Source organism: Cupriavidus pauculus, assembly GCF_008801835.1.
Classification (GTDB): Bacteria; Pseudomonadota; Gammaproteobacteria; order Burkholderiales; family Burkholderiaceae; genus Cupriavidus; species Cupriavidus pauculus.
On record NZ_VZOW01000002.1, the window covers coordinates 170,623 to 226,442 of the forward strand.

A 55,820-nucleotide genomic window follows, 5' to 3' on the forward strand; every position below is an offset into this window, starting at 1 on the left:
ATCCTGCGCCAGATGCGCCACAAGCACCCGGCCACCTACATGCAACAGGCGATGGCAGGCAACGCCGTGCAGGAAGCGCACGATGTGGCCGCGAGCGACCTGCCGTTCGAGTTCATGCTCAACGCGCTACGCCTGACCGACGGCGTCCCGGCATCGAGTTTTCACGACTACACCGGCCTGCCGCTGCATACGATCGGCAAGCAATTGGCGGCTGCCGAAAAGAAAGGTTTGCTCGAAGCGGATCCGACCATGATCAAGCCCACTGAACTTGGCAGACGCTTTCTGAACGACTTGCAGGAGATGTTCCTCAAGGATTGAGGCCAAGCCCCTCGGGATATGCCGCACGCGGGATGCAGAATGCAGGCGCAAAAAAAGCCACACGCGCAAACGTGTGGCTTTTCTTTTTCTTATCGACGCGCAATCAATACGGCGTTGCCATATCGTTGGCGACACGCGCGCGATCGCCCACGCGCAGGTTGCCGATATTGCTTTGCGTCACGGTGGCCACGCGCCCGTCGTCAAGGCGAACATTGACGCGATAGACGGTCGAGGTGCTGCTGCCGGCGCGCTTCTCGACCTGATTGCCGGCCACTGCGCCGCCCACCGCGCCGATGATGGTCGCTGCGGTCTGGCCGCGTCCGCCGCCGATCTGGTGACCGAGCAGACCACCGGCCGCGCCGCCAATCACTGTGCCCAGAATGCCCGAGCTGCCCTGCGTCGTCTGGATCGGCTCGATCGATTCGACACGGCCAGTGAATACCGATCCGGCCGGCGCCTGGTAGGTGTTGGTGCCCGGCTGCTCGTAGCCGGCCGGCGGCGGCGCGGTGCTGTAGTTGCCGTAACCGCCATAGCCCGGCTGTGCACAACCGGCCAGGCCGGCGGCCAGCGCCAGCGCGCCCAGGCCGCCGAGGGCCAGCCACGACCGGGGTTGGTCCTTGCGTTGATCCAGCATGAATATCTCTCCTCTAATGGCTGTTTGAAAAGCCAACACGCAGCATCGGAAAACGGCGTGTCGCACTGTCTAGGAGATGTGCGACACCCACATGGTTCCGCTGTGTCCGACAAACACCGACAAACCGCCCGACAGACCGTCGCAATGACGGACCCATCAACAATAGGAGGCGTGCATCCGCATCACAAGCATCACACTGCACCGCCCCGCATCCTTGTATAATGCGCGGCCGGGCATTTCGGCTGACACGCTACAATGCCCGCAGTCCTTCCGATCCGGAAGCGTGGCCGAGTGGTTTAAGGCAGCAGTCTTGAAAACTGCCGATGGGGTGACCCATCCGTGAGTTCGAATCTCACCGCTTCCGCCACATAAAAAAATGCCGCGGCGCCGCCTCCCCTAGGGAGACAGTGCCGCGGCATTTTGCTTTGCCGCTGCGGGCCGCTGACCGATCAGTCCGACTGGTACTTCGGCGATCGCGGACCGTACAGGATGCCGCCCGGCGTACCGGCGGAGAGCAGCCGCACGCTGGCCACGCCGGCCATCGGATAGCTGGCGTCCGTGACATGGTTGACCGCCTGCTTGATGGCCGCGGTGACCAGCATCGCGATCAGGTTGCCTCCGCTGTTGCCGCCGTCGTCCACCGCCACGGCCGTGCCGCTCCACAGCGTGTCGCCGTTCTTCAGGTCGACCAGCTTGGCGTTGGCCGCCACGCGCGTCACGCTGCTGAACACCTGATAGCGCGAGCCGTAATCGGTCACGGTCACGTACAGCGCGGCGTCGGCGCCGAAGATCTCGCGCAGCTTGTTGGCCGGCACCTGGTGGATATCGCCGGGCACGGTCAGGCCGTTCTGGCGGAACGTCTCGTCGACCAGCGCCACGGGCAGCACGTAGTAGCCCGATTCAGCCAGCGGGGCGGTGGCCTGCGACAGCATCGAGTAGCTCGCCTTGATGTCCGCCGATTCGTTCAACGGCGGCAGCACGACAATCGAACGCGGGCGCGCGGCCTTGAATGCGGCGTAGTCGACCTGCTTCTTCGGCATGGCACAGCCGGCGAACAGCATCACGAGGCCCAGCGTCGCGACATAGGTCAGCATGCGGCGGATCATTTGACGCTCCCGGTGACGGTGTTGGACTTGACCTCGGCCGTGGTGTCAGGCGAGCCCTTGGCGCTGACTGGCGACGCGGCGTCGGCGCTGACATCCTTGCGCGCATCGGTCTTCATATTGCGCATCAGGAAATCCATGTATGGCGTGGCCTCCGGGAACAGCGTCTTCTCGGTCTGGAATTCCTTGACCATCTGATCGTCCTTGCCCAGATTCAGGTACAGCATGCCGAGCTGGGCGTGATAGCCCGGCGGCACCAACCCGCCCTTCGCCTTGATCTTTTCCAGACCGCTTTCCAGCGCGATGACCTGGTCTTCCTTCGACTCGCCCTTGAAGTATTGATAGACCTGCGCCTGATAGCCTTCCCACTGATACATGGGCTGTGGACCCGCGCAGCCGGCAAGCAGCATGCTCGCCGCCGACAAGAACGCCGCGTTACGCAGCGTGACCGTTTGCTTCATTGTTGTTCTCGTGGATTGGGATGAAGATTTACTGCTGCGTCGGCTTCCAGGCGCCGCTTTCCACCGCGTTGACCAGATTGTTCACGGCTTCTCGCATGGCCAGGTCCATCACCTTGCCATTCAGCGTCGAGTCGTAGCTGGCCGTACCGCCAAAACCGATCACCTCGCGATTCGACAGCTTGTATTCGCCAGCGCCCTGCGTGGAATACACAACCTCCGACGTGCTGATGTTGACGATATTGAGGTTGACCTTGGCGTAGGCCACCTGTTCGCGGCCTCGGCCCAGGATGCCGAACAGCTGCACATCGCCCACTTCCTTGCGACCGAATTCGGTGATGTCGCCGGTCACGACGAAATCGGCGCCCTTGAGTTTCTGCGCCTGATTCTTGATGGCCGCCTCGCGCTTCATTTCGTCGAGGTTTTCACGCTCAAGCACATTGAAGCGATTGGTTTGCTGCAGATGGGTCACCAGGCTGGTCTTGGCCTGGCCGCTCAGGCGGTCGATGCCGTCCGAGAACACACCACGCATGTAGTTCGAGCGATTGTCGAACTTGCCCACGGCAATCGGTGTGCGCACGCCGTTGTACGGGCGGCTGGCGCTTTCCACCTTCTGCACCGGCAAGGCAGTCGACGATTCCGTCGCGCAACCGGCCATGCCGATGGCGGCGACAACGCCCAGCAGGCAGCAGGTCTTCAGATTCTTCAATTCAATTCTCCAGATAAGCGAAATGGGCGACGCAAGCCATGCCGCGCCGGCAGGATCGAACCAATAAGAGATTCGATAAATTTTTTCGAAAAGCGAAAAATTCTACCGGACGGATTTCTTCGCAACCCTCGATCTGTATCGGACAAAAGACAGATTTGTTGAGCCTTGGCAGAGGCATCCCCACTTCAGTCGGGGCTGCGCCGATACACGCCCGAACCGGGACACTTCCGACGCAATCGCGCGCCATGAAAAAGCCCCGCCTTTGCGGGCGGGGCCGATTGTCGCGTGCCAGTGTCTGGCTTGCGAGCGCTTTTCCTGGAACGGGCGAAGACCGGCCGTTGCGGCCGGCCGCGCGCCGTTTACTCGGCGGTGATCTTGCCTTGCTCGATCACATGCTTCCAGCGCTTGAGTTCCTGGTTTTCGAATTCGACGAACTGTTCCGGCGAATTGGCCACGACTTCAAAGCCCTGTTCGCTCAGCTTCTTCTGCATGCTCGGGTCCTTGAGCGCGCCGACGATGGCGTCATGCAGGCGCGTCTTGACGTCGGCCGGCAGCCCCTTCGGTGCGGCCACGCCCTGCCATGAATACACCTCCACATCCTTGACACCGCCTTCGGCCATGGTCGGCACGTTCGGCAAGACCACCGAGCGCTTGTCCGATGTCACCGCCAGAGCCTTGAGCTTGCCGGTGCGGATGTGCTGCAGCACCGCGTTGACGTTCTGGAATGAAACGTCGACCTGTCCGGCCAGCAGATCGGAGATTGCCGGCGCGCCGCCCTTGTAGGGGACATGCAGGCCTTCGGTGCCGCTCTTCTGCCAGAACAGCGCGGCCGTCAGATGATCCGACGATCCGGCGCCCGAGCTGGCAAACGACACCTTGCCCGGATTCTTCTTCATGTACGCGACCAGCTCCTGCAGCGATTTGGCCGGAAAGTTCGGATTGGCAACCAGCACATTGGGCGCACGCACGGCGACCGTCAGCAGATCGAAATCCTTGGCCGGATCGTATTGCAGGTTTTTTTGCAGGAACGGGTTGACCGCAAATACGCCGATCGACGCCACCAGCATCGTGTAGCCGTCAGCCGGCGCGCGCTTCACGAACGTCGCACCGATCGCGCCGGTGGCGCCGGGGCGGTTGTCGATCACGAATGGCTGGCCGAGTTTCTCGTTCAGCGGCGGCGCCAGCATGCGCGCGATGGTGTCGGTCGATCCGCCGGCCGGGAACGGCACGACTACCGAAACAGGCTTCTGCGGCCATGCGGCATTCGCGGCCTGGGCCGCGCCGCTGACCGTAATGCCGGCCGCCAGGGCGATCGCCACGCCGGCCAAGCGGCGCAGCATGCTGGAAATACGCGACGCGCGCGGCGCGTGCGAATAAGTGTTGTTCATGGCTTGTCTCCTGCCTGTGTAGGCTTTCTGCTTCTCTGGGAATTGCTTGTGACTGCTGATGATTGCTGGTCAATGCTGGCGTGCCGCCCGAAGCCGACGGCGCGTCATTACACGCCGTCGTCCGGGCGCACTGACGCATGCCGCCGAGGAATCGAGAATCGAGGTCGAATCGAGGTCGAATCGAAGTCGGCTTGATGCTCAGCGCACCATGCAGGGCATCTTGTTGTTGAATTTCCAGTTCGGGATCAGGAACTGCATGGCGATGGCGTCGTCGCGCGCGCCCAAACCTTTTTCCTGATACAGACGATTGGCGCGCGCCAGTGCGTCCATATCCAGTTCCACGCCCAGGCCCGGCGTCTTGGGCACCTGCACCAGCCCGCCTTCGATCCTGAGCGGATTGCGCGTCAGGTGCTCGCCGTCCTGCCAGATCCAGTGGGTGTCGATCGCCGTGACGCGTCCCGGGGCGGCGGCCGCCACGTGCGTGAACATCGCCAGCGAGATATCGAAGTGATTGTTCGAATGCGAGCCCCACGTCAGGCCCCATTCCGAACACATCTGCGCCACGCGCACGGACCCCTGCATGGTCCAGAAATGCGGATCGGCCAATGGGATATCCACCGAATGCAGGCGGACCGCGTGGCCCATCTGACGCCAATCGGTAGCGATCATGTTGGTTGCGGTCGGCAGGCCGGTGGCAGTGCGGAATTCGGCCATGATCTCGCGGCCCGAATAACCGTCCTCGGCGCCGCACGGGTCTTCCGCATAGGCCAGGATGCCGTGCTTGTCGCGACACAGGCGGATCGCGTCGGCCAGCAGCCAGCCGCCGTTAGGGTCGAGCGTGACGCGCGCATTGGGAAACCGCTCGTGCAACGCGACGATGGCTTCCATTTCCTCGTCGCCGCGGAGCACGCCGCCCTTGAGCTTGAAGTCGTTGAAACCGTAACGCTCAAACGCGGCTTCGGCCAGGCGCACCACGCCCTTCGCGTCCATTGCCACTTCATTGCGGATGCGGAACCACTCGTTGTCGGCGTTCGGTTCGGTGCGATAGTCAAGCGTGGTCTTGTTGCGGTCGCCGACGTAGAACAGATAGCCGAGCATTTCCACGGCATCGCGTTGCTGACCCTCGCCAAGCAGCGCCGCCACCGGCACCTGCAAATGCTTGCCAAGCAGATCGAGCAATGCCGCCTCGAGCGCCGTCACGGCGTGGATCGCGATGCGCAGATCGAAGGTCTGCAGGCCGCGACCGCCGGCGTCGCGGCTGGCAAACGCCGCGCGCACCTGGTTGAGGATCGCCTGATATTGGCCGATCGATTGGCCCACCACCATCGGCCGCGCATCCTCGAGCGTCTGGCGAATGCCTTCGCCGCCGGGCACTTCGCCCACGCCGGTGTTACCCGCGCTGTCCTTCAGGATCACGATATTGCGGGTGAAATACGGACCGTGCGCGCCCGATAGGTTCATCAGCATGCTGTCGTGGCCGGCTACGGGCACAACGGTCAGTTCGGTGACCACCGGCGTGGCGCCGATCGGCGTCGCGGTCGCGGTGGCAGGGGCAATGGCGTTCATGAAGGTCGTCTCCGAATCCTGGTAAAGGGGCGCCAGGATCGCTTCCCGAGTATCCAGGCAGCGTCCCGCTGTTGTCATACGCTAATATATTAGCTAGTCGCTGCACTTCCCGTCGCGTGTTGCCGCTGCCCGGAGGCCATAGCGGACCTCTCACAGCAACAACAACGTGTGCGTTATCGGTCGTCGTATAACTTATGGCGCAGTATAATGAGGCCGTCCCCGCGCGGTCAACAATTCGACCGTCAGGGTCATCCCCATACCGGTTTATCACCTGCCACGCCATGTCCAATGCTCCGATGACTTCGCCCGCTCCCCTGCGCCGCCGCGGCCGCACGCTCGCCGAGGAAGTGGTTGGCAACCTGACCGACAACATCCAGCAGGGACGGCTGAAACCGGGCGACAAGCTGCCGACCGAATCCGAAATCATGGCCACGCTCGGCGTCAGCCGCACCGTCGTGCGCGAAGCGCTGTCGCGCCTGCAGGCCAGCGGCTTTGTGGAAACCCGCCACGGCATCGGCACTTTTGTGCTCAATCGCCCGGTGGAAAGCCATTCGCCGTTTCGCATCGATCCGTCGGCCATGGTGACCGCGATGGACGTGCTGGCCATGCTGGAATTCCGCGTGAGCCTGGAAGCCGAAGCCGCCAGCCTGGCTGCCACGCGCCGTACCGACGAGCATCTGCGCGCCATGCGCCGCGCGCTCGACGACATGAAGCGCAATGCCGCGGAAGGCAGCGACGCGGTCGGGTCGGATTTCGAATTCCACCTGTCGATCGCGCGCGCCACAGGCAATCGCTATTTCACGGACATCATGGGTCATCTGGGCACCATGGTGATTCCGCGCAGCCGGCTGCAGGTCAGCCAGCCCGAGCGCGAGCAATACCTCGAGCGCGTGAACTTCGAGCACGAAAGCATTTACGACGCCATCGAGCGCCGCGACCCGGAAGCGGCCAAGGCGTCGATGCGCATGCACCTCACCAACAGTCGCGAGCGCCTGCGCAAGGCGTCCGCCCTGGCCGGATCCCCGGTCTAAAATCATGCACCCGGCGGCATCACCGGCCGGGCGTCAGCGGTTGCGAGGCACCGCGTGATGTCATATGATGTCTTACGACAAAAACACTACAGCCCAATCCGGGTGGCGACGAGCATCTTGCTGCCCTTTCATTGCGTGACAGTATTCACGCCGTCCCTTTCGGTTTTTCTTCTCCCGCAGGACCCAAGATCATGACGATGACAGGCGAAATGCTGATCGGCGCCAGCGCCGTGCGCGGCACCGAAGACACCTTCCACGGCATCAACCCGGCTACCGGTGAAAAGCTGGAACCGGCCTATCAGGGCAGCACGGCAGCCGATGTCGAGCGCGCCTGCGCGCTGGCCGAAGCCGCCTTCGACACGTATCGCGCCACGTCGCCGGAGCAGCGCGCCACGTTTCTGGAATCGATCGCCGCCGGACTCGAAGCACTCGGCGACGAACTGATCCAGCGCGCGCACGCCGAAACCGCGCTGCCGCTGGCGCGCCTGCAGGGCGAGCGCGGCCGTACCGCCGGCCAGTTGCGCTTGTTTGCGCGCGTGCTGCGCGACGGCCGCTGGCAAGGCGCCACGCTCGACAGCGCCCTGCCCGAGCGCACGCCCCCGCGTCCGGACCTGCGCATGCAACGCATCGCCGTGGGCCCGGTCGCCGTGTTCGGCGCCAGCAATTTTCCGCTCGCATTCTCGGTGGCCGGCGGCGACACCGCCTCGGCGCTGGCTGCCGGCTGCCCCGTGGTGGCCAAGGCGCACCCGGCACATCCGGGCACATCCGAACTGGTGGGTCGTGTCATCCAGAAGGCGGTAGCGGACGCCGGCCTGCCCGAAGGCGTGTTCTCGATGGTGCAAGGCGTGGGCAACGCGATCGGCACGGCGCTCGTGGCGCATCCGGTGATTCAGGCGGTGGGCTTCACCGGTTCGCGCGCGGGCGGTCTGGCGCTGCTGAACGTGGCCAACAACCGTCCGGTGCCGATCCCCGTCTACGCTGAAATGAGCAGTATCAATCCGGTCTACCTGCTGCCAGAAGCGCTGGCCGCGCGCGGCGAACAAATCGCGCGCGACCTGGTGGATTCGCTGGTGATGGGCGTCGGCCAGTTCTGCACCAACCCCGGCCTGCTGCTGGCGATCGAAGGCCCGGCGCTGGAGACATTCCGCGGTGCCGCGCATGCCGCGCTGACCGGCAAGCCGGCCGCGACCATGCTGACACCCGGCATTCACCAGGCGTTCGAGCGTGGCGTGGCGCAGCTGTCCGAACTGTCGGGCCTGACGCGCGCGGCGTGCGGCATCGAAGCCACGGGTCCGAACCAGGCGCGTCCGGTGTTCTTCGAGACGTCGGCCGATCAGTTCATCGCCGATCACCGCATGCACGCCGAAGTGTTCGGTCCATCGACGGTGCTGGTGGTGTGCAAGGATGCCGACGCGCTCGTCGCCGTCACGCGCATCCTCGAAGGTCAACTGACCGCCACGGTGCAGGCCGACCAGGGCGACCATGCGCTGGCCGCCCGGCTGCTGCCGGCGCTGGAGCGCAAGGTGGGTCGCGTGCTGTTCAACGGCTATCCGACCGGCGTGGAAGTCTCGTTTGCGATGGTGCACGGCGGTCCGTTCCCGGCCACTTCCGATACGCGCACGACGTCTGTCGGCGCCACGGCGCTCGATCGCTTCCTGCGTCCGGTCTGCTACCAGAATGTTCCGGCCAACCTGCTGCCGGAAGCGCTCAAGGACGGCAATCCGCTGAAACTGTGGCGCCTGAAGGACGGCGAGCTCGGCCACGCATAAAGCAGCGCGCACCTCGGCCACGATGCACGAAAAAAAGCGGAGCTTGCGGGCTCCGCTTTTTCTTTTCCATGGCATGCATCTGCCATGACGGATGACGCCGGGGCGCCATCGGTTCGACCATCATATCGATCCGGAAAGCCCGTTATGGCGGGCAAACTCCAGCGCCCGCCATGCCAGCGCCCTCAGGCGGCGGCGCGCTCGCTTGCAGCCGCGACCGTGGCGGCCGGTGCGATGCTCGCCACAGGCGGCTGGATCACCGGCGCATTGCCGCGCGAGCGTCCCGAACTCAGATAATCGGCGATCGATTCCTGCGTGACTTCGCCCAGATAGACACCGTCGCCGTCGATCACCGGCAGCCAGCTGGTGTTGTGCTGGTACATGCGCGACAGCACGATGCGCAGATGCTCGTCGAACGCGGCAGTGGTGGTGAACGGGCGCATCACGTCGGCGCACTGGCCGCCCTTGGTCAGCGCCGCGCGCACGTCCCGGCGCGTCACATAGCCGAGCGCGCGCTGGGCGTCGTCGACCACCGGCAGGTGCCGCACGTCGGCGTCGTCCATCACGCCGAACGCCTCGGCCAACGGCATATCGGGACGGCAGCTTGGCGGCAGCGTCGCCGCGTCGCCGGCGCGGACCAGCAGCAGGCGCTTGAGCGTGTTGTCGTGCCCGACGAAGGCCTGCACGAAGTCGTCGGCCGGATGGGCCAGCAGCGCATCGGGATGATCGAATTGCACCAGCTTGCCGCCGCGGAACACCGCCACCTTGTCGCCCAGCTTGATGGCCTCGTCGATATCGTGCGAGACCATGATCACGGTCTTACCGAGTTGCCGCTGCATCTGGAAAAACTCGTTCTGGATGCTCTCGCGATTGATCGGGTCCACCGCGCCGAACGGTTCGTCCATCAGCAGCACCGGCGCGTCCGCGGCCAGCGCGCGGATCACGCCGATACGCTGCTGCTGTCCGCCGGAAAGTTCGCGCGGATAGCGCTTGAGCATCTTGTCCGGATCGAGCTGCACCATGCGGATCAGCTCGCGCGCGCGTTCGCGGCACTGCTTGCGATCCCAGCCAAGCAGACGCGGCACGACCATGATGTTTTCCTCGATCGTCATGTTCGGAAACAGGCCGATCTGCTGGATCACGTAGCCGATCTTGCGGCGCAGCGTCACGCCATCGATACCGGCGGTGTCCTCGCCTTCGATGCGAACCGTGCCGGAGGTCGGCTCGATCAGCCGGTTGATCATCTTGAGCGTGGTGGTCTTGCCGCAGCCGGAGGGCCCGAGGAAGACGCAGATTTCGCCGCTGGGCACCGTCAGGCTGACGGAATTCACCGCGCGCACTTCGGTACCGTCCTTTTGCGGGAAAGACTTCGTGAGTTTGTCGAGTTCGATCATTGACGGATTCCTTTGGGCGTCAGTGCGCGCTGCAAGGCTTGCAGGCAGACGTCGGCCGCGATGGCGAGCACGCTGACGAGGACGGCGCCCACGGCAAGCTTGCTCATGTTGCTCTGGCTGATCGCCTGGAGGATCAGCACACCCAGACCACCGGCGCCGATGATGGCGGCGATGGTCGCCACGCCGATATTCATGACCACCGCCGTGCGCACGCCGCCGAGGATCACGGGCACCGCCAGCGGCAGGTCGACCAGGCGCATGCGCTGCCAGGTGGTCATGCCGATGCCGCGTCCCGCTTCCTGGATGCCGGCGTCGACATTGGCCAGCGCCGTGTACGTATTGCGCATGATCGGCAGCAGCGAATACAGGAACACGGCGGTCACGGCCGGCACGTAGCCGAGCGCATGACCAAAGCGAGCGAAGATCGGAATCATCAGGCCGAACAGGGCGATCGACGGCAGCGTCAGCACGACCGTGGCCAACGCCAGCAACGGCGTCGCCAGAAAGCGGTGGCGCGTGATCAGAATGCCCAGCGGCACGCCGATGACGATCGCCATGCCCACGGCGGAGCCGACCAGCGCGAGATGCTCGCCCGTCAGCCGCAGCAGCGTCGGCCAGCTATGGTGAAGATAAGTCAGCAGGTCCATGCGCGGCTCCTCAGATCAGTCCGTGGCCGCGCAAGAAATCGCCGGCCACCTTGTCCACGGGCTGCTGGTTGATGTCGACCTGATAGTTCATGTCGGTCATCGCCGCGTTGTCCAGCTTCGACGACAACGCATTGAGCAGATCCGCCAGTTCCGGATGCGCGTCCAGCGCGGCTTTGCGCACCACGGGCACGGCGTTGTACGGTGGGAAGAAATGCAGGTCGTCCTCCAGCAGCACGAGGTCGAAGCCCTTGACGCGACCGTCGGTCGTGTAGACCAGGCCCAGGTCCACCTGGTTGTTCTTGAGCGCCGTATAGACCAGGCCGGGATCGAGCTGAATCACGTCCTTGCGCCCGAACGGCAACTGGTAAGCGGCCTTGAGCGGCTCGAGCCCGTCGGGGCGCGCCGCGAATTCCATATCCACCGCGAGCGGATGCTTCGTGTCGTCGCCGTCCTTGCGCATTTTCTCGGCATAGGCCGACAGCGTCCTGATATCGCCCGCGCGTTCCTTCGGCATGGCAAATGCGTAGGTGTTATTGACCTGCGACGGATCGAGCCAGACCAGACCCTTGGCGGCATCGAGTGCCTTGACGCGCTTGTAGCTTTCCGGGCCGTCGAGCTTTTCTTCGACCTTGTTGAACACGATCAGCGCGGTGCCCGTGTAATCCCACACCACATCGAGTTGGCCGGATTCCATCGCCTGCCGCATCAGCGTACTGCCAAGCCCCGACGTCAGCGTCGCGTCGATGCCCTTGGCCTTCAGGTATTGCGTCGTCATCGACGACAGGATCAGCTGCTCGGTGAAGTTCTTGCCGCCGATGCGCAGTGGGCCCGCGCCTTCCTGCGCGCGCGCCGGCGCGGTGGTCAGCAGCAGTGCGGCGAATGCCAGGCCCGCCGCCGCGGCGAGCCAGAACGAACGCCCTTCGGCAAGCAGATTCGCCAGGCGTCTGGTGTTTTCATGTTTCATACGTCGTGCCTCTTGTGTCGTGCCACGTTCAGCGCGCGGCCTATTGCGCCTTGCCGCGACGGCGCAGGTACACGTGGCCGGCGGTGGCGAACAGCGCGTCAAGCGCCAGGGCCAGCAGCGCGGTCGCGGCGGCGCCCAGCAACAGCAGCGGCTGGTTGTTCAGATAGATGCCGGGGAAGATCAATTCGCCGAGACTGTTCGCGCCGATCAGGAACGACAGCGGCACCGTGCCGACATTGATCACGAGACTGATGCGCACGCCGGCCAGGATCACCGGCAACGCATTGGGCAGCTCGACGCGCAACAGCCGCTGGCACGGCGTCATGCCGATACCGCGCGCCGCCTCCTGCAATGCCGGCGAGACAGTGCGCAGGCCTTCGTACGTGTTGCGCACGATCGGCAGCAGCGACGCGAGCCACAGCGCCAGGATCGCCGGGCGCTCGCCAATGCCGAGCACCGCCAGCGCGAGCGCCAGTACGGCCAGCGACGGCACGGTGTTGCCGATATTGAAGACCTGCATCAGGCGATCGGCCCAGCGGCGCATGCACGGCCGGCTCAGCACGATGCCGGCAGGCACGCCGGTCAGCAAGGCCAGCGCCATCGATATCGCCACCAGCCGAAGGTGGTCGATCACGTCGTAGAACAGCCGGTCCTGGTACTGGCGGATGACATCGACGCCGATCCACGCGACCAATGCGGCCAGCGCGACGGCAACGACACCACCTCCGGCCACGGTCCGGATGGTTTGCTTTGACATATTTCCCCTTCTCCAACGCCGGCCGGAAAAATCGCGCGAAATGCACGACTCTCCACATCCCGGATGCGGAAAACAAAAGGGCCGGCGGAGTCTGTCGATGGGGGTGCCCGCCGGGGCCCAGGTTCAGATTGCATTGCCGCCATGACCGGCACGATTGCCGGCGGACGGACTTTGGATGCATCGCCGACGAGGAACGTCAGCGAGGCACCCGATTGATGGGGCCAGGGCGTGATGCCCAAACCCGCGGGTGCGGCGCAACCGGAGAATTTTCCACGGTTGGCCAATGGTGGCGACTGAGGTCCGATAACAGGGGCCGACAAAGATCGACAATCGCCCGGCTTGCGTCAGGCTGGTGTCGTGTCGGACCCGCTTTTGGGTACGGCGCCGCCGGTCAATCGGCCGTTGTCAGATAACGGATCGCGGGGCTTGGGGTGCAGGCCACGCCCTCGCAACTCACGACAACGGATGACAAAGAGATCGCTATTATACACATCTTCTGCGATCCTGTCATCTTCGGCTTTTCTGCGCCCGATCCGACGGCTATTTCGCCGAAAGCGGCGGCTTCGGACAACGCACCGCGACGGGGCAGATTCACGGAATTTTCCGAGTTTCGGGCCCACGTCGCGGGCCTCTCGAAACGCGCTGCCGCCGTTGCGAATTTCAGCTCAAATCCGCCGAACTCGTTCTGCCGATGGAACGATCTGTTGCCCGACCGCCGTCTACCGCTTTGCTGTCAAACCCTTACATTGCATGGGTAGATCCGATGACTTGCATTCGCGCCGAGTCATCCCGACAGGAGATCCAATCATGACCCACACCCCCACCATCGCCGCCACCGCCACGGAAACCGTCGAGCGCTCCCGCTCGGTGGACCGCGTGGTGCGCGGCATCGCCACCTCGGACGGCGCCGGCGTCAAGCTGACGCGGGTGCTGACGCAGAACCTGCAGCGCCGGCTCGACCCGTTCCTCATGCTCGACGCCTTCGGCACCGACAACAAGGACGACTACATCGGCGGCTTTCCCGATCACCCTCACCGCGGCTTTGAAACCATCACCTATATGCTGGCCGGCCGCATGCGCCACCGCGACAGCGCGGGACATGAAGGGCTGCTTGAAAACGGCGGCGCGCAATGGATGGTGGCCGGCGCCGGCGTGGTGCACTCGGAATTGCCCGAGCAGGAAGACGGCCGCATGGAGGGATTCCAGCTATGGCTGAACCTGCCCGCGGCCGACAAGATGACCACGCCGTGGTATCGCGACATGCCCGCGGCGGCGATCCCGACCGTGGCGCTGCCTTCGGGCGGCACGGTGCGCGTGCTGGCCGGCGCGTCGCACGGCGTGGCCGGTGCGATCACCCGGCCGGTTACCGAGCCGCTGTATCTGGACGTGCATCTGCCTGCAGGGCAACGCTTCGCCCAGACGCTGCCGGCCGGCCATAACGCCTTCGTGTATGTGTATCGCGGCGCAGTCAGGATCGGCGACAGCGCCGATGCCGCGGTGGTAGAGGCGCAGCGCATGGGCGTGCTTGACAACGCGGGCCAGTCCGACGGCGTGGTTGTCACGGCAAGCGAAGACGCACGCTTTTTGTTGATCGCCGGTCAGCCGCTGAACGAACCGATCGCTCAGTACGGGCCGTTCGTGATGAACACGCAGGAACAGATCTACCAGACGCTGGCCGATTTCCGCGAAGGCCGCTTTGCGACGATTCCTGCCAGCACAGCCTGATCCACACGCTGGCACTGGGGTCAACCCTGACCGCCGCCCTGCCCTCACCGGCAGCGCGGCGGTTTTTCTTTGTCTGTGTGGTCGGCACGCGACTTGCAATCTGTCTGTAACCGTTGTGGGGCATGGCGCGCCGGTGAAAGTGAGCCGCCAGACCCCCGCGCACTTATATAATTCACCGCATATTTTAGACATCACAGAATCGTGATGATGACGACATGCCGCGCGGCGATGCTGCGCCACGCACAGTCGCTGTCACGTGCCTGATTCAGAAGTCGCTGCCACAACAATACGAGCCGCCTCAGTGACATTACAAACCCCTCCCAGGCTGGCGCTTGCGCATATCACCAAGCGCTATCCCGGCGTCACCGCCAACGACGACGTCAGCTTGAGCGTCGCACCCGGCGAGATCCACGCCGTTCTTGGCGAAAACGGCGCCGGTAAATCCACCCTGATGAAGATCATCTTCGGCGCGGTTCGTCCGGACGCCGGCGAGGTGCACTTCAATGGGGCTCCCGTTTCGATCAACAGTCCGCACGATGCCCGCAATCTGGGCATCGCCATGGTGTTCCAGCATTTCTCGCTGTTCGACACGCTGACCGTCGCCGAAAACATCGCGCTCGGGTTGCCGCCCAAGGACGCGGGCAACATGAAGGATTTGTCCGAGCGGATTCGCGCCACCGCGCAGCGCTACGGCCTGCCGCTGGAGCCGAATCGCCACGTGCATACGCTGTCCGTGGGCGAGCGCCAGCGCGTGGAGATCGTGCGTGCGCTGCTGGCACAGCCGCAACTGCTGATCCTTGACGAACCGACTTCCGTGCTCACGCCGCAGGCCGTGGAAACGCTGTTCGTCACGCTACGCCAGTTGGCCGCCGAGGGCACCAGCATTCTCTATATCAGCCACAAGCTCGACGAGATCCGCGCGCTGTGCCACCACGCCACGGTGATGCGCATGGGCCGCGTCACCGGCACCTGCGATCCGCGCGAGGAAAGCGCTGCGTCGCTGTCGCGCCTGATGATCGGCGGCGAGCCGCCGCGCGAAGTGCGCGTGAGCGCGCAGCCGGGGCCGCTGAAACTGTCGGTGCGCGATCTGTCGATGTCGCGCGCGCACCAGTTCGCCACGGAACTGCAGCGCATTTCGCTCGACGTCCATGCGGGCGAGATCGTCGGCATCGCCGGGGTGTCCGGCAACGGTCAGCAGGAGTTGCTGGCGGCGCTGTCCGGCGAGGACGCGCGCACCAGCGGCGCGGCCGTGCATCTGGACGGCCGGCCCGTGGGCAGGCTCGATGCGCGCGCGCGCAGGCGCGCGGGACTGGCCTTCGTGCCGGAAGAGCGGCTGGGGCGAGGTGCCGTGCCGGCGATGAGTCTGGCGTCGAATGTCCTGCTGTCGCACCAGACGCCGCCCTATGTGCGTGGGGGGATGGTTTCGCCGCGCGCCGCCGAAGGGCTGGCCGCCGGCATCATCCAGCGCTTCCGCGTCAAGGCCAGCGGCCCCGGCGCGCTGGCGCGCAGCCTGTCGGGCGGAAATCTGCAGAAATTCATCGTCGGCCGCGAAATCGAAGCCGGCCCGAAGGTACTGATCGTGGCACAACCCACCTGGGGCGTCGATGTCGGCGCCGCGGCACAGATCCACAACGAAATCCTTGCGCTCAAGGCCACCGGTTGCGCGGTGCTCGTGGTGTCCGAAGAACTCGACGAACTGTTCGCGATCTGCGATCGCCTGCACGTCATCGCCAAGGGTCACCTGTCGCCGTCGATCCCGGTGGAAACCGCCACGCGCGAGCAGGTTGGCCTGTGGATGAGCGGACTCTGGGAAGGCGGTCCCGTCAGCCAGCGCGAGGCGTCCAGCGCGGAGGTGCCGGCTCATGGCTAAGGTGCTCTCCCCTATCGTGCTGGCGCCGCGCGGAGAACCGTCGCGCGCGATGGCGTACGCATCGCCGCTGTTCGCCATCGTGCTGACACTGCTGTTCGGAGCGCTGCTGTTCCTGATCCTCGGCAAGGATCCGGTGGCGGCACTGAAAGTCTTCCTGGTCGATCCACTCAAGGACCGGCGGGCCATCGGCGAAGTCCTGCTCAAGACCGTGCCGCTGGTGCTCTGCGCGCTCGGTCTGTCCGTCTGCTATCGCGCCAACGTGTGGAACATCGGCGCCGATGGGCAACTGATCGCCGGCGGCATCCTTGCCGGCGCCACCGTGTTGTGGTTCGACAGCCCGGGTAACACCACGAGCGGCCCCGCGGTTCTGGTGCTGGCCGCGCTGGCCGGCTGCATCGGCGGCATGGCATGGGCGTCGATCACGGCGCTGCTCAAGGACCGCTTCAACGCCAACGAGATCCTGGTGTCGCTGATGCTGACCTATATCGCGCAGCAACTGCTGTTGTGGGTGGTCAACGGGCCGCTGAAGGACCCCAACGGCATGAACTTTCCGCAATCGAAAGTGTTCGCGTCGATGTTCCTGCTGCCGAACCTGCTGCCTGGATCGCGGTTGCATGTCGGCTTCGCGGTGATGCTGGTGCTGGTGGCGATCATGACGGTGTTCGTGTTCCGCAGCTTCGCCGGCTATAGGCTGCAGGTGGGCGGCACCGCGCCGCTGGCCGCGCGCTATGCGGGGTTTTCGTCGCGCAGCGCGCTGTGGAGCGCCCTGATGATCTCGGGCGCAACCGCCGGCCTGGCCGGCGCGTTCGAGGTGACGGGTCCGATCGGCCAGCTGCTCCCGTCGATCTCGCCCGGCTACGGCTTCACTGCGATCATCGTCGCCTTCGTGGGCCGCCTGCATCCGGTGGGCGCGGTGTTCGGCGGCATCGTCATGTCGCTGTTCTATATCGGCGGCGAAATGGCGCAGTCGCGCCTGGGGCTGCCGTCGGCGCTAGGTTGGGTGTTCCAGGGCATGCTGCTGTTCTTCCTGCTGGCCTGCGACACCCTGATCGACAACCATCTGCGCTGGCGCGCACGCGCGGCCTGATGCGGAGCTGACAACAACATGGAACAACTTGCTCCCCTGATCGCCACTGCGATCAACGCCGGCACGCCGCTGCTGCTGGCCGCGCTGGGCCTGCTGGTCAACGAGCGCTCCGGCGTGCTGAACCTGGGCGCCGAAGGCATGATGCTGGTGGCCGCCGCACTGGGCTTCATGGTCGGCTACCAGACCCAGTCGCCGATGCTTGGCTTTATCGCCGGCGCCGGCGCCGGCATGCTGATGGCCACGCTGTTCTCGTGGCTGGCGCTGGTGTTGGCCACCAACCAGGTGGCCACCGGGCTGGCGCTGTCGATCTTCGGCACCGGCCTGTCGGCCTTCATGGCGCAGCGCTTCGTCGGCTATGCGATGCCTGCCCAGGCCAAGTCGGTGCCCTATCTGGCCGATATCCCGTTCATCGGCCCGGCGTTTTTCCAGCATCACTGGATGGTCTATGTCAGCCTGCTGCTGTGCCTGGCGATCATGTGGTTTCTGTTCCGCACGCGCGCCGGTCTGACGTTGCGCGCGATCGGCGAATCGCCCGAGTCGGCGCACGCGCTGGGCTACCCGGTGCGCTGGATCCGCTTTGGCGCGCTGCTGTTCGGCGGCGCCTGCTGCGGACTGGCCGGCGCGTATCTGTCGCTGGTCTATACGCCGATGTGGGTGGAAAACCTCGTCGCGGGCCGCGGCTGGATCGCGCTGGCGCTCACCACGTTCGCGACCTGGCGTCCGGGCCGCGTGCTGATTGGTGCGTGGCTGTTCGGCGGCGTGACGATCCTGCAGTTCTATCTGCAGGGCATCGGCGTGTCGGTGCCATCGCAGTTCCTGTCGATGCTGCCTTATGCCGCCACGATCGTCGTGCTGGCACTGATTTCGCGTAACCCGGCGTGGATTCGCCTGAACATGCCTGCCTCGCTCGGCAAGCCGTTCCGCCCGGGCAACGCCTGAACCGTATCACCGAAGTCCAATAACAAGAGCCATACCTCAAACCACATCACAAAGACGTCTGACAAGGAGAGATCGATGATCGTTTCACGCAGGACCACGCTGGCAGCCCTGGCCGCCACCGCTGTGCTGGCCCTGGCCGGCTGCGGCAAGAAAGAAGCCGAAAAGCCGGCCGAAACCGCCGCGCCGGCATCGGCGCCGGCCGCGGCCGCCAACGAGCCGCTGAAGGTGGCCTTCGTCTATATCGGACCAGTGGGCGACGCCGGCTGGACCTACGCCCACGATGCCGGCCGCAAGGCGGTGGAAGCCAAGTTCGGCGACAAGGTGAAGACCACCTACGTCGAGAACGTGCCCGAATCCGCAGCCGATGCCGAGCGCGTGTTCCGCGACCTGGCCAGCCAGGGCAACAAGCTGATCTTCGGCACCACCTTTGGCTACATGGAGTCGATGCTGAAGGTGGCGCGCGAATTCCCGGATGTGAAGTTTGAACACGCCACGGGCTTCAAGACCGCCGACAACCTGGCCCAGTACGACGTGCGCACCTACGAGGGCGCGTACCTGGCCGGCGTGGTGGCGGGCAAGATGAGCAAGACCGGCAAGATGGGCGTGGTGGCGTCGGTGCCGATTCCCGAAGTGATCCGCAACATCGACTCGTTCACGCTGGGCGCGCGCTCGGTCAACCCGAAGGCGACGGTCAAGGTGGTGTGGGTGAACAAGTGGTTCGATCCGGGCAAGGAACGCGAAGCGGCCACGACCCTCATCGGCCAGGGCGTCGACATGCTGATGCAGAACACCGATTCGGCCGCCGTGGTGCAGACCGCACAGGAAAAGGGCGTGTACGCATTCGGCTGGGATAGCGACATGAGCCGCTTCGGCGAAAAATCCCATCTGGCCGCTTCGGTGATCACGTGGGGCGTCTACTACAACAAGGTCGTCGGCGACGTGCTCGACAACAAGTGGAAGAACACCACCACGTGGTGGGGCCTGAAGGAAGGCATGATCGACCTGAAGGGCTTCAACGCCGTGGTGCCGGACGACGTCAAGGCGCTGATCGAGGAACGCAAGAAGGGCGTGATCGACGGCACCGCGCCGATCTGGAAGGGTCCGCTCAAGGACAACGCCGGCAAGGAGCAACTGGCCAAGGATCAGGTGGCCGACGACAAATTCCTGCACGACATCAAGTTCTATGTCGAGGGCGTGGAAGGCAACGTACCGGGCTAAACCATTGCGCCATCCCGGCCGCCATCCGGTTCCTTATCCGGATCGCTCCCGGGTCTGACAGAAACGCCGGCCCCGTGACACACGGGCCGGCGTTTTTTCTGGGCGCGCGCCGGGGAACTTGAATCGACATGCATCGGCCCAAGCTATTCGCCTATCCCCTGCCGATTGTGTGACCAAGGAGGCCCATCATGTGGAAACGACTGTCAGCGTTGTGGACGCTGGTGCGGCGAGACGGCCGTCTGTTCTGGTTTGCGTTGCGTCATCCCGATGCCCCACCATGGCTGAAACCCGCTGCATTCGGGCTGCTGTTCTACGCGATTTCGCCGATCGACCTGATTCCCGATTTCATCGCCGGGCTTGGTATCGTCGACGACTTGGTGATCATTCCGCTGGCCGTGCACCTGATCCTCAAGCGCCTGCCGCCTCACATCCTGCGCCAGGCGCAAATGCGCGCCGCCGCGACGACCGTGCGGCCGCGCTGACGTCTGGCCAGATCCAAAAGAAAATCGCTGCCCAACAGGCAGCGATTTTTTCATTGGCGGTGAATTGCCGTTTCATGCCGCAACGGCCGGCAAACATCGCTCAACTGGCGGCGCCGCTGTCCTTGCCGTCGCCGCAGTCGTCGAAGCAGTGACGTGCCAGCTCCACCAGCAGCAGCTCCGCTGTTGCGAGATTGGTGGCGCACGGCACGTTGTGGACGTCGCAGGCGCGCACCAGCGCATTGATGTCCGGCTCGTGCGGCTGCGGCGTCATCGGATCGCGCAGGAAGATCACGGCCGTGATCTTGCCCTCGGCCAGTTGCGCGCCGATCTGCAGATCGCCACCCCACGGACCGGACAACATGCGCGTCACTTCGAGGCCGGTTTCGGTGGCGATGCGGCCGCCGGTGGTGCCGGTGGCCAGCAGGTCGCAGCGACTGAGAAAATCGCGATGACGACCGGCGAACGCAACGATGTCGTCCTTCTTGTGGTCGTGCGCGATCAGCGCGATGCGCGGTGTGCCTTCGACGCTCGGCATCAGAACGTGCCCGGGTAAGCGCCGCCGTCGAGCAGCACGTTCTGGCCGGTCATGTAAGCGGCCTGCTTGCTGCACAGGAACGCGCACGTGGCGCCGAACTCGGCCGGCTCGCCGAAGCGGCGCGACGGATTGGCCGCCGCACGGCGCGCGGCCATTTCCTCGATGCTGATGCCGGCCTTCTTGGCGCCACCTTCCATGGTCTTCTTCAGGCGATCGGTGTCGAACGGACCGGGCAGCAGGTTGTTGACGGTCACGCCATATTGCGCCACCTCGCGCGCCAGGCCGGCCACGAAACCGGTCAGGCCCGCGCGCGCGCCGTTGGACAGGCCGAGCACGTCGATCGGCGCCTTGACCGCACCGCTGGTGATATTGATGATGCGACCCCAACGGCGCGCGATCATGCCGTCCACCGTGGCCTTGATCAGTTCGATCGGCGTCAGCATGTTGGCGTCGAGCGCAGCGATCCATTCGTCACGGCCCCAGTCGCGGAAGTTGCCCGGCGGCGGGCCGCCCGCGTTGTTGACCAGGATGTCGAGGTCGCCGAGCTTGGCCGCTGCATCGAGCGCCAGCTTGCGGCCTTCGGGCGTGGTGATATCGGTGGCCACGGCCACCACGCGACGCCCATGGCGTGCGCGCAGGTCGGCGGCGGCCTTCTCCAGCGCTTCGGCGCCGCGCGCGACCACCACCACGTCCACGCCTTCGGCCGCGAGCGCATCCGCACACGCAAAACCGAGTCCCTTGCTGGCGCCGCACACCAGCGCATGCTTACCGCGCAGTCCGAAATCCATTTCTTGCTCTCCTTGCTTGGTTATCGCTATTTATCGCTTTGAATTGCACGTCGAAGCCCGCTCGATCAGGCTCGTTTGGTCGACAGCAGGTACATGCCGCCCAGCACCAGCGCACTGCCCGCCAGCTGCACGCCGGTCACCGGCTCGCCCAGAAGCCAGAAGGCCAGCGCGAGCGTGGAGACTGGTCCGATCATGCCAGCCTGCGATGCCATGGGCGCGCCGATGCGCGCCACCGCGATCATCGTCAGCGAGACCGGCAGCACGGTGCAGAACACCGCGTTGACGACCGACAGCCATAGCACCGGCGCCGGCTGCGCCAGTTCGGCCAGCGGCCGGCCCAGCGCCAGATACTGAATCACGCAGCACAGCGTCGATACGCACATCGCATAGGCCACCAGCCGCAGCGATCCCACGCGCTTGACCAGTTCGCCGCTCAGAATCAGGTACACACCATACGACAGGGCGCTGCCCAGCACCAGCGCGCCGCCCAGCCAGACCTGGTCGCCGCTGACGTCCAGGTCATGCGCGAAGACCAGCACGATGCCGGCGTAGGCCAGCAGCAGCGACAGCCACTGCCGTAAATGGATGGGTCGACGAAACACCAGCGCGGTGGTCAGCAGCACGAAGGACGGCGTGAGAAACAGGATCAGTCGTTCCAGGCCGGCGGTGATGTACTGCAGCCCCAGAAAATCCATGAAACTGGACAGGTAGTAACCAATAAAGCCCAGAAACACCACGCGGGAGCGATCGGCCCACGACAGCGCGGGCAGCTTGCGCGCCTGCCACCAGCCGATCGCCATGAAAAGCGGCACCGCGAACAGCATGCGCAGGGAGATGACCATCACCGCGTCGACGCTGTAGCGGTACATCAGTTTGGCGACGATCGCCTTGGCGGAAAACAGCACGGCGCCGATGGCCGCGGCGGCCAGCCCGAAGCGCTGCACGGCAGGCACTTCGGCGGATGGGGACAGGGACTTCTGGGATGCAGGCACGGGGACGCAGGATGGCGCGGCAACACGACTTGCCGGCGGCAAAGTCAGGCACGACGGATGCCGCCGATTGTATGTCAAAAGACGCGCCACCTGCCGGCCACGACTACGGCGGCTTTCCCATACAATGGCCCGCGCCGGATGCTGCACCAGGCGCATGCGCAACCGGCGGCACGCAAGGGGGGACCGTCAGCCGACAGCCCGCCGCGCGCAGAAAATCGAGCCACTTCGCGCCATACATGCATCACAACAATATCCCGGAGATTCCCGCATCATGTCGTCCCATCGCCCTCACTTTCCCCGCCGCGCCTTTGTTTCGCTGGTTGCCACGTTGCTGGCCGGCGGCGCATCCGCCGCGTTTGCCGCTGAGAGTTTTCCGAGCAAGCCGATCCGGTTCGTCGTGCCCTACGCGGCCGGAGGCACCACCGACCTGGTGGCGCGCACGGTGGGCCAGCGCGTAGCAGAAAAGCTCGGGCAGCCGGTGGTGGTCGAGAATCGCCCCGGCGCGGGCGGCAACATCGGCATGGATGCCGTGGCCAAGGCACCCGCCGACGGCTATACGATTGGCTTCGGCGCGATTTCAACCAACGCGCTGAATCCGCATATCTACAAGCACGTCCCATTCGATCCGCGCAAGGATTTCACCGCGATCAGCCTGCTGGGCACGTCGACGATCGTGCTCGAGGTCAGCGAAAGCCTGCCCGTGAAGACCGTCCCCGAACTGATTGCCTATGCCAAGGCCCATCCCGGCCTGACCTACGCAACGGCCGGGACCGGCACTTCGATGCACCTGGCCGGCGCGATGTTCTCGCAAATGACGCAGACGGGCCTGACCCATGTGCCCTACAAGGGCAGCAGCCCGGCCATCAACGACCTGCTGGGCGGCCACATCCAGGTGATGTTCGACAACCTGCCGGCGTCGCTGCCGCACATCCAGGCTGGCAAGCTGCGCGCGCTGGCCGTGGCCGGCAAAACTCGCGCGCCGTCGCTGCCCAACGTGCCGACGCTGGCTGAAGCGGGACTGGCGGGTTACGCAGTCGAGCCGTGGTTCGGCGTGTACGGGCCGGCCAACCTGCCCGCGCCGGTGGTCCAGGCGCTCAATGCGGCATTCGTCGAGGCGCTGGCGCGGCCCGACGTGCGCGACAAGCTCGCGCAGGCGGGCTTCAATCCGAAGGCATCGAGCGCAGCGGAATTGCAGACGCTGACCCAGACCGAATACGAGCGTTTTGGAAAGGTCGCAAAAGCCGCCGCGATTACCGTCGATTGACGGCACGGCCGGCAGCGCGGCGCTCCCGCCCGGCGGCGATTGCCGGCGCGCCGCCTGTGGCCCGCCGCGGCAACGTCCGGCGGGCGCCGCTGCATCCATTACAATCGCGCTGCATCGGCCCTATCGCGTCAGTCAGGGCCATTTTCGTATTCCGCCGAGCCCGCCATGAAACAAGATCCGCGCTTTCCCAACCTCTTCATCCTCAATCACCCGCTGATCCAGCACAAGCTTTCGCACATGCGCGACAAGGAAACGTCGACGCGCACATTCCGCGAGCTGCTGCGCGAGATCACGCTGCTGATGGGCTACGAAATCACGCGCAATCTGCCGCTGACCACGCGCCGCATCGACACGCCGCTGGTGGCGCTCGATGCGCCGGTGATCGCCGGCAAGAAGCTGACGATCGTGCCGGTATTGCGGGCGGGCGTCGGCATGAGCGATGGTCTGGTGGAGCTGATTCCCTCGGCGCGTATCGGCCACATCGGCGTGTATCGCGACGAGCAGCATCGGCCGGTGGAATATCTGGTGCGGCTGCCGGATCTGGAGGACCGATCGTTCATCCTGTGCGATCCGATGGTGGCCACCGGCTATTCGGCCGCACACGCGGTGGACGTGCTCAAGCGTCGCGGCGTGCCGGACGAAGCCATCACGTTCGTGGCGCTGGTGGCCGCACCCGAAGGCGTTGAAGTGTTCCAGAAGGCCCACCCGGGCGTGAAGCTCTACGTGGCGTCGCTGGACAGCCATCTCGACGAGCACGCCTATATCGTTCCGGGTCTGGGCGATGCCGGCGACCGTCTGTTCGGCACAAAAAACTGATCGAAATCCGCGGCGGTTGATGCGCCGCAAAGGATGTGCGGGATCGCTCTTTCTACACTGAATGCCTTTCGGGCACCGACAAAGAAGGAGATCCCGCATGCAAGCACTGAAGATTCTCACCTCCACCGCCACGGGCCTGGCCAGTCTGGCGGTCATCGCATTCATCATCGCCATGGCCGCATTCTTCGCCTGCCTGTTCGCCCGCAAGGCCCGACAGGATGCCGAGGCCGCCAGGCGCGCCGCTGCGGCTGAATCGCCCTGACGCGCAGTGCGCTGGAAGTCCGCACGGCAACGTTCGACGCCGCAACATGGAATACGCCCGCAATTTCGCGGGCGTATTCAATTGTAGGTGCTTCATTTGCGCGAACCCGGCGCGCGTTGCGCCCTCAGTTGCGCAATTTTTGGGGCGTAACTCGCCTCATGATTCGCCGGATCACTTGCGTTTCCCGCCGCCCAGCAGACTGCCCAGCACACCGCGGATCAATTCGCGTCCCACCTGCGAGCCCACGGTGCGCGCCGCGGACTTTGCCATCGATTCCAGGATCGAATCGCCCCGGCCCGTCTTGCCAGTGCCGCGCGTCAAGCTGCCGAAGATCTCCCCGGCCGAATCCATCCAGCCGCCGCCTTCGGATTGCGGTGCCGGCGCGCCGACCCCCTTCCCGGCATCCGCAGGCGCTCCGTTTGTCGGCGCCGCCACCGCGCCGCGCAGCTTTTCGTAGGCCGACTCGCGATCGATCACCTTTTCATAGGTGCCTGCCACCAGCGAGTTGGCGATCAGCGCCTTGCGCTCGTCGTCGGTGATCGGGCCGATGCGGCTGCCCGGCGCCAGCACCCAGGCGCGCTCGGTTACGCACGGCGTGCCTTTGGCATCGAGGCACGACACCAGCGCCTCGCCCACGCCCAGCTCGCCGATCACCTGCTCGATATTTAGCTTGGGATTCGCGCGCATGGTCGTGGCGGCCACCTTTACGGCCTTCTGGTCGCGCGGCGTGAATGCGCGTAGCGCATGCTGGACGCGATTGCCAAGCTGGCCCAGCACGGTGTCGGGAATGTCGACCGGATTCTGCGTCACGAAGTACACGCCCACGCCCTTCGAGCGCACCAGACGCACCACCTGCTCGATCTTGTCGAGCAGCGCCTTCGGTGCATCGTTGAACAGCAGATGCGCCTCGTCGAAAAAGAACACGAGCTTCGGTTTGTCGAGATCGCCCGCCTCGGGCAATTTCTCAAACAGCTCCGACAGCATCCACAACAGGAACGTGGCGTACAGCCGTGGCGCGTTCATCAGCTTGTCGGCCGCGAGGATATTGACAACGCCCTGGCCTTTCTCGGTCTGGATGAAGTCTTCCAGATTGAGCATCGGCTCGCCGAAGAACTTGTCCGCACCTTGCGACTCCAGCGCCATCAGCCCGCGCTGGATCGCGCCGATCGAGGCCGCCGAGATATTGCCGTATTCGGTGGTGAACTGGCTGGCGTTGTCGCCCACATGCTGCAGCATCGCGCGCAAATCCTTGGCGTCGAGCAGCAGCAGGCCGTTGGCGTCGGCGATGCGGAACACCAGGTTCAGCACGCCTTGCTGGGTGTCATTGAGTTCGAGCATGCGCGACAGCAAAAGCGGGCCCATGTGGGACACCGTGGCGCGCACGGGATGGCCCTTTTCGCCGAAAACATCCCACAGCGTGGTCGGGCAGGCGCCCCAGACCGGCTCGTCCAGGCCGTGTTCGGCCAGCCGGGCCTTCAGCTTGTCGGACGCCTGCCCCACTTGGGAAATGCCGGTCAAGTCACCTTTGACGTCGGCCATGAAGACCGGCACGCCGAGCCGCGAGAAGCCCTGCGCCAAGGTCTGCAGCGTGACGGTCTTGCCCGTGCCGGTGGCGCCCGTGATCAGGCCGTGCCGATTGCCCATTTCGGGCAGCAGCACCAGTTCGTGGTCGGCATTCTTGGCGATGAGGATGGGATCGGCCATGGCGGGTCTCGGTGATCGACTTGTCAAAAGGCAGGAAATGGCGTCGGCACTCGCGGGCAGCGTGCAAGGCGCTTCGGTGCGACAGGGGCGCGTGATAAAATCCTGCGCTGATTATAGCCAGCAGATTGGCACATCAATCACATGGCGTGGCCGCCGGATTGTCAGGATTTGTCACTGAAAACGACCGAAACCGGCTTCCCGCAGGCGCAATGCCGCCGGGCTTCACACCACACGACACGTTTTCCGCATTCGGAGAGAAACATGGCCGGTCATTCCAAATGGGCCAATATCAAACACAAGAAAGCTGCCGCCGACGCCAAGCGCGGCAAGATCTGGACGCGCCTGATCAAGGAAATCACCGTGGCCGCCAAGCTGGGCGGCGGTGACATCGATTCGAACCCGCGCCTGCGCCTGGCCATGGAAAAGGCGATGGACGCCAACATGCCCAAGGACAACATGCAGCGCGCGATCCAGCGCGGCGTGGGTGGCCTGGAAGGCGCGAACTACGAGGAAATCCGCTACGAAGGCTACGGTCTGGCCGGCGCGGCGATCATCGTCGACTGCCTGACCGACAACCGCACCCGCACGGTCGCCGAAGTCCGCCACGCATTCTCCAAGCACGGCGGCAACATGGGCACGGAAGGCTCGGTGGCCTTCATGTTCACGCACTGCGGCCAGTTCCTGTTTGCTCCGGGCACGCCCGAGGACAAGCTGATGGACGCCGCGCTCGAAGCCGGCGCCGACGACGTGGTGACCAACGAGGACGGATCGATCGAGGTCACCTGCCCGCCGAACGATTTCGGCGCGGTCAAGGCGGCGCTGGAAGCCGCCGGTTTCAAGGCCGAAGTGGCCGACGTGGTGATGAAGCCGCAAAACGAAGTGAGCTTCAGCGGCGACGACGCCATCAAGATGCAGAAGCTGCTGGACGCGCTGGAAAACCTGGACGACGTACAGGAAGTCTTCACCAACGCGGTGATCGAGGACTAACCCTCGCGCCGCGCCCCAACGGCGGCAGCCCGGCAACAGCCAGCTGCCGCTTTTCGCATGCGTTTCTTTTCTGGCAGTGGATCATGAAAGTTTTGGTTGTCGGTTCGGGTGGGCGTGAGCACGCGCTGGCGTGGAAGCTGGCCCAGTCCCCCAAGGTGCAGGTCGTGTACGTGGCCCCGGGCAACGGCGGTACGGCGCTCGACAAGCGCCTGCAGAACGTGCCGCTGACCGATCCGGAAGTGCTGGCAGCGTTCGTCGAGCGCGAAGGCGTGTCGTTCACGGTGGTAGGGCCGGAGGCGCCACTGGCCGCCGGCATCGTGGATGTGTTCCGCGCGCGTGGCCTGCGTATCTTCGGGCCGACCAAGGCGGCTGCCCAGCTCGAATCGTCGAAGGATTTCGCCAAGGCGTTCATGCATCGCCATGGCATCCCCACCGCCTACTACCAGACCTTCTCGGATGCCGCCGGCGCCCACGCCTACATCGATGCGCAGGGCGCCCCGATCGTGATCAAGGCCGACGGCCTGGCCGCGGGCAAGGGCGTGGTGGTGGCGATGTCGCTGGAAGAAGCGCACGCGGCGGTCGACATGATGCTGGCCGATAACAAGCTCGGCGATGCCGGCGCGCGCGTGGTGATCGAGGAATTCCTGGAAGGCGAGGAAGCCAGCTTCATCGTCATGGTCGACGGCAAGAACGTGCTGGCGCTGGCCACCAGCCAGGATCACAAGCGCCTGCTCGATGGCGACGCCGGCCCCAACACGGGCGGCATGGGCGCGTACTCGCCCGCTCCGGTGGTCACGCCGGCGCTGCACGCGCGCGCGCTGCGCGAGATCATCCTGCCGACCGTGCGCGGCATGGAAAAGGACGGCATTCCGTTCACCGGCTTCCTGTACGCCGGCCTGATGATCGACCGCGACGGCAATCCCAAGACGCTGGAATTCAACTGCCGCATGGGCGATCCCGAAACCCAGCCGATCATGGCGCGCCTGAAGACCGACCTGGTCGATGTCATGGAAGCGGCCGTGGAGGGCAAGCTCGACCAGATCGAACTCGACTGGGACCGCCGCACCGCGCTTGGCGTGGTGATGGCCGCCTACGACTACCCCGAAAACCCGCGCAAGGGCGATGTCATTACCGGCATCCCGGCGGAAACCGCCGAAGCGGTGACCTTCCATGCGGGCACCACGCTCAAGGACGGCGCGCTGCTGACGTCCGGCGGCCGCGTGCTGTGCGTGGTCGGCCTGGCCGACACGGTCAAGGCCGCTCAGAAGAACGCCTACGCCGCCGTCGAGCAGATCCGTTTCGATGGCATGCAGTTCCGCACCGACATTGGCTACCGCGCCATCAAGCGCTGATCCGGCCCGTGTGCCGGCCCGATTCGCCCCGACATCACGTGGGGCGGGTCAAGCCGGTACAATCGTGACACCGCGATGACGACTTGCGCACGAACCGCCCCGCCGTCGTGCCACCGGCCCATCCCAATCCGCCCATCATGATCGATTCCCAGGCAGTCCGTGACTATCTGCTCGGCCTGCAAGACCGCATCACCGACGCCATTGGCGCTGTAGACGGCCAGGCGTTCCTGACCGACCACTGGGAAAAGCCCCCGACCGACCGCCTGCGCGGCAACGGCCGCACGCGCATCCTGGAAGGTGGCGCGGTGATGGAGCGGGCCGGCGTGGGCTTTTCTCACGTGCGCGGCGACACGCTGCCGCCATCGGCCAGCGCCAACCGGCCGGAGCTTGCCGGACGCAGTTTCGAAGCTTTGGGCGTCTCGCTGGTTTTCCATCCGCGCAATCCGCATGTCCCCACCGTGCACATGAACGTGCGGTGCTTCGTCGCGCTGAAGCCTGACGCCGCGCCGGTATGGTGGTTCGGCGGCGGCATGGATCTCACGCCGTACTACGGCAACGCCGCCGACTGCAAGCATTTCCATCGCACCTGCAAGGACGCCCTGGCGCCGTTCGGCGACGACCTCTATCCGCGCTTCAAGCAATGGTGCGACGAGTACTTCTATCTCAAGCATCGCGGCGAGGCGCGCGGTATCGGCGGCATTTTCTTCGACGATTTTTCCGCGCTGGGCTTCGAGCGCAGCTTTGCCATGATGCAGTCGGTCGGCGACGCCTTCCTCGACGCCTACCTGCCGATCCTCGCGGCGCGCAAGGACACGCCTTATGGCGAACGCGAACGCGACTTCCAGGCCTATCGGCGCGGACGCTATGTCGAATTCAACCTGGTATTCGACCGCGGCACCCTGTTCGGCCTGCAATCGGGCGGACGCGCCGAATCGATCCTGATGTCCATGCCGCCGCTGGCGGCGTGGCGCTACGACTGGCAGCCCATGGCGGGCACGCCGGAAGCCGCGCTCTATACCGATTTCCTGCCGGCGCGCGCGTGGGCCTGAAGCTGATGACTGAAGCAAAGAACGCCCCCGGCCAGCACGCACCAACGCCACGTCCCTACCGCCTGGGTATCCTCGGCGGCACCTTCGATCCCCCGCATCGCGGCCATGTTGCACTGGCCCAGTTGTGCATCGACCACCTCGACCTGGACGAACTGGTCTGGATCCCGACCGGCCATTCGTGGCAAAAGGGCGACAACGTAACGCCCGCCGCCGATCGCCTGGCCATGACGGAACTGGCCGCCGCCACGCTGGCTACGCGGCGCACCAAGGTGCGCGTGAGCCGCATGGAGGTGGATCGCGACGGCCCCAGCTATACCATCGACACCGTGCGCCAATTGCGCGCCGAATATGGCCCGCAGGCATCGATGTCGTGGCTGATGGGCGCCGATCAGTTGCTGCGCCTGCACACCTGGCATGGCTGGGAAGCGCTGTTCGAATATGTGCACCTGTGCACTGCCACGCGCCCGGGCTTCCATCTCGATGCGCTGGACGGCCCGGTGCTTGCCGCCCTGCACGAACGCCTGGCGGACACGCACCTGATACAATGCTCGCCCTCCGGACATATGTGGATCGACCAGACGCTGGCCGTCGACCTGTCGTCCACCGGCCTGCGCGAGCGCCTCGCCGACGGCCCGATGTCGGACCAGGCAGATGATGACCAACTGCCGGCCGGCGTGGCACACTACATCGCGCGTCAAGGGCTGTACCGACACCCCTGAGCCGACGCGCGCCCTACCCCGAATGAAGCTGAACAAGAAAGACACCATGGATATTCGTAAACTGCAGCGCGCGATCGTCGACGGGCTCGAGGATGTGAAAGCGCAGGACATCAAGGTGTTCGACACCACTCACCTGACCGAGCTGTTCGACCGGGTGGTGATTGCCAGCGGCAATTCGAATCGTCAGACCAAGGCCCTGGCGGCTTCGGTGCGCGACACCGTCAAGGAGGCCGGCGGCCATATCGTTGCCGTCGAAGGGCTGGAAACCGGCGAGTGGGTGCTGGTCGATTGCGGCGACGCCGTGGTGCACATCTTGCAGCCGCAGCTGCGCCTGTACTACAACCTAGAGGAAATCTGGGGCGACAAGCCGGTGCGCGTGAAGCTGGCCGCCGCCAAGGGTCTGGCCAAGGCCAGCGAGCCCGCCGAAGAGGACGAGGATGCCGAGCCGGCGCCGCGCGTGCGCCGCGCGTCGAACCTGCGTCCCGCGCTGGCGCGCCTGCCGGAAGGCATGAAGGAGCCGTCGCCGCCGATGGGTCATGAGGATACCGATCCGGACGCCATCGCCACCATCCGCAAGGCGCCGGCGCGCAAGACCACCAGCACCGGCACGCCGCTCAAGACCACCGCACGCAAGACCACCACTGCGCGCAAGACCACGGCCGGCACGACCGCCAAGGCGCCGGCCCGCAAGACGACCGCCGGTACCGCTGCCAAGGCCCCTGCGCGCAAGACGGCCACCGGCACTGCCGCCAAGGCCCCGGCACGCAAGACGGCCGCAGCAAAGACCGCCGCGCCGCGCAAGCGCGCCACGCGCTCGGCCTGATCGCACCAGTTGAGGCACTGACCACCGGGCATTTCGCATGCAACTCGTGATTGTGGCCGTCGGCCACAAAATGCCCGCGTGGATCGAAACCGGTTTCGCCGAGTACGCGAAACGGATGCCGCCAGAGCTCCGCATCGAACTACGGGAAGTCAAGCCGGAGGCGCGCTCTTCCAGCAACAACGCCGCCACGGTAATGCAGCGCGAGGCTGCGCGCATCGACGCCGTGCTGGGCTCGCTGTCCAAACAATGCCGCATCGTCGCGCTGGACGAACGCGGCAAGGACTGGACAACCGTGCAACTGGCCGCCCAGTTGACCGGCTGGCAACGCGAAGGCGGCGACGTGGCGTTCCTGATCGGCGGGGCCGACGGGCTGGACCCGGCCCTGAAGGCGCGCGCCCACACGCTGTTCAGGTTGTCCAGTCTGACACTGCCGCACGGCATGGTGCGCGTGCTGCTGGCCGAACAGCTCTATCGCGCCTGGTCGGTCACGCAGAATCACCCGTACCACCGCGCCTGAAAAGCCGCGGCACCCACGCGGCGCGGCGGACGTTCGCTGGCCGGCGGCGGCGCGTACAATCGACGCCACTCCGAATCTCATCCCGACGCCACATCGTGCGTGCCCCGCGGCATATCGCGCCGTCACGCGCTGGCGTCCTTTTTCGCGCCAATCCAGTGACTCACAATCTGCTCTATCTGGCTTCCCAAAGCCCGCGCCGCCGCGAACTGCTCACGCAACTGGGCGTGTCCTACGAATTGCTGCTTGCCGATGCGGGCGAAGATGCCGAAGCGCTCGAAGCCGTGCTGCCCGGCGAATCCCCGGACGCCTACGTGCAGCGCGTCTGCACGCTGAAGGCCGACGCCGCGCTGCAGCGCCGGATCCGCCGCGCGCTGCCCGATGCGCCGATCCTGACGTCGGACACCACGGTCTGCCGCGACGGCGAGATTCTCGGCAAGCCGGCCGATGCGACAGATGCGGCGCGCATGCTGTCTACGCTGTCCGGCACCACGCATCGGGTGCTGACCGCGGTCACCGTGGTGTCCGCGTTGGGCAAGCGCCATGCGTTGTCGATCTCGCACGTCACTTTCCGGGCCATGACCGCCGCCGAAATCGACGCCTACGTGGCCAGCGGCGAGCCGCTGGGCAAAGCCGGCGCCTATGGCATCCAGGGCCGCGCGGCGGAATTTGTCGAGCGAATCGACGGTAGCTATTCGGGTATCATGGGCTTGCCCTTGTTCGAGACGGCGGCGCTGCTGCGCGAGGCGGGTCTGCGCTTCTGATCCGCCTGCCGACACGCCGCACAAGGGCGCAGGGGTCTAACGCCCGGGCGCTTCCCGGGCGACAACAACAAGCGCCGGCAGACCGGCGACGCGCCAACATGCGAACCCAATCGCTATGACCGAAGACATCCTCGTCAACATCACGCCGCAAGAAACCCGCGTAGCCATCGTGCAGCAGGCGGCCGTGCAGGAACTGCATGTCGAACGCACGCTCACGCGCGGGCTGGTCGGCAATATCTATCTTGGCAAGGTCGTGCGCGTACTGCCGGGCATGCAATCGGCATTCATCGATATCGGACTCGAACGCGCCGCATTCCTGCACGTGGCCGACATCTGGCACCCGCGCGACGGCAGCGACAAGAACAGCGCACCACTGGCCATCGAGAAAACGCTGTTCGAAGGCCAGGCGCTGATGGTGCAAGTCATCAAGGATCCGATCGGCACCAAGGGCGCGCGGCTTTCCACGCAAGTCAGCATCGCGGGCCGCACGCTGGTCTACCTGCCGCAGGATCCGCACATCGGCATTTCCCAGCGCATCGAAGGCGAAGTGGATCGCGAAGCGCTGCGCGCGCGCGTGCAAGGGCTGGTGCCCGCCGATGAACGCGGCGGCTTCATCGTCCGCACCATCGCCGAAGAAGCCAGCGACGAAGAACTGGGCAATGACATCGCCTATCTGCGCAAGATCTGGGGCACGATCCGCCTGAACGCCACCACGCAGCCGGCGCCGAGCCTGCTTTATCAGGACCTGAACCTGGCGCAGCGGGTGCTGCGCGATTTCATCAACGACGCCACCGGCGTCATCCAGGTGGATTCGCGCGAGAACTACCAGAAGCTTCTGGAGTTTGCGCAGGAATACACGCCGGCCGTGCTGTCGCGCCTGTCGCACTACACGGGCGAGCGGCCCGTTTTCGACCTGTTCAATATCGACGCCGAAATCGAGAAGGCACTGTCGCGGCGCGTCGACCTGAAGTCTGGCGGCTATCTGATGATCGATCAGACCGAAGCGATGACGACGATCGACGTGAATACCGGCGGCTACGTCGGCGCGCGAAATTTCGACGACACGATTTTCAAGACGAACCTCGAAGCCGCGCACACCATCGCCCGGCAACTGCGCCTACGCAATCTGGGCGGCATCATCATCATCGACTTTATCGATATGGAGAACGCCGAGCACCGCGATGCCGTGCTGTCGGAACTCAAGCGCGCGCTGTCGCGCGACCGCACCCGTATCACGGTCAACGGCTTCTCGCAGCTCGGCCTGGTGGAAATGACGCGCAAGCGCACGCGGGAATCGCTGGCGCACGTGCTGTGCGAACAATGCCCCGTATGCACCGGCAAGGGCCAGGTCAAAACGCCGCGCACGGTGTGCTATGACATCCTGCGCGAAATCATGCGCGAATCGCGCCAGTTCAATCCACGCGAATTCCGTATCCTGGCGTCGCAGGAAGTGATCGACCTGTTTCTCGAGGAAGAAAGCCAGCATCTGGCAATGCTCGGCGACTTCATCGGCAAGCCGATCTCGCTGCAGGTGGAATCGACCTTCCACCAGGAACAGTACGACATCATTTTGATGTAACGCGCGACGGGAAGCGCGGCCGCCGTGCGCGGCCTTCCCTGCGCCGAATTCCACCGCCTTCCGCCGCACCTCTACCGCGTTCGTCCTCCCCCCGTTCAGCGCCCGCGCCGTACATACAGATCCGTGACGTCCAGCATGCACGCGTCCGCGACGGTGTACTCGCTGGGGCGCTTGCGTATGCGGTTGATCGCCACGTGCCTTGCGGTCGGATGATGGCCGTCGAAGAACCTGTGCGACTGGCCTTCGATGATGCGTGGCCGATCATGTTCGAACTGCAGGTTGAAAGTCCTCGGGATCAGGCCCGAGTAATGGTTCGTATATTGCGCCCGCTTGCAGCCGCGCTGGCGCAGACAGGCCTGGATCCGTTGGCCGATATAAGTGCTGGGCCACCCGCATCGCAACATGCTGGCCGCGCCGTCGCCGCCGAATATGGTCACGTCATAGTCGCGCCATTGGTGCCCGCGCGGCATTTTCTTCTCGATTACGCCAATATTGGCCTCGAGCATCTGGTCGGTATCGAAGTGCGCGGCCACCAGCGTCTGGCCTGAGCCGTGGATTCCGAAGACGCCGATGCAGGTCTGCACGGCGGGCATCGACAAAGACAGGCCGCGCGTGGGAAACACGCCATATTGGCCCTGAAAGACAACGACTCGGTTCATCGCGGCGATTCCTCTATCCCATCTGGAACGAAAGTGGCTCGGAGACAACCCGAAGCAGCGTAGGGAGATTCGGGCCACGCCGCCGTGATCTGGGACAGACCGCGCGTCGCCCCACCGATCCCGCGGCCGCGGTCCGGCCGTTCACGGAAGTCCTGCCCCGTCATCGTTCTGTCACGCGCTCCCCCCAGAATGCGCAGGTCATTCAAGCAAGGAGTCGACATGACGCATGCAATCGAAGTCCGCGGCCTGAGCAAGTCGTTCCGCGCGGACCGCAAGGCGCTTGACGATGTCACGCTGCACATCGCACCGGGCGAAATGGTCGCGCTGCTGGGTGCATCGGGTTCCGGAAAGTCGACGCTGCTGCGCCATATGGCCGGCTTTGTCACCGGCGACGCCGGCGCCGGCGAGATCCTCGTCAACGGCCGCGTCGTGCAACGCAACGGCCGCCTGGCGCGCGATGTGCGCCGTGTGCGCGCGGAAATCGGATTCGTGTTCCAGCAATTCAACCTGGTCGGGCGTTTGCCAGTCATCACCAACGTGCTGGTGGGCCTGCTCACGCGCGTGCCGAAATGGCGCAGCCTGATCCGCTTTTTCAAGGCCGATGAAGTGCAGGCCGGGCTCGATGCTTTGGCCCAAGTTGGTATAGACGACTATGCGTTTCAGCGCGCCTCGACGTTGTCTGGCGGACAGCAGCAACGTGCGGCCATCGCGCGCACGCTGGTGCAGAACGCGCGCGTGATCCTGGCCGACGAGCCGATCGCATCGCTCGATCCGGAGTCGTCGCGCCGCGTGATGTCGTTGCTGGCGCAGATCAATCGCACGCGCAAGGTGGCCGTGGTGGTGTCGCTGCATCAGGTCGACGTGGCGATGCGCTACTGCCCGCGTGTAGTGGCGCTGCGCCAGGGCAAGGTGGTCTACGACGGCCCGTCGGCCGCGCTCACGCCAACCATGCTGCGCGACCTCTATGGCACCGAGGCCGAGGAACTGCTGCACGACACCGTGGCGGACGAACCTGCGCCCGGCGAGGGCATGCCCGCGCCCGTCATGGTCAGGATGGACCTGGCCGCCGCCTGAACCCGAATTTCCCGTCTTACCGACCGCGTTTTCCCCATCAGACTTTCCAACGGAGTTTTCGATGCTTCGCAGAACCTTTCTCGCCGTGGTGGCTTCGGGTGTCATGGCGCTGCCCGCCTTCGCCCAGGACGCCAAGACCCTGAACATCGGCTTTATCTCGACCGAATCGTCGTCGAACCTCAAGAACGCCTGGCAACCGGTGATCGACGACCTGAGCAAGACGCTCGGCGTGCAGGTCAAGCCGTTCTTCGCCTCCGACTACGCCGGCATCATCGAAGGCATGCGCTTCAACAAAGTGCAGATCGCTTGGTTCGGCGACAAGTCGGCCATGGAAGCGGTGGACCGCGCCAATGGCGAAGTGTTCGCCTCGGTGATCGACAAGGACGGCAATCCGGGCTACTGGTCGCTGCTGATCGTGCGCAAGGACAGCGACCTGAAATCGGTCGAAGACGTGATCAAGCACGGTAAGGAGCTGTCGTATGGCGCCGGCGATCCGAACTCGACCTCGGGCACCGCGGTGCCGGGCTACTACCTGTGGGCCGCCAACAAGGTGGATCCGAAGTCGCTGTTCAAGGCCGTGCGCATCAGCAACCACGAAACCAATCTGCTGTCCGTGCTGAACAAGCAGGTCGATGTGGCCGTGAACAACACCGAGAACTTCGAGCGCTATCGCATCAACACCGGCAAGAATGCCTACGACGAAGTGCGCGTGCTGTGGAAGTCGCCGCTGATCCCGGCCGATCCGCTGGTCTATCGCAAGGACCTGTCGCCGGACATGAAGAAGAAGATCCAGGACTTCTTCGTCAACTACGGCAAGGGGCCGAATGCCGCGCGCGAAAAGGAAACGCTGGCCGCGCTGACCTACCGCGGCTTCCGTCCGTCGACCGACGCGCAACTGGTGCCGATCCGCCAGATCGAACTGGCCAAGGAAAAGGCCAAGATCGAATCGGACGGCACGCTGGCTGCTGCCGACAAGGAGAAGAAGCTGGCTGATGTCACGCGCCGTCTGGCCGAACTCGACAAGGCCGTCAGCACGCAGTAAGTCGTTATGAAGGCCGACGGCGCCGCATGCGTGGCGCCGTCGGCTTTGCCACTTTTCAGCCCCTGTTTTACTTTCGGATTGCCCCCATGACCGCCACCGCCAAGCCTGGCCTGCCCCCTTCGCCACAGAGTTCTGTCCGGCCGCCGCGCACATCGCTATCCGTGATGTTCATCTGGGCGATCGTGCTGGCCATGCTCGCCATGTCCTGGCAAGGCGCCGACATGCGTCCGCTGGACCTGCTGCGCGACTCCGGCAACATGGCAAAGTTTGCCGCGGACTTCTTCCCGCCCAACTTCCGTGACTGGCAGACCTATCTCGACGAAATGCTGGTGACTGTCCAGATCGCGCTCTGGGGCACCGCGCTGGCCGTGTTCATGGCCGTTCCGCTGGGCCTGCTGTGCTCGGCGAACATCGTGCCGGTGTGGGTGTACCAGCCCGCGCGCCGCATCATGGACGCTTGCCGCGCCATCAACGAAATGGTGTTTGCGATGTTGTTTATCGTCGCGGTCGGGCTGGGGCCGTTTGCCGGCGTGCTGGCGATCTGGATCCACACGATGGGCGTGCTGGCCAAGCTGTTTGCCGAAGCGGTCGAGGCGATCGATCCGCGTCCCGTGGAAGGCGTGCGCGCCACCGGTGCAGGGCCGATCGAGGAAATCGTCTATGGCGTGATTCCTCAGGTGCTGCCGCTGTGGCTGTCGTTCGCGCTGTATCGCTTTGAATCGAACGTGCGCTCGGCGTCGGTGGTGGGCATCGTCGGCGCGGGCGGCATCGGCACAGTGCTGTGGGAGATCATCCGCAGCTTCCAGTACGCGCAGACTTGTGCGGTGATGATCATCATCATCCTGTTCGTGGTTGCCATCGACGTGATTTCCGCGCAGATCCGCAAGGTGCTGGTATGAGCATGCTGACGCTCGAACGCATCGCTGGCCTGTTCGCACAGCACGGCACGGCCTACTACGGCGGCGAGGCCATCAGCCAGACCGCGCACGCGCTGCAATGCGCGCAACTGGCCGAACAGGCCGGCGAGCGCGAAGCGCTGATCGTCGCCGCGTTGCTGCACGACATCGGCCATCTGATGCTCGCGGAAAGCAGCACGACCGACATGCGCCACCAGGAAGCCGGCGCCGATGCGCTGTCGACGCTGTTCGATGCCGACGTCACCGAGCCGGTGCGTCTGCATGTGGCCGCCAAGCGCTACTTGTGCGCGACGGATCCGGGCTACTTCGAAACGCTGTCGCCGGTGTCTGTGCACAGCCTGCAACTGCAGGGCGGCGTGTACGACGGCACCCAGGCCGCCGCCTTCGCGGCCACGCCGCACGCACTGGAAGCGGTGCGCCTGCGCCGCTATGACGATCTGGCAAAGGTTGTCGATCTGGCCACGCCGTCGCTGGACCACTATCTCGACATGGCTGCGCGCTGCATGCGCACGGCATAGCTCCACCGATTCCCGCGCAGACGCGCACGCGGCGCACGCCGCGCCGAAGCGATGCACGCCTCGGCGCGGCGGTTCAGGTCAGCGCATCGCGTAAATCGAAAATGCCGGGTGGGAAGGTATGCGGCGTCGGCAGGTCAAACGCCGGCGCTTAGGGCCAGCGTGCTGCGGCCACGCGCGAGGAAATGCAATCGGCGCAACGCAGCGCGATCCGCGCGATCCGTCCCCGCAGCACCGCGCTCAGGCGCGTCCAGACGTCACCAGTTGCGAGAACGCCGCCGCCGCGACATCGAGCGCACCGCTGTTGTCGATCTCGACCAGCCGCACGCCTTCGGGCACGTCGAACGGTTGCGTGGCGCGTGCCAGACGTTGCGCGATCGCGGCTTCCGATTCGCGTCCGCGCTGGCGCAGACGCACCGCGAGCACTTCGGGATTCACGCGCACATGCACGGCGCAAAGCCCTGGATAGCGCGCCGCGGCAATCGGCAGATATTCGCGCGATCCATTGACCACGACATTGAGGCCGCGGGCAAGCCATTGTTCGATTTCCACGCCGATGCCGTAGTGCAGCCCGTGGCTGTGCCAATGCAAGGCCATGCATCCCAGATCGACACGCCGATGAAACTCGTCGGCGCTCAACGCCACGGACGCCTCGCTGGCGTCCGCGGCGCGCGTGATATAGCGATGCGCGACCAACACCGGATCGGACCGATGCAGGCGTTCACGCAGCGCGCACAGCAGAGAATCCTTGCCGCTGCCCGATGGGCCCATCACGTAGAACAGGCCGCTGCCGTCGCTTGTCTTCGGCGGGTTCATGACGCCAGATACACCGCGCCAGCGCCATCCCTGACCGCGCCGTCGAATCGATAGTGGCGCCCGGCCACGAAGTCTGCGCCGGGGTCAGCCTGCACGTAGACGCTGATGCCATCGACATGCAGCGGTGCGTCCGGCTGCGCACCGGCTTCGGTCAGCATGCGCAGCGCCAGCGTCTGGCTGGCGGCGTCGAGCTGGCCCGTCAACGTGATATGGAATGTGAACGTATCGAACACGTACGGATAGCCCCACTGTTCCAGCATGTCGCGCTGCGCCGCGTCGAGCCTGGCGGGATTTCGCCGGGCGATGTCGTGGGCAGTCGGCGGTGCGCGGAAGCGATCGAAGTCGCGCACGCAGTCATCGGCTAGCCGGTGCATCTGTCGGCCGCCATGGCCTTCGGCATCGGCCAGACACCACGCAAGGAAACCGCGCAGTGCGCGCAGCGACAACGGCGCATCGAATGCCGCGCGGCCCCGCGCGAAATCGCGCGCCGCGCGATCGAGCATCGCCGGGTCGGTGCCTTGGGCCAGCCGGAACGGCGGCTTCAGGGTCGCGTGCAACGCGTAGTGCGCCGGCGCGGCGACCCACTCGGCGGGACGTTGCGCGATGCGCGGCGACAGCGGCACGTCGGTGCCAGTATCGGCATCGCGGCCCAGCCACTGCGCGCCAATGCTGCGGAACGGCTCGGACGGCGACAGATAGATCGCGTAGCGATGTGCGGTCTTGCTCATGCCGCCAGACTGCCTGCGTCGGCCAGGTCGATCAATGGCAGCGCCGTGGTCGCATGACGCAATTCGCCATTGACGATGGCGCCGCACACGCGCGGCAAACCGGGATGGCTGTCATCGACGAGGATCGCGTCGGCGCGCATGCCCGGCACCAGCGCGCCACGATCGCGCAGGCCCGCGGCGCGCGCCGGATTGCGCGACACCAGATGCCATGCCTCGGGCAATGCGCAGACGCCCAGTTGCGCCAGCTTGAATGCTGCCTGCAGCGGCGCAGGATAGTAGTAGTCGGACGCCAGTACCGTGCATAGCCCGGCCGCCACCATTTCGGTGGCATTCGGCGCGCCGGTATGACTGGTGCCGCGCAGCACGTTGGGCGCACCGAACACTGTTTCGTCGCCGATCTGGCGCGCCATCGCGGCCACATCGACGGTGAGCGGGAATTCCGCGATCGAGCAGCCCTGGCGATGATAGTGCTGACGCGTGGCGCCGTCGGGGTCGTCGTGCGAAGCCACGGGCAGATGCGCGGCGCGCGCGGCGGCGATCAGGCGCGACATGGCAGCCGGCACATCCTGCGCATGGCGGCTGGCCGCGCGCAGACGATTGCGGAATGCCTCCATGTCGCACTCGGCGCGTTCGGCATATTGCGCCACCTTCTTGTCGTCGCTCATGCGGCGCGCCATCGTCGGCAGATGGTCATTGATCGCCAGCAGCCCGATGCGGCCGTCGGCGATCCACTGCAACGCGGTTTCCACGCCGGCCAGGTGATACGCCTCGAAGCGCAGATGCACCTTGTGCGATGCACCCAGCACCGGTTGCAGCTGCGCCAGCGCATCGAACATGCGCAGCGCGTAGGCCTCGCCACGCAGCCCGCCTTCCCATGACAGCGTCACGCCGTGGAATTCGGTGGTGATGCCGTGCGCCAGCAACTGCCGGTCGACATCGATCAGCGCGGGGCCGTATGGAAAACTCACGCCCGGCCGCGGCATTACCGCGCGCTCGAACGCGTCACCATGGATATCGACAATGCCGGGTAGGACGAGCAGATCCCGCGCGTCGATGGCAACGCCGGCGTCGGCGTCACGCTGCGCGATCTTGCCGTGCTCGAACGCCAGCGTGGCGGGGGCGATGCCGGCGGCGCCAAGTACCCGGCGGCCGGTGATCCCGCGCAGCGGGACCGAATAGGAGGAGGTTGTCGTATGCATGGGCATTACGTTAGCTGCGTCAGATGACAGACGGATGTCTAGACCAATACGACTGTGCCGCCACACCGCGCGGCAGGTCTGTCAGTCGTTGTCGGACACCGTAAGCTGCACCCAGTCGCCGGCAAAGCGGGTCACGCTGTATTGCACGGGCGCGCCGTCGATATCGACATTGAGCGCCTCCACCTGCAGCACGGGGCGCGTCTTGGGCTGGTTCAACAGGCGCGCGACCGGCGCGCTGGGCATGGCCGCCGTGATGCGCGACCACTTGCGCGTGTAGTCGGCGATGCCGTACTGCGCCAGCGCGCGCGAGATCGACTGCGTGGTGCGCAGCCGCGCTTCCAGTTCGGGGAAGCGCCTCGGATCGAAATAATGCTCGGCCACGTCGATGGTGCGATTTTCAGCCTTGCCGACCATCTGCACGCGCAGCACTTCGGCTGTGCGCGACAGGCCAAGGTGCTTGCTCACCTCGGGCGCGCGGACCACCTGGCTCTCGACGATCTCCAGATGGCCGCGCATGCCCTGCGCTGCGAGGTTCTGCGAAAAGCGCGTGCGGCGGCCGATCGCGTAGTCGATCGCGTGCTCCTGCACGAACGTGCCGCGCCCTTGCTCGATGCGCACCAGGCCGCTCAGTTCCAGTTCGCCCATGGCGCGGCGAATGGTATGGCGGTTCACGCTGAAGCGCGTGGCCAGTTCGGGCTCCGGCGGCAACTGCTCGCCGGGGCCATAGAGTTTGTTGCGGATGTCTTCCGCCAGCGCCTCGCCAATCTGGCGCCATACGGCCACACCGGAGCCACGTTCCACTTCCCGTTCGGACATCTTTGCTCTGCTCGTCATCAAGCGTTCATGGGTTTCGTGCGATTGTGCCTCATACCCGCCGCATCCGCCGCGTGCCCGACCAAAGCCCCGCCGCGTCACGAAACCGACATCTGGCTGTGGTCTATTATCGCCGTGTTGTGTTAGTGTACATCTAAACGTATAGACGTATAGGGGTGATCATGCAAAGCGAAAACGCCAACCAGGCGAATGCGGCGCGCGCCGCATGGCTACGGGTGCTGGCGCTGGCCCGGTCGGACGCACTCGATGCGGCCTTTCAACGCCTGGCCGAAGCGCAAGCGCTGCCGGCCTACCGGCTGCTGCGCAAGCCGGAGTCGGGCATGGCGATGGTGCGCGCCCGCGCCGGCGGCACCGGCGCGCAGTTCAACCTTGGCGAGATGTCGGTGACACGCTGCGCCGTGGTGCTCGACCAGACCGGCGACGAGGCCGCCACCGCGGGCGTGTCCTATGTGCAGGGACGCGGCGCGCGCCACGCCGAACAGGCTGCCGTGCTCGATGCGCTGTTGCAGCGCGCCACCTGGCATCGGCGCGTGCAGGAAATCGTCATCGCGCCGCTCTCGCAGGCGCTCGACGAGCGTGCCGCGCAGCAGGCCGCAGTTGCCGCGCAAACCCGCGTGGAGTTTTTCACGATGGCCCGCGGAGAGGATTGAGATGTCATCGACACAAATCACCATGCAAGCCCCGGCCACCTCGCTGCTGCCCGGTTTCGACAATCCGGTCGATGACGCGCAGGCGGTGTTCCGCGCCGCGCTGGAAGCGTTCGCGCATCCCGGGCGCCTTGAAACGCTGCCGGCCGACAGCGGCCAACCCGAAGGACTGTCGCCGGCGCTCACCGCACTGTTGCTGACACTGGCCGATCCCGACACGCCGGTATGGCTGCCGGCCGACGTTCCCGCCGCCGCCCGTGCCTTCCTGCGCTTTCATTGCGGCTGCCCGCTGGTCGACGACGTGGCGCAAGCCACCTTCGTGTGCGTGCCCGACGGCCACGCCATGCCACGCCTGGCCGATTGCGCGCAGGGTCTGCCCGCGTATCCCGACCGATCGGCCACGCTGATCGTGGAAGTGGCGTCGTTGCACGACGGCGACACGCTGACGCTTGCCGGGCCGGGCATCGAAGCTACGCAGACGCTGCATGTCGGCGGTCTGCCTGCCGATTTCCGCGCGCAATGGCGCGCCAACAACGCGACTTTTCCGCTTGGCGTCGATCTGCTGCTGGCCAGCGGCCGGCAATTCTGCGCGATGACGCGCACCACGCGCGTGGAGGACTGACATGTATGTAGCCGTCAAGGGAGGCGAACGCGCCATCCTCAATTCCTACCGGATGCTCGACGCCTATCGCCGTGGCGACACGTCGGTGCCCGAACTCACGCTGGCGCAGATTCGCGAGCAGATGCCGCTGGCCGTGTCCCGCGTGATGGCCGAAGGGTCGCTCTATGATCCGCACCTGGCCGCGCTGGCAATCAAGCAGGCGGCAGGCGACCAGATCGAGGCGATCTTTCTGCTGCGCGCCTACCGCACCACGCTCGCGCGTTTCGGCTACACGCAGGCGCTGGACACCGGCAAGATGAAGCTGCAGCGCCGTATCTCGTCGACCTTCAAGGACGTGCCCGGCGGGCAGGTACTGGGGCCGACCTACGACTACACGCAGCGCCTGCTCGACTTCTCGCTCGAAGCGGGCCGTGACCCCGAAGCGCTGCCGCCGTCGCCGCAGCCGCTGCCGACCGGCATGCCGCGCGTGACCGGCCTGCTCGAAGCCGAAGCGCTGGTCGAGGCCGACGCTGTGCCGGCTGGCGACCCCGCCCCGCCCGATCTGACGCGCGAGCCGCTGACGTTCCCCGCGGATCGTCCCGCGCGCCTGCAGAACCTGGCGCGCGCCGACGAAGGCTTTCTGCTGGCGATGGGTTACTCCACGCAGCGCGGCTACGGCAACTCGCACCCGTTTGCTGCCGAGATCCGCTACGGCAGCACCGAAGTGGAAATGTTCATCGAGGAACTCGGCTTCGCCATCACCATCGGCGAGGTGGAACTCACCGAATGCCAGATGGTGAGCCAGTTTGCCGGCAATGCCGACGAAGCGCCGCGCCTGACGCGCGGCTATGGGCTGACGTTCGGCTACAACGAGCGCAAGGCGATGTCGATGGCATTGGCCGATCGCGCGATGCGTGCGGCCGAGCTGGGTGAAGCTGCCGACAATCCGGCCAACGATATCGAATTCATGCTGTACCACAGCGACAACGTCGAAGCGTCCGGCTTCGTGCAGCACTTGAAGCTGCCGCACTACGTGGATTTCCAGGCCAATCTCGAACTGCTGCGCCGTCTGCGCGCCGAGCAGGACCCGAACGCCACGCCCACATCCGCGCCCACGCCGCAACCGCAACCGTCGCAAGAGGAGTCGCTGGCATGAACGCCCACGCCGCCACACCAGACACCGCCGTCGCGCGCGACGAGCATTACAACTTTGGCTATCTGGACGAATCGACCAAGCGCATGCTGCGCCGCGCGCTGTTGAAAGCGGTGGCGATCCCCGGCTACCAGGTGCCGTTCGGCAGCCGCGAAATGCCGCTTCCCTATGGCTGGGGCACCGGCGGCATTCAGGTGACCGCCGCCATCATCGGCCGCCAGGACGTGCTCAAGGTGATCGACCAGGGATCGGACGACACCACGAACGCGATCAACATTCGCCGCTTCTTCGGCCGCGTGACCGGCGTGCAGACCACCGAACGCACAGCCGAGGCCAGCATCATCCAGACGCGCCACCGCATTCCCGAAACGCCGCTGCGCGCCGGACAGACGATGGTCTATCAGGTGCCCATCCCCGAACCGCTGCGCTGGCTGGAGCCGAGCGAAACCGAAACCCGCACGATGCACGCGCTGGCCGAATACGGGTCGATGCATGTGAAGCTCTATGAAGACATCGCGCACCACGGCCATATCGCCACGACGTACGACTACCCGGTCATCGTCAATCAGCGTTACATGATGCGCCCGTCGCCGATTCCGAAATTCGACAACCCGAAGCTGGACCGCAGCCCGGCACTGATGCTGTTTGGCGCGGGCCGCGAGAAGCGCGTCTACGCGGTGCCGCCGTACACGTCGGTCAAGAGCCTCGATTTTGTCGACCATCCGTTCACCGTCGAGAAATGGTCGAGCTGCTGCGCGCAATGCGGCGCCACCGACAGCTATCTCGACGAAATCATCACCGACGATGCAGGCACGCGCATGTTCGTGTGCTCGGACACCGAATACTGCGCCGATCGCCAGGCCGCGCTGGCCGTCAAACACGCCGCCGGAGACTCGCAATGAACGCCACACCCCTGCTTTCCGTCCGCAACCTGACGCACACCTGGGATGGCGTGCATGGCTGCCACGATGTCGACTTCGACCTGTATCCCGGCGAAGTGCTGTGCGTGGTGGGCGAATCGGGATCGGGCAAAAGCACGCTGCTGCAGGCGCTGTCGATGCAGGTCAAGGCACAGCGCGGCAGCGTCAGTTACGACATGCGCGAAACCGGGCTGACCGATCTCGGCGGGCTGTCCAGCGCGCGCATGCGCCTGCTGGCGCGCACCGACTGGGGCTTTGTGCGCCAGCACGCGCGCGACGGCCTGCGTATGCAGGTCAGCGCCGGCGCCAATATCGCCGAGCGCCTGATGGCCGTCGGCAATCGCCATTATGGCGATCTGCGCGAGATCGCCGGCGCGTGGCTGGAAAAGATGGAGATCGATCTGGCGCGGCTTGACGACGTGCCCAGCACGTTCTCGGGCGGCATGCAGCAGCGCCTCCAGATCGCGCGCAATCTGGTGACCCATCCGCGCCTGGTCTTCATGGACGAGCCGACCGCCTCGCTCGACGTATCGGTGCAGGCGCGCCTGCTGGACCTGTTGCGCCGGCTGGTGACCGACCTGGGCCTGGCCGCGATCCTGGTCACGCATGACCTGGCAGTGGCGCGCCTGCTGGCGCATCGCACGCTGGTGATGCAGGGCGGCCGCGTGGTGGAGCAGGGCCTGACCGACCAGATTCTCGACGACCCGCAGCACCCTTACACGCAGCTGCTCGTTTCCTCCATCCTGCAAGGCTGACCATGATGCACGCAGATACCCGCAAGCTGATCGAGGTGCGAGGCCTCGGCAAGATGTTCACGCTGCACAACCAGGGCGGCATCCGGCTGCCCGTGCTGCAGGCGATCGATTTCGATGCATCGCGCGGCGAATGCCTGGTGCTGTCGGGCCGCTCCGGCACGGGCAAGAGCACGCTGCTGCGCTGCCTGTACGGCAACTACCTGGCCACCGAAGGCACCATCCGTCTGCGCGATACCAGCGCCGCGGGCGAGCCGTGGGTCGAGCTGACCAACGCGCCCGAACAGCGCGTGCTGAAGCTGCGCCGCGATGTGATCGGCTATGTCTCGCAGTTCCTGCGCGCCATTCCACGCGTGTCCGCGCTCGATGTCGTGGCCGATCCGCTGCAGCAACGTGGCGCCAGTCACGAGGAGGCGCGCGCCCGGGCCGCGGTGCTGCTCGAACGTCTGAACCTGCCGCGCCGTCTGTGGGATTTGCCGCCGGCGACGTTCTCCGGCGGCGAGCAGCAGCGCGTGAACATCGCGCGCGGCCTGATCGGCGGCCACCCGATCCTGCTGCTCGACGAGCCGACCGCTTCGCTCGATGCCGACAACCGCGCCGTGGTGATCGCGCTGATCCGCGAAGCACTGGCCGAAGGCCGCGCACTGATCGGCATCTTCCACGACGAAGCGGTACGCGACGCGGTTGCCACGCGCGCGCTGCCACTGCAACCCGTGGCGGCTGCCAATGCCTGAAGCATCGGCCGGGTCGCGTCGGCGCGCCAGCAGAGCCGATCGTCCCGGTCGCCAGATCGAACATTCGCCCCTAATGACCATATAGCCCGAAGCGCCCTGATCGCCCCTCGCACTCAGGCGCGCCGGGATCGCCCTCAGCCACTGCCCCGAACCTGAAACGGAACCGGACATGTCCACCACGTACCTCACGCACGCGACGCTCGTTCTTCCAGATCGCGTGCTGCACGACGGCGCCCTGCTGATCGACGATGGCCAGATCGCCGCCATCGATCCCATTTCGGCGCCCGCCCATGCCAGCGTCATCGACCTGCGCGGCCACACCGTGATGCCGGGCCTGATCGATGTGCATTGCGACGCCATCGAAAAGGAAGCCGAACCGCGCGCCAATGTGCTGTTTCCGCTCGATTTTGCCGTCGCGCAGGTCGATCGCCGCAACGCGGCGGCCGGCATCACCACGCCATATCACGCGCTATCTTTCGCCAGCAACCAGTTTGGCGTGCGCAACAATGACACGGCCGCCACACTGGTGCGCACCGTGGCCGGCTACCGCGCGCACAGCCTGGTCGACAACCGCATCCATTGCCGCTACGAAGTGACCGACGCCGCCGCGGTGCCGGTGCTCGAAATGCTGATGGAAGAAGGCGTGGTCGATCTGCTGTCCGTGATGGATCACTCGCCGGGCCAAGGGCAGTTCAAGACGATGGACGCGTATCTGTCCTACATGATGGGCAACCACGGCATGAGCCGCGAAGAGGCGGCCGACGCCGCCGCGAGTAAAGCGGCCGAACTCGATGGCGCGACCGATCGCGTGAATCGGCTGATCGCCAAGGCGCACGCACTGCGCATTCCCACTGCCAGCCATGACGACGATTCGCCGCAGCGCATCGCCGCGATGCAATCGCTCGGCGTGCGCATGAGCGAATTCCCGATCAACCTGGAAACGGCGCGTGCAGCGGCCACGCACGCGCTGCCGACGATTCTCGGCGCGCCCAATGTGTTGCGCGGCAAGAGCCAGAGCGGGTCGATGCGGGCCATCGACGCGATCCATGCAGGCGTGGGCAACATCCTGTGTTCGGACTATCAGCCGTCGACCCTGATCGCCGCCGCGTTTGCCGCCGCGCGTCTGGCCGATCTGCCACTGAACGAGGCACTGGCGCTGGTCAGCGCCAACCCGGCCGACGCGTGCCAGCTCGATGATCGCGGCCGCCTTGCGCCGGGCAAGCGCGCCGACGTGATTGCCGTGGCCAGTGTGGCCGGACAGCCGCTGGTCACGCACACGTGGTCGGCCGGCCGGCTGGTGTTCGCCGCCGGTTATCCGCCCGTGCATGCCGCCGCGCCGCGCGCGGCTGCGCTGCAGGCCGTGGCCTGAGCTGAAGCTTAATTCGGCATTCGCAAAAAGGCCGCGCGACATGCTTCGTCGCGCAGCCAGTATCGTCTCACTATAGTCGTCGCCCTTTTTCTTCGCCTGCTAGGGCTAGTCCCGATCGCATATGGCTGGCCTTTGGCAATTCATCCGCTACATTGAAGTAGGCGGAGGAAGTACGAGGGGGCCAACATGACGTCAACAAGAATCATCATGCCAGCGATGCTGGCATTTTTTTTGTGCGCGGCGTGCACCGCGCCGGGGACCACCGAAGGCCCGCAGACGTACAACGGCCCGTTTCCCGAACCCTACGCCACGCGACCCGCGCCTGCGGTGGCGCGCGCCACCCCGATCCCGGCACACGAAATCGACATGAACGGCACATGCAAACGTACCGAGGAAGACGGCTTTCGCGAGGATGCGTTGGTGCGCGTGTCGCACAACGCCGTGCAGCAGCTGTCCTGGAAACTCTGGGTATCGCGCCGCGGCTCTTGCCACTTCGATCTGTCGGAATTCAAACAGGTACAGCAAACGCCGCATATCGAACTGCATGCCGTCGACGGCAGCGGCTGCACGCTGATGGTTTGGCAGGATCCGCGCCGCATCACGCTGGCCCACGCGCATTGCGAAAAACACTGCACGCCCGGCATCTACGATGAGGCGTGGCCAGTGCTGTTTGATCCGAAAAGCGGAGCGTGCGCGCAAGTCCGATAGCGTTCGGCCCGTTGCGGCGCCCCGGCTGTCGCGCTCGCTCCGGAGCACGCGCTGCCGGGCGGGACCGCCCCGGCAGTGCGCGGCCGATTATTTGCTCTTGGGCACCCGCCCCATCAGGAAGAACTCGTCGTTGGGACACATGCCGATGGTATTGGCCATGCGGTTGGACAGGCCGAAGAATGCGGTGATCGCGGCAATATCCCACGCGTCCTCGTCGTCCAGGCCGTGCGCGCGCAGCGCGTCGAAATCGGGCTCGCCAATCGTATGGGATTCGGTGCAGACCTTCATCGCGAAATCGAGCATCGCGCGCTGACGCGGGGTGATGTCGGCCTTGCGATAGTTGACGGCCACCTGATCAGCCACCAGCGGTTTCTTTTCGTAGATGCGCAGGATGGCGCCGTGCGCGACCACGCAATAGAGGCACTGATTCACGCCCGAGGTAGCCACCACGATCATTTCCCGGTCGCCTTTGGTCAGGTTGCCGGTCTCCTTGAGCATCAACGCGTCGTGATAGGCGAAGAAGGCGCGACATTCGTCGGGGCGATGGGCCAGCGCGAGAAACACGTTGGGAACGAAGCCGGCCTTTTCCTGGACTTCGAGTACGCGCTGGCGGATATCGTCCGGCAGCTTGGCAATCGCGGGAACCGGATAGCGGCTGATTGGCGCTGAAGCGTTGGTCATGTCTGTCTCCTCGTCGGGGTATGTTCCCCTGTTGGTACATGCCCGGCCGCAGCCCTCGCCGCGGCCATCGGATCCTTCTCCGGCTCAGTGCGCCGAAGTGGCGAACTGGATACGGTGCAGGCCGGCGTACAGGCCGTTGGCGGCCAGCAGGTCGGCGTGGCTGCCCTGCTCCGCCACGCGACCCTGCTCCAGCACCACGATGCGGTCGGCGTTTTCGATCGTCGACAAACGGTGGGCGATCACCAGCGTAGTGCGGCCCACCATCAGCGATTCCAGCGCGGCCTGAACCTGGCGCTCGGATTCGGAATCGAGCGCGGAAGTGGCTTCGTCCAGAATCAGGATCGGTGCATCCTTGTACAACGCCCGCGCGATGGCCAGCCGCTGACGCTGGCCGCCGGACAGCTTCATGCCGTTGTCGCCGATATTGGTCTCCACGCCGTCGGGCAGGCCCTTGACCACATCGGTCAGGTACGCCGCGGCCAGCGCGCGCTCCACGCGCGCCATGTCGATCTTCTCGCGCGGATGGACGCCATAGGCCACGTTGGCGGCCACGGTGTCGTTGAACAGCACCACATCCTGGCTGACGAAGGCGATCTGGCGGCGCAGGTCCGCCAGGCCAAACTGGTCGATGGGCCGGCCATCGAGCACGATGCGGCCTTCGGTGGGATCGAAGAAGCGCGGCAACAGATTCACCAGCGTGGTCTTGCCGCTGCCCGACGGCCCGACCAGCGCCACCACCTCGCCCGGGGCCGCGTGGAAATTCACGCGATCGAGCGCGGGGCGTCCCGCATCGCCATAGCGGAAGCCGACGTTTTCAAACACGAGGTCGCCGGTGGCGCGCTCCAGCGGCAAGCCGCCAGTCTGCGGCTCGACCGGCTCATCGATCAGCCCGAAGATCATTTCGGCGGCAGTCAGACCGCGTTGCAAAGGCTGGTTCAGGTCGGTCAGGTGCTTGAGCGGCGAAATCAGCAGCAGCATGGCCATCACGAAACCGGTGAAGCCGCCGATCGTCGTCTGGTTGCCCTGCGCCTGCACCATGGCGATGGTCAGGATGACCGATAGCGCCAGCGACGCCAGGAACGCGGTGACCGGTTGATTGAGGCCGCCAGCAACGGCCATGCGCATCGAATAACCACGCAGGCGCTCCGCCATCGTGGCAAAGCGCGCGGTTTCGTACGCCTCGCCGCCGTGCAGCTTGACCACCTTGAAACCGCCAGCCGCCTCTTCGACCACATAGGCAGCTGTATTGGTCAGGGCCTGATGCTCGCGGTTCAGGCGGCGCAGGCGGCGATTGACCTTCGACATCACAAATCCGATGGCGGGCAGCAGCACGGCCACCACCAGCGTCAGTCTCCAGTTCGTGTAGAACAGGTAGATCAGCAGCGCGAGCACGGTCAGGGAATCGCGCACCAGCGTAATCAGCACGCCGGTGAGGATCTGCATCACCTGGTTGACTTCGAAGATCACCGCGTTGATCAGCGAGGCCGCGGTGTTGCGGTGGTAGAACAGAGCGGGCGCGTGAAGCATGCGTTCGAACATCTGCATGCGCATCTTGAGCAGGACGCGATTGGAGATCAACGACAGCAGGTAGCCCGACGCAAACTGCGCAACGCCGCGCACCAGCGCCACGCCGACCAGCAGCGCGGGCACGTGCCAGAGCTTGCCGGCGTAGTCGCCGCCAAACCCCTTGTCGAGCAGATCATTGACGACCTTCGGGATGATGCCCTCGCTGGCGGCGACCAGGGCCATGGCGAGGATGGCCAGCACAAAATTGCGCATCTCGGGCTTCAGATAGGCCCAGACGCGCTTGAGCGTGTCGGATTCCTGGGGCGTTTGCTTTTTGCTGTCGTTCACGTTGGCTCCACTTGCCAAATGGGCGCTGCGCCGACTGCCGCTAGAATGGCGGGCAATTCCGGCATGCGGGATCCCATCGCAAGCATCTATGAAAATTTCTGTCGTACTGATTACAAAAAACGAGGCACACAATATTCGGGAGTGCCTCGAGAGCGTCTCCTGGTGCGACCGCGCGATTATAGTGGACTCCGGCAGCACCGACGGCACGCTCGAGATCGCCCGCGCCATGGGTGCCGAAGTTCATGAAACGGCCACCTGGCCCGGCTTTGGCCCGCAAAAAAACCTCGCCCTGTCCAAGGCCACGAGCGAATGGGTGCTCTCGATCGATGCCGACGAACGCGTCACCCCCGAACTGCGCGACGAGATCCTCGCCGCGATCGGATCGGGCCGGTTCGACGCCTATGACATGCCCCGCCTGTCGCGTTTCTGCGGGAGGTTCATGCGCCACAGCGGATGGTATCCGGACCGTCTCACCCGCCTGTTCCGCACCGGCAAGGTGCGCTTCACCGACGACATCGTCCATGAAAACGTGATCGCCGACGGCCCCATCGGACACCTGCAAACACCGCTGTTGCACTACACCTACGACGATTTCTCCCAGGTGCTGCGCAAGGTCGATCAATATTCCACGCTTGGCGCCCAGCAGGCGTTCCGGCGCGGCAAGACGGCGTCCGTGTTCAGCGCCTGGACCCATGGAAGCTGGGCGTTCCTGCGCACCTGGCTGATCCGCCGCGGCTTTCTGGACGGCCCGCAAGGGCTGGCCGTGGCGCTGATGAACGGCCAGGCCAGTTATTACAAGTACATCAAGCTCTGGCTGTTGCAGCAGCAGGCGCGGCAGTCGTCTTCGTCAGGCGATCGACCAGTGCAGTAAAGGCCTGGGAAGTCGGGCCGAAACCCATTTGTTCGACATGACGGGCCGCGAGCGCCAATAACGTGCTGCGCAATGCGTCGTCCTGCAAGCCGCGCCGCATCGCCTCAGCCAACCCATCCACATCGCCCACCGGCACCAACAAGCCAGCGCGCCCGTCATCGAGGATTTCACGCGGGCCGGTGGGGCAGTCGGTGCTGACCACCACCTGGCCGACGGCGAGCCCTTCGAGCAGGACGTTGGGCAGCCCTTCCATCTTGGAACTGAACGCCATCAGCCGGGCACGGCGAATCCACGCGTACGGATTGGACTGGAAACCCGCAAACGTTACGCGCTCGGCGATGCCAAGGGACTGGGCCAGCGCTTCGAGTTGCGGACGCGAAGCGCCATCGCCCACCAGCACGAGGTTTTCCTCGATGCCCTGCGCCACAAGCCGCGTATAGGCGCGCAGTAACGACGTGAAATCCTTCTGGCTTTCTTCCTGGCGCCCCACGGAGACTATGAATGGGCCAGCGGGCGCGACGGCGGGATCGAGTGGCTGCTCCGCCTTCGCGCGGATGCTGGCGAGGTCGATCGCGTTGTAGAGCCGGACGAGCTTGTCCGCGGCCTCTGGTATCAGCTTGCGCGCATCCGCCAGCATGCTGTCCGTCAGCATCACCACCGCGTCGTAATCCACCTTGCACTGATGCCGCAACTTGCGCAGCTTGCGTCCGTGACCGCGCGCGAGATGTTCCACGCTGAAATGCTGGTAGCCAATCATCGGCACCGGCAGCGGCCCGGTAATGCGCGACAGCGACATGTCGTAGTCGACCACTGCGTCGTAACCGCCTGCGTTCAGTTTCTTGCGGAAACGCCGGTTCATCAGCGGCTTGCGTACGGGCGGCAGCAACGCCTCTTCATACAGCTTGCCGAGCGGCCCGAGCTTGCGCTGCTTCTTCAATTGCCGGCAGCGCGACAGCCACGGTTCCGGCGCCAGAACATGGACGTCGACGTGGGCCGGCAAGCGCGCCCGGAAGTGCGATTCCAGCTCCGGCGACGGATAGGTCACCGTCAGGCCCAGTTCGAAACGATCCGGGTCCAGCGAATTCAGCAGCGAGACCAGCGACGTTTCAATCCCGCCATGGAGGAAGTGCGTCACGTGGAACAGCACGCGTCGCCGGCGCATGCCGGCAGCCGGGTCACGATCAGGCATAGATGATCCGCACGCCATCGCCGAGCGCGCTGCGGAAGCTGGCAAGCGCCTCCTCGGACGGCGTGATCTGCCACTGCGCGCCAAGCATGGCCTCGCATTGAGCTGTCTTGTTGATATAGCTGATGCGCACCGGCACGCCGGCGCCCTTCCCGCCGTTAGCCAGATACGGCGTCAGCAGCTCGCGCAGGCGTTCGGTCGACGCATTGCCATTGAAGCCAAGGCAAACCGCCTCGGCATATCGCGCGCGCGCCGTGACTAAATCCATTACCGATTCCGCCGTGAAGCGGACCCCGCCGGTGAAAGTATCGTGCCGGGCATTGCCTTGCGCGATCAGGAGTTCGTCTTCACGGAACATGTGCCGATTGGCGTCGTACAGTTCATTGAAGACGGTCATTTCGATCTGCGCGGTGCCGTCGTCGATCATCACGATGATCAGCTTGCCGCGTTGCGTCATTTGCGTGCGGACACCCATGATGACGCCGGCGATCACCTTGCCACGCACATCGCGGCCGTATCCGCCGCCATTGCCCTGCACTTCCTTTTCCAGCGCGGCCAGCGTGCCCTTGACGAACTTGCGCACCTCGTCGCGCGACGCATCGAACAGGTGGCCCGAGAAATAGTAGCCAAGCGCCTGCTTTTCTTCCTGCAGCGTCCGCTTGGTGGACCACGCCGGCTCGTCGACCAGCTCCGGGCGATGCGCGTCGCCAGCGTCGCCCATCAGGTCGAACAACGACACCTGGTTGGCGGATTCGGCCTTCTGCTCGGCCGCTTCCATGGCGATCGACACCGAAGCCAGCAATTGCGCCCGATTCGGGTTGAGGCTGTCGAACGCGCCGGCGCGAATCAGCGCTTCGATGGTGCGGCGATTGACCTGCCGCCGGTCTACGCGCTCGCAGAAATCGAACAGATCGGTAAAGGGCCGTTCCTCGCGCGCGCGCAGGATGTCTTCGATCGCGCCCTGCCCGGACCCCTTGATCCCCCCAAGGCCATAGCGGATGGTCTTGGCGTCGGTCGGCGCGAATCGGTACTCGCTGGCGTTGACGTCGGGCGGCAGCACTTCGATCTTGTTGAGCCGGCAATCCTCGTAGAGGATCTTGACCTTGTCCGTGTCGTCCATGGCCAGCGACATATTGGCTGCCATGAATTCCGCGGGATGGTGCGCCTTGAGCCACGCCGTGTAGTAGGCCAGCAGCGCGTAGGCGGCAGCATGCGACTTGTTGAAGCCGTAGCCCGCGAATTTTTCCATCAGATCGAAGATATCGTCGGCCTGTTGCGCGCTCAGCCCGTTCTTGGCTGCACCTTCGCGGAACAGTTCGCGATGCTTGGCCATTTCCTCGGCCTTCTTCTTGCCCATGGCGCGGCGCAACAGATCGGCGCCGCCCAGCGAGTAGCCGCCGATGATCTGCGCCATCTGCATGACCTGCTCCTGGTAGACCATGATGCCGTAGGTCTCCTTGAGCACGGGCTCGACGCGCGGATCCGGGTATTCAACCTTTTCGCGACCGTGCTTGCGCGCACAGAAGCTGGGGATCAGGTCCATCGGGCCGGGGCGATAGAGCGCCACAAGCGCGATGATGTCCTCGAACCGGTCAGGCTTGGCGTCCTTTAGCATGCCCTGCATGCCACGGCTTTCCAGCTGGAATACCGCGACCGTGTTGGCGCTCTTGAGTATCTCGAAGGCGGGGCCGTCGTCCAGCGGAATCTGGCTGCAGTTCCAGTCGGCCTTGGCGGGATCGAGCCGGCGTATGTATCGCTCGGCCCAATCGAGGATCGTCAGTGTGGTCAGGCCCAGAAAGTCGAACTTGACCAGGCCTGCCGCCTCGACGTCGTCCTTGTCATACTGGCTGACCACCCCGCTCATACCATCGGTGCCCTGCGTATAGAGCGGGCAGAAATCGGTCAGGCGGCCCGGGGCGATCAGTACGCCGCCGGCGTGCATGCCGACGTTGCGCGTCATCCCTTCCACGCGCTGCGCCAGCTCCAGCAACTGGCGGACTTCTTCCTCGTTGCGCTCGCGCTCAGCCAGCGCGGGCTCTTCCTTCTTCGCCTCTTCGAGGGTAACGAGCTTGCCTGGCTTGAACGGGATCAGCTTGGCGACGCTATCGACAAAGCCATAGCCGAGATCGAGCACGCGGCCCACGTCGCGCACGGCAGCCTTTGCGGCCATGGTGCCGAACGTGGCGATCTGCGACACGGCGTCCTTGCCATACTTTTCCTTCACGTACGTGATCACGCGATCGCGACCGTGCTGGCAGAAGTCGATGTCGAAGTCGGGCATCGAAACCCGCTCGGGATTCAGGAAACGCTCGAAAAGCAGCGCGTACTTGAGCGGATCAAGATCGGTGATGCCCAG

General features: G+C 65.1%; 57 protein-coding genes and 1 tRNA gene (2 of these 58 only partly in view). 34 read left to right on the forward strand and 24 right to left on the reverse strand.

The window, feature by feature from the left end:
- On the forward strand, positions 1 to 318 hold the 3' end of the coding sequence (hemW, locus tag F7R19_RS03445; RefSeq protein ID WP_150979375.1) for a radical SAM family heme chaperone HemW. Its footprint begins 942 nt before the window's first position; only the last 318 of its 1,260 coding nucleotides appear in the window; the start codon falls outside the window, past its left edge; the stop codon is at positions 316 to 318.
- Positions 319 to 421: 103 nt separating this feature from the next.
- On the opposite strand, the gene F7R19_RS03450 is transcribed toward hemW, so the two are convergent.
- A complete protein-coding gene (locus F7R19_RS03450) occupies positions 422 to 952 on the reverse strand; it encodes an outer membrane lipoprotein (RefSeq protein WP_061959875.1) in 531 nt (176 codons plus the stop codon).
- Positions 953 to 1,229: 277 nt separating this feature from the next.
- Here F7R19_RS03450 and F7R19_RS03455 point away from each other — a divergent pair.
- A tRNA-Ser gene (locus tag F7R19_RS03455) sits at positions 1,230 to 1,319 on the forward strand.
- An 82-nt stretch (positions 1,320 to 1,401) separates the two neighbouring features.
- Here the strand turns inward: F7R19_RS03455 and F7R19_RS03460 are convergent.
- From F7R19_RS03460 to gudD, 5 genes are all read right to left on the reverse strand, one after another.
- Positions 1,402 to 2,058, reverse strand: a complete 657-nt coding sequence (locus F7R19_RS03460) for a DUF799 domain-containing protein (RefSeq protein WP_061959876.1) — start codon at positions 2,056 to 2,058, stop codon at positions 1,402 to 1,404.
- Positions 2,055 to 2,516: a DUF4810 domain-containing protein gene (locus tag F7R19_RS03465; RefSeq protein ID WP_150979376.1), complete on the reverse strand. Its 462-nt coding sequence runs from the start codon at positions 2,514 to 2,516 to the stop codon at positions 2,055 to 2,057. Before F7R19_RS03465 ends, F7R19_RS03460 begins: the two co-directional genes overlap by 4 nt.
- 28 nt (positions 2,517 to 2,544) lie before the next feature.
- The gene (locus F7R19_RS03470) at positions 2,545 to 3,171 is read right to left on the reverse strand and encodes a CsgG/HfaB family protein (protein WP_061959887.1); all 627 of its coding nucleotides are present in this window, start codon (positions 3,169 to 3,171) and stop codon (positions 2,545 to 2,547) included.
- Between the two features lie 410 nt (positions 3,172 to 3,581).
- Positions 3,582 to 4,610 carry a Bug family tripartite tricarboxylate transporter substrate binding protein gene (locus F7R19_RS03475; protein WP_150979377.1) on the reverse strand — a complete coding sequence of 343 codons (1,029 nt, stop codon included), beginning with the start codon at positions 4,608 to 4,610 and terminating at the stop codon, positions 3,582 to 3,584.
- 198 nt (positions 4,611 to 4,808) lie between these two features.
- Positions 4,809 to 6,176, reverse strand: a complete 1,368-nt coding sequence (gene gudD / locus F7R19_RS03480; protein ID WP_061959878.1) for a glucarate dehydratase — start codon at positions 6,174 to 6,176, stop codon at positions 4,809 to 4,811.
- Between the two features lie 281 nt (positions 6,177 to 6,457).
- On the opposite strand from gudD, the gene F7R19_RS03485 reads away from it, so the two are divergent.
- Complete coding sequence (locus tag F7R19_RS03485; protein ID WP_061959879.1) at positions 6,458 to 7,207, forward strand: FadR/GntR family transcriptional regulator; 750 nt, start codon at positions 6,458 to 6,460, stop codon at positions 7,205 to 7,207.
- A gap of 191 nt (positions 7,208 to 7,398) precedes the next feature.
- Positions 7,399 to 8,976, forward strand: coding sequence for an aldehyde dehydrogenase (NADP(+)) (locus tag F7R19_RS03490; protein ID WP_150979378.1), 1,578 nt, complete (start codon positions 7,399 to 7,401; stop codon positions 8,974 to 8,976).
- A gap of 182 nt (positions 8,977 to 9,158) precedes the next feature.
- On the opposite strand, the gene F7R19_RS03495 is transcribed toward F7R19_RS03490, so the two are convergent.
- From F7R19_RS03495 to F7R19_RS03515, 5 genes are all read right to left on the reverse strand, one after another.
- Positions 9,159 to 10,367, reverse strand: coding sequence for an osmoprotectant ABC transporter ATP-binding protein OsmV (locus tag F7R19_RS03495; RefSeq protein WP_150979379.1), 1,209 nt, complete (start codon positions 10,365 to 10,367; stop codon positions 9,159 to 9,161).
- A complete protein-coding gene (locus tag F7R19_RS03500; protein WP_061959882.1) occupies positions 10,364 to 11,014 on the reverse strand; it encodes an ABC transporter permease in 651 nt (216 codons plus the stop codon). The genes F7R19_RS03495 and F7R19_RS03500 overlap by 4 nt, the downstream gene beginning before the upstream one ends.
- A gap of 10 nt (positions 11,015 to 11,024) precedes the next feature.
- Positions 11,025 to 11,978 carry a glycine betaine ABC transporter substrate-binding protein gene (locus F7R19_RS03505; protein WP_061959883.1) on the reverse strand — a complete coding sequence of 318 codons (954 nt, stop codon included), beginning with the start codon at positions 11,976 to 11,978 and terminating at the stop codon, positions 11,025 to 11,027.
- Between the two features lie 40 nt (positions 11,979 to 12,018).
- Complete coding sequence (locus F7R19_RS03510) at positions 12,019 to 12,735, reverse strand: ABC transporter permease (RefSeq protein WP_150979380.1); 717 nt, start codon at positions 12,733 to 12,735, stop codon at positions 12,019 to 12,021.
- A 391-nt stretch (positions 12,736 to 13,126) separates the two neighbouring features.
- The gene (locus F7R19_RS03515) at positions 13,127 to 13,330 is read right to left on the reverse strand and encodes a hypothetical protein (RefSeq protein WP_150979381.1); all 204 of its coding nucleotides are present in this window, start codon (positions 13,328 to 13,330) and stop codon (positions 13,127 to 13,129) included.
- Between the two features lie 212 nt (positions 13,331 to 13,542).
- Between F7R19_RS03515 and F7R19_RS03520 the strand changes: the two genes are divergently transcribed.
- From F7R19_RS03520 to F7R19_RS03545, 6 genes are all read left to right on the forward strand, one after another.
- Entirely contained in the window at positions 13,543 to 14,460 is a 918-nt protein-coding gene (locus F7R19_RS03520; RefSeq protein ID WP_061959885.1) for a pirin family protein, read from the forward strand.
- Positions 14,461 to 14,761: 301 nt separating this feature from the next.
- Entirely contained in the window at positions 14,762 to 16,330 is a 1,569-nt protein-coding gene (locus F7R19_RS03525; RefSeq protein WP_150979382.1) for an ABC transporter ATP-binding protein, read from the forward strand.
- A complete protein-coding gene (locus tag F7R19_RS03530; RefSeq protein WP_150979383.1) occupies positions 16,323 to 17,417 on the forward strand; it encodes an ABC transporter permease in 1,095 nt (364 codons plus the stop codon). Before F7R19_RS03525 ends, F7R19_RS03530 begins: the two co-directional genes overlap by 8 nt.
- Before the next feature lie 18 nt (positions 17,418 to 17,435).
- Entirely contained in the window at positions 17,436 to 18,356 is a 921-nt protein-coding gene (locus F7R19_RS03535; RefSeq protein ID WP_150979384.1) for an ABC transporter permease, read from the forward strand.
- Positions 18,357 to 18,431: 75 nt separating this feature from the next.
- Positions 18,432 to 19,574, forward strand: a complete 1,143-nt coding sequence (locus F7R19_RS03540; RefSeq protein WP_150979385.1) for a BMP family ABC transporter substrate-binding protein — start codon at positions 18,432 to 18,434, stop codon at positions 19,572 to 19,574.
- 188 nt (positions 19,575 to 19,762) lie between these two features.
- Positions 19,763 to 20,056, forward strand: a complete 294-nt coding sequence (locus F7R19_RS03545; RefSeq protein WP_061958752.1) for a YkvA family protein — start codon at positions 19,763 to 19,765, stop codon at positions 20,054 to 20,056.
- A 100-nt stretch (positions 20,057 to 20,156) separates the two neighbouring features.
- On the opposite strand, the gene F7R19_RS03550 is transcribed toward F7R19_RS03545, so the two are convergent.
- The 3 genes from F7R19_RS03550 to F7R19_RS03560 all read right to left on the reverse strand — a co-directional run bounded on the left by F7R19_RS03550 (position 20,157) and on the right by F7R19_RS03560 (position 22,332).
- On the reverse strand, positions 20,157 to 20,591 hold the full coding sequence (locus F7R19_RS03550) for a methylglyoxal synthase (RefSeq protein WP_150979386.1): 435 nt from the start codon (positions 20,589 to 20,591) through the stop codon (positions 20,157 to 20,159).
- Positions 20,591 to 21,379 carry an SDR family oxidoreductase gene (locus F7R19_RS03555; protein WP_061958754.1) on the reverse strand — a complete coding sequence of 263 codons (789 nt, stop codon included), beginning with the start codon at positions 21,377 to 21,379 and terminating at the stop codon, positions 20,591 to 20,593. Before F7R19_RS03555 ends, F7R19_RS03550 begins: the two co-directional genes overlap by 1 nt.
- A gap of 65 nt (positions 21,380 to 21,444) precedes the next feature.
- A complete protein-coding gene (locus F7R19_RS03560) occupies positions 21,445 to 22,332 on the reverse strand; it encodes a DMT family transporter (protein ID WP_061958755.1) in 888 nt (295 codons plus the stop codon).
- Between the two features lie 310 nt (positions 22,333 to 22,642).
- On the opposite strand from F7R19_RS03560, the gene F7R19_RS03565 reads away from it, so the two are divergent.
- The 3 genes from F7R19_RS03565 to F7R19_RS03575 all read left to right on the forward strand — a co-directional run bounded on the left by F7R19_RS03565 (position 22,643) and on the right by F7R19_RS03575 (position 24,713).
- The gene (locus F7R19_RS03565; protein WP_150979387.1) at positions 22,643 to 23,635 is read left to right on the forward strand and encodes a Bug family tripartite tricarboxylate transporter substrate binding protein; all 993 of its coding nucleotides are present in this window, start codon (positions 22,643 to 22,645) and stop codon (positions 23,633 to 23,635) included.
- 165 nt (positions 23,636 to 23,800) lie between these two features.
- Positions 23,801 to 24,451, forward strand: a complete 651-nt coding sequence (upp, locus tag F7R19_RS03570; protein ID WP_061958757.1) for a uracil phosphoribosyltransferase — start codon at positions 23,801 to 23,803, stop codon at positions 24,449 to 24,451.
- A gap of 97 nt (positions 24,452 to 24,548) precedes the next feature.
- A complete protein-coding gene (locus tag F7R19_RS03575) occupies positions 24,549 to 24,713 on the forward strand; it encodes a DUF3149 domain-containing protein (protein ID WP_150979388.1) in 165 nt (54 codons plus the stop codon).
- 171 nt (positions 24,714 to 24,884) lie between these two features.
- On the opposite strand, the gene F7R19_RS03580 is transcribed toward F7R19_RS03575, so the two are convergent.
- Positions 24,885 to 26,417 (reverse strand): helicase HerA-like C-terminal domain-containing protein, encoded by a 1,533-nt coding sequence (locus F7R19_RS03580; RefSeq protein ID WP_150979389.1) that lies wholly within the window; start codon positions 26,415 to 26,417, stop codon positions 24,885 to 24,887.
- A 261-nt stretch (positions 26,418 to 26,678) separates the two neighbouring features.
- Between F7R19_RS03580 and F7R19_RS03585 the strand changes: the two genes are divergently transcribed.
- The 8 genes from F7R19_RS03585 to rng all read left to right on the forward strand — a co-directional run bounded on the left by F7R19_RS03585 (position 26,679) and on the right by rng (position 34,204).
- Entirely contained in the window at positions 26,679 to 27,404 is a 726-nt protein-coding gene (locus F7R19_RS03585; RefSeq protein ID WP_061958759.1) for a YebC/PmpR family DNA-binding transcriptional regulator, read from the forward strand.
- Between the two features lie 83 nt (positions 27,405 to 27,487).
- Positions 27,488 to 28,756: a phosphoribosylamine--glycine ligase gene (purD, locus tag F7R19_RS03590; protein WP_061958760.1), complete on the forward strand. Its 1,269-nt coding sequence runs from the start codon at positions 27,488 to 27,490 to the stop codon at positions 28,754 to 28,756.
- Between the two features lie 137 nt (positions 28,757 to 28,893).
- Positions 28,894 to 29,805, forward strand: a complete 912-nt coding sequence (gene hemF, locus F7R19_RS03595) for an oxygen-dependent coproporphyrinogen oxidase (RefSeq protein WP_061958794.1) — start codon at positions 28,894 to 28,896, stop codon at positions 29,803 to 29,805.
- Between the two features lie 5 nt (positions 29,806 to 29,810).
- Entirely contained in the window at positions 29,811 to 30,524 is a 714-nt protein-coding gene (locus tag F7R19_RS03600; protein WP_150979390.1) for a nicotinate-nucleotide adenylyltransferase, read from the forward strand.
- 46 nt (positions 30,525 to 30,570) lie between these two features.
- On the forward strand, positions 30,571 to 31,347 hold the full coding sequence (gene rsfS, locus F7R19_RS03605) for a ribosome silencing factor (RefSeq protein WP_211922708.1): 777 nt from the start codon (positions 30,571 to 30,573) through the stop codon (positions 31,345 to 31,347).
- Positions 31,348 to 31,384: 37 nt separating this feature from the next.
- On the forward strand, positions 31,385 to 31,864 hold the full coding sequence (gene rlmH, locus F7R19_RS03610) for a 23S rRNA (pseudouridine(1915)-N(3))-methyltransferase RlmH (protein WP_150979392.1): 480 nt from the start codon (positions 31,385 to 31,387) through the stop codon (positions 31,862 to 31,864).
- A gap of 155 nt (positions 31,865 to 32,019) precedes the next feature.
- Positions 32,020 to 32,625 carry a Maf family protein gene (locus F7R19_RS03615; protein WP_061958763.1) on the forward strand — a complete coding sequence of 202 codons (606 nt, stop codon included), beginning with the start codon at positions 32,020 to 32,022 and terminating at the stop codon, positions 32,623 to 32,625.
- Between the two features lie 115 nt (positions 32,626 to 32,740).
- On the forward strand, positions 32,741 to 34,204 hold the full coding sequence (gene rng, locus F7R19_RS03620) for a ribonuclease G (RefSeq protein ID WP_150979393.1): 1,464 nt from the start codon (positions 32,741 to 32,743) through the stop codon (positions 34,202 to 34,204).
- A 95-nt stretch (positions 34,205 to 34,299) separates the two neighbouring features.
- Here rng and F7R19_RS03625 read toward each other — a convergent pair whose 3' ends face one another.
- A complete protein-coding gene (locus F7R19_RS03625) occupies positions 34,300 to 34,863 on the reverse strand; it encodes a hypothetical protein (RefSeq protein WP_150979394.1) in 564 nt (187 codons plus the stop codon).
- 219 nt (positions 34,864 to 35,082) lie between these two features.
- Here F7R19_RS03625 and phnC point away from each other — a divergent pair, with 219 nt between their 5' ends.
- The 4 genes from phnC (at position 35,083) to F7R19_RS03645 (ending at position 38,414) form a co-directional block, all read left to right on the forward strand.
- Positions 35,083 to 35,937, forward strand: coding sequence for a phosphonate ABC transporter ATP-binding protein (gene phnC / locus F7R19_RS03630; protein WP_061958766.1), 855 nt, complete (start codon positions 35,083 to 35,085; stop codon positions 35,935 to 35,937).
- A 61-nt stretch (positions 35,938 to 35,998) separates the two neighbouring features.
- Entirely contained in the window at positions 35,999 to 36,979 is a 981-nt protein-coding gene (gene phnD, locus F7R19_RS03635) for a phosphonate ABC transporter substrate-binding protein (protein ID WP_150979395.1), read from the forward strand.
- Positions 36,980 to 37,065: 86 nt separating this feature from the next.
- Positions 37,066 to 37,878 (forward strand): phosphonate ABC transporter, permease protein PhnE, encoded by an 813-nt coding sequence (gene phnE, locus F7R19_RS03640; protein ID WP_061958768.1) that lies wholly within the window; start codon positions 37,066 to 37,068, stop codon positions 37,876 to 37,878.
- 2 nt (positions 37,879 to 37,880) lie between these two features.
- Entirely contained in the window at positions 37,881 to 38,414 is a 534-nt protein-coding gene (locus F7R19_RS03645) for a phosphonate degradation HD-domain oxygenase (RefSeq protein WP_211922709.1), read from the forward strand.
- Positions 38,415 to 38,651: 237 nt separating this feature from the next.
- Here F7R19_RS03645 and phnN read toward each other — a convergent pair whose 3' ends face one another.
- From phnN to phnF, 4 genes are all read right to left on the reverse strand, one after another.
- A complete protein-coding gene (phnN, locus tag F7R19_RS03650) occupies positions 38,652 to 39,227 on the reverse strand; it encodes a phosphonate metabolism protein/1,5-bisphosphokinase (PRPP-forming) PhnN (RefSeq protein WP_150979397.1) in 576 nt (191 codons plus the stop codon).
- Positions 39,224 to 39,955, reverse strand: a complete 732-nt coding sequence (locus F7R19_RS03655) for a DUF1045 domain-containing protein (protein ID WP_150979398.1) — start codon at positions 39,953 to 39,955, stop codon at positions 39,224 to 39,226. The genes phnN and F7R19_RS03655 overlap by 4 nt, the downstream gene beginning before the upstream one ends.
- Complete coding sequence (locus F7R19_RS03660; protein ID WP_150979399.1) at positions 39,952 to 41,154, reverse strand: alpha-D-ribose 1-methylphosphonate 5-triphosphate diphosphatase; 1,203 nt, start codon at positions 41,152 to 41,154, stop codon at positions 39,952 to 39,954. The genes F7R19_RS03655 and F7R19_RS03660 overlap by 4 nt, the downstream gene beginning before the upstream one ends.
- Positions 41,155 to 41,235: 81 nt before the next feature.
- The gene (phnF, locus tag F7R19_RS03665) at positions 41,236 to 41,970 is read right to left on the reverse strand and encodes a phosphonate metabolism transcriptional regulator PhnF (protein ID WP_150979400.1); all 735 of its coding nucleotides are present in this window, start codon (positions 41,968 to 41,970) and stop codon (positions 41,236 to 41,238) included.
- Positions 41,971 to 42,149: 179 nt separating this feature from the next.
- On the opposite strand from phnF, the gene phnG reads away from it, so the two are divergent.
- The 8 genes from phnG (at position 42,150) to F7R19_RS03705 (ending at position 48,872) form a co-directional block, all read left to right on the forward strand.
- Complete coding sequence (phnG, locus tag F7R19_RS03670) at positions 42,150 to 42,638, forward strand: phosphonate C-P lyase system protein PhnG (RefSeq protein WP_150979401.1); 489 nt, start codon at positions 42,150 to 42,152, stop codon at positions 42,636 to 42,638.
- A 1-nt stretch (position 42,639) separates the two neighbouring features.
- Positions 42,640 to 43,257: a phosphonate C-P lyase system protein PhnH gene (gene phnH, locus F7R19_RS03675; protein WP_150979402.1), complete on the forward strand. Its 618-nt coding sequence runs from the start codon at positions 42,640 to 42,642 to the stop codon at positions 43,255 to 43,257.
- Position 43,258: 1 nt separating this feature from the next.
- On the forward strand, positions 43,259 to 44,392 hold the full coding sequence (locus tag F7R19_RS03680; protein WP_061958774.1) for a carbon-phosphorus lyase complex subunit PhnI: 1,134 nt from the start codon (positions 43,259 to 43,261) through the stop codon (positions 44,390 to 44,392).
- Entirely contained in the window at positions 44,389 to 45,291 is a 903-nt protein-coding gene (locus F7R19_RS03685; RefSeq protein WP_061958775.1) for an alpha-D-ribose 1-methylphosphonate 5-phosphate C-P-lyase PhnJ, read from the forward strand. The genes F7R19_RS03680 and F7R19_RS03685 overlap by 4 nt, the downstream gene beginning before the upstream one ends.
- Positions 45,288 to 46,064, forward strand: coding sequence for a phosphonate C-P lyase system protein PhnK (phnK, locus tag F7R19_RS03690; protein ID WP_061958776.1), 777 nt, complete (start codon positions 45,288 to 45,290; stop codon positions 46,062 to 46,064). Before F7R19_RS03685 ends, phnK begins: the two co-directional genes overlap by 4 nt.
- 2 nt (positions 46,065 to 46,066) lie before the next feature.
- A complete protein-coding gene (gene phnL / locus F7R19_RS03695; RefSeq protein ID WP_407648726.1) occupies positions 46,067 to 46,795 on the forward strand; it encodes a phosphonate C-P lyase system protein PhnL in 729 nt (242 codons plus the stop codon).
- A 169-nt stretch (positions 46,796 to 46,964) separates the two neighbouring features.
- Complete coding sequence (locus F7R19_RS03700) at positions 46,965 to 48,164, forward strand: alpha-D-ribose 1-methylphosphonate 5-triphosphate diphosphatase (RefSeq protein ID WP_150979403.1); 1,200 nt, start codon at positions 46,965 to 46,967, stop codon at positions 48,162 to 48,164.
- Between the two features lie 186 nt (positions 48,165 to 48,350).
- Positions 48,351 to 48,872, forward strand: a complete 522-nt coding sequence (locus F7R19_RS03705; RefSeq protein ID WP_223505670.1) for a hypothetical protein — start codon at positions 48,351 to 48,353, stop codon at positions 48,870 to 48,872.
- Between the two features lie 87 nt (positions 48,873 to 48,959).
- On the opposite strand, the gene F7R19_RS03710 is transcribed toward F7R19_RS03705, so the two are convergent.
- Together F7R19_RS03710 and msbA are read right to left on the reverse strand one after the other, a co-directional pair.
- Positions 48,960 to 49,553, reverse strand: a complete 594-nt coding sequence (locus F7R19_RS03710) for a peroxidase-related enzyme (protein ID WP_150979404.1) — start codon at positions 49,551 to 49,553, stop codon at positions 48,960 to 48,962.
- Positions 49,554 to 49,637: 84 nt separating this feature from the next.
- A complete protein-coding gene (gene msbA / locus F7R19_RS03715; RefSeq protein ID WP_061958780.1) occupies positions 49,638 to 51,407 on the reverse strand; it encodes a lipid A export permease/ATP-binding protein MsbA in 1,770 nt (589 codons plus the stop codon).
- An 88-nt stretch (positions 51,408 to 51,495) separates the two neighbouring features.
- Here msbA and F7R19_RS03720 point away from each other — a divergent pair, with 88 nt between their 5' ends.
- Positions 51,496 to 52,278, forward strand: a complete 783-nt coding sequence (locus F7R19_RS03720) for a glycosyltransferase family 2 protein (RefSeq protein WP_150979494.1) — start codon at positions 51,496 to 51,498, stop codon at positions 52,276 to 52,278.
- Here the strand turns inward: F7R19_RS03720 and F7R19_RS03725 are convergent.
- Both F7R19_RS03725 and dnaE read right to left on the reverse strand, forming a co-directional pair.
- Positions 52,211 to 53,467, reverse strand: a complete 1,257-nt coding sequence (locus tag F7R19_RS03725) for a glycosyltransferase (RefSeq protein WP_223505667.1) — start codon at positions 53,465 to 53,467, stop codon at positions 52,211 to 52,213. The genes F7R19_RS03720 and F7R19_RS03725 overlap by 68 nt on opposite strands.
- Positions 53,460 to 55,820, reverse strand: the 3' portion of a protein-coding gene (gene dnaE / locus F7R19_RS03730) for a DNA polymerase III subunit alpha (RefSeq protein ID WP_150979405.1). 1,143 nt of this gene lie beyond the right edge of the window; only the last 2,361 of its 3,504 coding nucleotides appear in the window; its start codon lies off the right edge, out of view — the gene reads right to left on this strand; its stop codon occupies positions 53,460 to 53,462. Before dnaE ends, F7R19_RS03725 begins: the two co-directional genes overlap by 8 nt.

Bases quoted from the DNA above. Each gene is read 5' to 3' on its own strand.
- F7R19_RS03545 (WP_061958752.1), top strand. From the start codon at position 19,763: ATGTGGAAACGACTGTCAGCGTTGTGGACGCTGGTGCGGCGAGACGGC.
- F7R19_RS03470 (WP_061959887.1), bottom strand. From the start codon at position 3,171: ATGGCCGGTTGCGCGACGGAATCGTCGACTGCCTTGCCGGTGCAGAAG.
- hemF (WP_061958794.1), top strand. From the start codon at position 28,894: ATGATCGATTCCCAGGCAGTCCGTGACTATCTGCTCGGCCTGCAAGAC.
- F7R19_RS03510 (WP_150979380.1), bottom strand. From the start codon at position 12,735: ATGTCAAAGCAAACCATCCGGACCGTGGCCGGAGGTGGTGTCGTTGCC.
- F7R19_RS03540 (WP_150979385.1), top strand. From the start codon at position 18,432: ATGATCGTTTCACGCAGGACCACGCTGGCAGCCCTGGCCGCCACCGCT.
- phnG (WP_150979401.1), top strand. From the start codon at position 42,150: ATGCAAAGCGAAAACGCCAACCAGGCGAATGCGGCGCGCGCCGCATGG.
- F7R19_RS03460 (WP_061959876.1), bottom strand. From the start codon at position 2,058: ATGATCCGCCGCATGCTGACCTATGTCGCGACGCTGGGCCTCGTGATG.
- F7R19_RS03505 (WP_061959883.1), bottom strand. From the start codon at position 11,978: ATGAAACATGAAAACACCAGACGCCTGGCGAATCTGCTTGCCGAAGGG.
- F7R19_RS03485 (WP_061959879.1), top strand. From the start codon at position 6,458: ATGTCCAATGCTCCGATGACTTCGCCCGCTCCCCTGCGCCGCCGCGGC.
- F7R19_RS03655 (WP_150979398.1), bottom strand. From the start codon at position 39,955: ATGAGCAAGACCGCACATCGCTACGCGATCTATCTGTCGCCGTCCGAG.
- F7R19_RS03720 (WP_150979494.1), top strand. From the start codon at position 51,496: ATGAAAATTTCTGTCGTACTGATTACAAAAAACGAGGCACACAATATT.
- phnK (WP_061958776.1), top strand. From the start codon at position 45,288: ATGAACGCCACACCCCTGCTTTCCGTCCGCAACCTGACGCACACCTGG.
- phnE (WP_061958768.1), top strand. From the start codon at position 37,066: ATGACCGCCACCGCCAAGCCTGGCCTGCCCCCTTCGCCACAGAGTTCT.
- F7R19_RS03535 (WP_150979384.1), top strand. From the start codon at position 17,436: ATGGAACAACTTGCTCCCCTGATCGCCACTGCGATCAACGCCGGCACG.
- F7R19_RS03625 (WP_150979394.1), bottom strand. From the start codon at position 34,863: ATGAACCGAGTCGTTGTCTTTCAGGGCCAATATGGCGTGTTTCCCACG.
- F7R19_RS03565 (WP_150979387.1), top strand. From the start codon at position 22,643: ATGTCGTCCCATCGCCCTCACTTTCCCCGCCGCGCCTTTGTTTCGCTG.
- F7R19_RS03580 (WP_150979389.1), bottom strand. From the start codon at position 26,417: ATGGCCGATCCCATCCTCATCGCCAAGAATGCCGACCACGAACTGGTG.
- F7R19_RS03685 (WP_061958775.1), top strand. From the start codon at position 44,389: ATGAACGCCCACGCCGCCACACCAGACACCGCCGTCGCGCGCGACGAG.
- F7R19_RS03710 (WP_150979404.1), bottom strand. From the start codon at position 49,553: ATGACCAACGCTTCAGCGCCAATCAGCCGCTATCCGGTTCCCGCGATT.
- F7R19_RS03555 (WP_061958754.1), bottom strand. From the start codon at position 21,379: ATGGATTTCGGACTGCGCGGTAAGCATGCGCTGGTGTGCGGCGCCAGC.
- F7R19_RS03495 (WP_150979379.1), bottom strand. From the start codon at position 10,367: ATGATCGAACTCGACAAACTCACGAAGTCTTTCCCGCAAAAGGACGGT.
- purD (WP_061958760.1), top strand. From the start codon at position 27,488: ATGAAAGTTTTGGTTGTCGGTTCGGGTGGGCGTGAGCACGCGCTGGCG.
- F7R19_RS03600 (WP_150979390.1), top strand. From the start codon at position 29,811: ATGACTGAAGCAAAGAACGCCCCCGGCCAGCACGCACCAACGCCACGT.
- F7R19_RS03645 (WP_211922709.1), top strand. From the start codon at position 37,881: ATGCTGACGCTCGAACGCATCGCTGGCCTGTTCGCACAGCACGGCACG.
- F7R19_RS03475 (WP_150979377.1), bottom strand. From the start codon at position 4,610: ATGAACAACACTTATTCGCACGCGCCGCGCGCGTCGCGTATTTCCAGC.
- rng (WP_150979393.1), top strand. From the start codon at position 32,741: ATGACCGAAGACATCCTCGTCAACATCACGCCGCAAGAAACCCGCGTA.
- F7R19_RS03575 (WP_150979388.1), top strand. From the start codon at position 24,549: ATGCAAGCACTGAAGATTCTCACCTCCACCGCCACGGGCCTGGCCAGT.
- F7R19_RS03550 (WP_150979386.1), bottom strand. From the start codon at position 20,591: ATGCCGAGCGTCGAAGGCACACCGCGCATCGCGCTGATCGCGCACGAC.
- phnF (WP_150979400.1), bottom strand. From the start codon at position 41,970: ATGTCCGAACGGGAAGTGGAACGTGGCTCCGGTGTGGCCGTATGGCGC.
- F7R19_RS03585 (WP_061958759.1), top strand. From the start codon at position 26,679: ATGGCCGGTCATTCCAAATGGGCCAATATCAAACACAAGAAAGCTGCC.
- rlmH (WP_150979392.1), top strand. From the start codon at position 31,385: ATGCAACTCGTGATTGTGGCCGTCGGCCACAAAATGCCCGCGTGGATC.
- F7R19_RS03450 (WP_061959875.1), bottom strand. From the start codon at position 952: ATGCTGGATCAACGCAAGGACCAACCCCGGTCGTGGCTGGCCCTCGGC.
- phnN (WP_150979397.1), bottom strand. From the start codon at position 39,227: ATGAACCCGCCGAAGACAAGCGACGGCAGCGGCCTGTTCTACGTGATG.
- F7R19_RS03520 (WP_061959885.1), top strand. From the start codon at position 13,543: ATGACCCACACCCCCACCATCGCCGCCACCGCCACGGAAACCGTCGAG.
- F7R19_RS03465 (WP_150979376.1), bottom strand. From the start codon at position 2,516: ATGAAGCAAACGGTCACGCTGCGTAACGCGGCGTTCTTGTCGGCGGCG.
- phnL (WP_407648726.1), top strand. From the start codon at position 46,067: ATGATGCACGCAGATACCCGCAAGCTGATCGAGGTGCGAGGCCTCGGC.
- F7R19_RS03490 (WP_150979378.1), top strand. From the start codon at position 7,399: ATGACGATGACAGGCGAAATGCTGATCGGCGCCAGCGCCGTGCGCGGC.
- F7R19_RS03680 (WP_061958774.1), top strand. From the start codon at position 43,259: ATGTATGTAGCCGTCAAGGGAGGCGAACGCGCCATCCTCAATTCCTAC.
- phnH (WP_150979402.1), top strand. From the start codon at position 42,640: ATGTCATCGACACAAATCACCATGCAAGCCCCGGCCACCTCGCTGCTG.
- upp (WP_061958757.1), top strand. From the start codon at position 23,801: ATGAAACAAGATCCGCGCTTTCCCAACCTCTTCATCCTCAATCACCCG.
- gudD (WP_061959878.1), bottom strand. From the start codon at position 6,176: ATGAACGCCATTGCCCCTGCCACCGCGACCGCGACGCCGATCGGCGCC.
- F7R19_RS03700 (WP_150979403.1), top strand. From the start codon at position 46,965: ATGTCCACCACGTACCTCACGCACGCGACGCTCGTTCTTCCAGATCGC.
- F7R19_RS03725 (WP_223505667.1), bottom strand. From the start codon at position 53,467: ATGCCTGATCGTGACCCGGCTGCCGGCATGCGCCGGCGACGCGTGCTG.
- F7R19_RS03500 (WP_061959882.1), bottom strand. From the start codon at position 11,014: ATGGACCTGCTGACTTATCTTCACCATAGCTGGCCGACGCTGCTGCGG.
- F7R19_RS03530 (WP_150979383.1), top strand. From the start codon at position 16,323: ATGGCTAAGGTGCTCTCCCCTATCGTGCTGGCGCCGCGCGGAGAACCG.
- rsfS (WP_211922708.1), top strand. From the start codon at position 30,571: ATGGATATTCGTAAACTGCAGCGCGCGATCGTCGACGGGCTCGAGGAT.
- F7R19_RS03705 (WP_223505670.1), top strand. From the start codon at position 48,351: ATGACGTCAACAAGAATCATCATGCCAGCGATGCTGGCATTTTTTTTG.
- phnD (WP_150979395.1), top strand. From the start codon at position 35,999: ATGCTTCGCAGAACCTTTCTCGCCGTGGTGGCTTCGGGTGTCATGGCG.
- phnC (WP_061958766.1), top strand. From the start codon at position 35,083: ATGACGCATGCAATCGAAGTCCGCGGCCTGAGCAAGTCGTTCCGCGCG.
- F7R19_RS03660 (WP_150979399.1), bottom strand. From the start codon at position 41,154: ATGCATACGACAACCTCCTCCTATTCGGTCCCGCTGCGCGGGATCACC.